41 protein-coding genes and 1 pseudogene (2 of these 42 running past the window's edge) are annotated in these 57,671 nt (G+C 68.6%); 18 read left to right on the top strand and 24 right to left on the bottom strand.

The window, feature by feature from the left end:
• From ACFYE3_RS07070 to ACFYE3_RS07085, 4 genes are all read left to right on the top strand, one after another.
• Nucleotides 1-922 carry the 3' portion of an MBL fold metallo-hydrolase gene (locus ACFYE3_RS07070; RefSeq protein ID WP_387607422.1) on the top strand. It extends 74 nt beyond the left edge of the window, so 922 of the gene's 996 nt are visible here — the last part of the coding sequence; the start codon falls outside the window, past its left edge; its stop codon occupies nt 920-922.
• A gap of 250 nt (nt 923-1,172) precedes the next feature.
• The gene (locus tag ACFYE3_RS07075; RefSeq protein WP_387607424.1) at nt 1,173-2,804 is read left to right on the top strand and encodes a bifunctional 3-(3-hydroxy-phenyl)propionate/3-hydroxycinnamic acid hydroxylase; all 1,632 of its coding nucleotides are present in this window, start codon (nt 1,173-1,175) and stop codon (nt 2,802-2,804) included.
• Between the two features lie 41 nt (nt 2,805-2,845).
• The gene (locus tag ACFYE3_RS07080) at nt 2,846-4,849 is read left to right on the top strand and encodes a flavin-containing monooxygenase (RefSeq protein ID WP_387607426.1); all 2,004 of its coding nucleotides are present in this window, start codon (nt 2,846-2,848) and stop codon (nt 4,847-4,849) included.
• Nucleotides 4,846-6,264 carry a carboxylesterase family protein gene (locus ACFYE3_RS07085; RefSeq protein ID WP_387607428.1) on the top strand — a complete coding sequence of 473 codons (1,419 nt, stop codon included), beginning with the start codon at nt 4,846-4,848 and terminating at the stop codon, nt 6,262-6,264. Before ACFYE3_RS07080 ends, ACFYE3_RS07085 begins: the two co-directional genes overlap by 4 nt.
• 103 nt (nt 6,265-6,367) lie before the next feature.
• On the opposite strand, the gene ACFYE3_RS07090 is transcribed toward ACFYE3_RS07085, so the two are convergent.
• The 4 genes from ACFYE3_RS07090 to ACFYE3_RS07105 all read right to left on the bottom strand — a co-directional run bounded on the left by ACFYE3_RS07090 (nt 6,368) and on the right by ACFYE3_RS07105 (nt 11,803).
• Nucleotides 6,368-7,780, bottom strand: a complete 1,413-nt coding sequence (locus ACFYE3_RS07090) for an MmgE/PrpD family protein (RefSeq protein ID WP_387607430.1) — start codon at nt 7,778-7,780, stop codon at nt 6,368-6,370.
• Nucleotide 7,781: 1 nt separating this feature from the next.
• The gene (locus ACFYE3_RS07095; protein WP_387607431.1) at nt 7,782-9,230 is read right to left on the bottom strand and encodes an MFS transporter; all 1,449 of its coding nucleotides are present in this window, start codon (nt 9,228-9,230) and stop codon (nt 7,782-7,784) included.
• Between the two features lie 141 nt (nt 9,231-9,371).
• Nucleotides 9,372-10,256: a VOC family protein gene (locus ACFYE3_RS07100; protein ID WP_387607433.1), complete on the bottom strand. Its 885-nt coding sequence runs from the start codon at nt 10,254-10,256 to the stop codon at nt 9,372-9,374.
• Between the two features lie 65 nt (nt 10,257-10,321).
• The gene (locus ACFYE3_RS07105; RefSeq protein WP_387607435.1) at nt 10,322-11,803 is read right to left on the bottom strand and encodes a 4-hydroxyphenylacetate 3-hydroxylase N-terminal domain-containing protein; all 1,482 of its coding nucleotides are present in this window, start codon (nt 11,801-11,803) and stop codon (nt 10,322-10,324) included.
• Between the two features lie 208 nt (nt 11,804-12,011).
• Here ACFYE3_RS07105 and ACFYE3_RS07110 point away from each other — a divergent pair, with 208 nt between their 5' ends.
• Nucleotides 12,012-12,701: a GntR family transcriptional regulator gene (locus tag ACFYE3_RS07110; protein ID WP_387607438.1), complete on the top strand. Its 690-nt coding sequence runs from the start codon at nt 12,012-12,014 to the stop codon at nt 12,699-12,701.
• Nucleotides 12,702-12,729: 28 nt separating this feature from the next.
• On the opposite strand, the gene ACFYE3_RS07115 is transcribed toward ACFYE3_RS07110, so the two are convergent.
• On the bottom strand, nt 12,730-14,316 hold the full coding sequence (locus ACFYE3_RS07115; protein ID WP_387607440.1) for an FAD-binding oxidoreductase: 1,587 nt from the start codon (nt 14,314-14,316) through the stop codon (nt 12,730-12,732).
• A 46-nt stretch (nt 14,317-14,362) separates the two neighbouring features.
• Nucleotides 14,363-15,694, bottom strand: coding sequence for an LLM class flavin-dependent oxidoreductase (locus ACFYE3_RS07120; protein WP_387607441.1), 1,332 nt, complete (start codon nt 15,692-15,694; stop codon nt 14,363-14,365).
• A 264-nt stretch (nt 15,695-15,958) separates the two neighbouring features.
• Here ACFYE3_RS07120 and ACFYE3_RS07125 point away from each other — a divergent pair, with 264 nt between their 5' ends.
• Nucleotides 15,959-16,861, top strand: coding sequence for a fumarylacetoacetate hydrolase family protein (locus ACFYE3_RS07125; RefSeq protein ID WP_387607442.1), 903 nt, complete (start codon nt 15,959-15,961; stop codon nt 16,859-16,861).
• Between the two features lie 178 nt (nt 16,862-17,039).
• On the opposite strand, the gene ACFYE3_RS07130 is transcribed toward ACFYE3_RS07125, so the two are convergent.
• Entirely contained in the window at nt 17,040-17,492 is a 453-nt protein-coding gene (locus tag ACFYE3_RS07130; protein ID WP_368833736.1) for an Lrp/AsnC family transcriptional regulator, read from the bottom strand.
• Nucleotides 17,493-17,615: 123 nt separating this feature from the next.
• Here ACFYE3_RS07130 and ACFYE3_RS07135 point away from each other — a divergent pair, with 123 nt between their 5' ends.
• From ACFYE3_RS07135 to ACFYE3_RS07155, 5 genes are all read left to right on the top strand, one after another.
• Nucleotides 17,616-19,046, top strand: a complete 1,431-nt coding sequence (locus ACFYE3_RS07135; protein ID WP_387607446.1) for a DUF6421 family protein — start codon at nt 17,616-17,618, stop codon at nt 19,044-19,046.
• Between the two features lie 3 nt (nt 19,047-19,049).
• Entirely contained in the window at nt 19,050-19,721 is a 672-nt protein-coding gene (locus ACFYE3_RS07140; protein WP_387607448.1) for an SDR family NAD(P)-dependent oxidoreductase, read from the top strand.
• Between the two features lie 8 nt (nt 19,722-19,729).
• Nucleotides 19,730-20,803: a threonine aldolase family protein gene (locus tag ACFYE3_RS07145; protein WP_387607450.1), complete on the top strand. Its 1,074-nt coding sequence runs from the start codon at nt 19,730-19,732 to the stop codon at nt 20,801-20,803.
• A gap of 200 nt (nt 20,804-21,003) precedes the next feature.
• Nucleotides 21,004-22,425 carry an NAD-dependent succinate-semialdehyde dehydrogenase gene (locus ACFYE3_RS07150; protein ID WP_387607452.1) on the top strand — a complete coding sequence of 474 codons (1,422 nt, stop codon included), beginning with the start codon at nt 21,004-21,006 and terminating at the stop codon, nt 22,423-22,425.
• Nucleotides 22,426-22,500: 75 nt separating this feature from the next.
• The gene (locus ACFYE3_RS07155) at nt 22,501-24,003 is read left to right on the top strand and encodes an amino acid permease (RefSeq protein WP_387607454.1); all 1,503 of its coding nucleotides are present in this window, start codon (nt 22,501-22,503) and stop codon (nt 24,001-24,003) included.
• Between the two features lie 218 nt (nt 24,004-24,221).
• On the opposite strand, the gene ACFYE3_RS07160 is transcribed toward ACFYE3_RS07155, so the two are convergent.
• From ACFYE3_RS07160 to ACFYE3_RS07190, 7 genes are all read right to left on the bottom strand, one after another.
• Nucleotides 24,222-24,758, bottom strand: coding sequence for a ferritin (locus ACFYE3_RS07160; RefSeq protein ID WP_380213986.1), 537 nt, complete (start codon nt 24,756-24,758; stop codon nt 24,222-24,224).
• A 227-nt stretch (nt 24,759-24,985) separates the two neighbouring features.
• A complete protein-coding gene (locus tag ACFYE3_RS07165; protein WP_387607457.1) occupies nt 24,986-25,825 on the bottom strand; it encodes a sucrase ferredoxin in 840 nt (279 codons plus the stop codon).
• Between the two features lie 67 nt (nt 25,826-25,892).
• The gene (locus tag ACFYE3_RS07170; RefSeq protein ID WP_387607458.1) at nt 25,893-27,098 is read right to left on the bottom strand and encodes a cupin domain-containing protein; all 1,206 of its coding nucleotides are present in this window, start codon (nt 27,096-27,098) and stop codon (nt 25,893-25,895) included.
• A 2-nt stretch (nt 27,099-27,100) separates the two neighbouring features.
• The gene (locus tag ACFYE3_RS07175) at nt 27,101-27,511 is read right to left on the bottom strand and encodes a BatC protein (protein ID WP_387607460.1); all 411 of its coding nucleotides are present in this window, start codon (nt 27,509-27,511) and stop codon (nt 27,101-27,103) included.
• A gap of 208 nt (nt 27,512-27,719) precedes the next feature.
• Nucleotides 27,720-28,622, bottom strand: coding sequence for a helix-turn-helix domain-containing protein (locus tag ACFYE3_RS07180; RefSeq protein ID WP_387607463.1), 903 nt, complete (start codon nt 28,620-28,622; stop codon nt 27,720-27,722).
• A gap of 2 nt (nt 28,623-28,624) precedes the next feature.
• Nucleotides 28,625-29,740 carry an NAD(P)-dependent alcohol dehydrogenase gene (locus tag ACFYE3_RS07185; RefSeq protein WP_387607464.1) on the bottom strand — a complete coding sequence of 372 codons (1,116 nt, stop codon included), beginning with the start codon at nt 29,738-29,740 and terminating at the stop codon, nt 28,625-28,627.
• A 14-nt stretch (nt 29,741-29,754) separates the two neighbouring features.
• Nucleotides 29,755-31,035 carry an MFS transporter gene (locus ACFYE3_RS07190; RefSeq protein WP_387607467.1) on the bottom strand — a complete coding sequence of 427 codons (1,281 nt, stop codon included), beginning with the start codon at nt 31,033-31,035 and terminating at the stop codon, nt 29,755-29,757.
• Nucleotides 31,036-31,718: 683 nt separating this feature from the next.
• Between ACFYE3_RS07190 and ACFYE3_RS07195 the strand changes: the two genes are divergently transcribed.
• The 3 genes from ACFYE3_RS07195 to ACFYE3_RS07205 all read left to right on the top strand — a co-directional run bounded on the left by ACFYE3_RS07195 (nt 31,719) and on the right by ACFYE3_RS07205 (nt 38,665).
• Complete coding sequence (locus ACFYE3_RS07195) at nt 31,719-36,389, top strand: DEAD/DEAH box helicase (protein WP_387607469.1); 4,671 nt, start codon at nt 31,719-31,721, stop codon at nt 36,387-36,389.
• A 126-nt stretch (nt 36,390-36,515) separates the two neighbouring features.
• Nucleotides 36,516-37,499 (top strand): DNA cytosine methyltransferase, encoded by a 984-nt coding sequence (locus ACFYE3_RS07200; RefSeq protein WP_387607470.1) that lies wholly within the window; start codon nt 36,516-36,518, stop codon nt 37,497-37,499.
• Between the two features lie 17 nt (nt 37,500-37,516).
• Nucleotides 37,517-38,665, top strand: a complete 1,149-nt coding sequence (locus ACFYE3_RS07205; protein ID WP_387607472.1) for a DNA cytosine methyltransferase — start codon at nt 37,517-37,519, stop codon at nt 38,663-38,665.
• A gap of 127 nt (nt 38,666-38,792) precedes the next feature.
• Here the strand turns inward: ACFYE3_RS07205 and drmB are convergent, their stop codons facing one another.
• The 4 genes from drmB to ACFYE3_RS07225 form a co-directional block, all read right to left on the bottom strand.
• Nucleotides 38,793-40,520, bottom strand: coding sequence for a DrmB family protein (gene drmB, locus ACFYE3_RS07210; protein WP_387607474.1), 1,728 nt, complete (start codon nt 40,518-40,520; stop codon nt 38,793-38,795).
• Nucleotides 40,507-43,701 (bottom strand): helicase-related protein, encoded by a 3,195-nt coding sequence (locus ACFYE3_RS07215; RefSeq protein ID WP_387607476.1) that lies wholly within the window; start codon nt 43,699-43,701, stop codon nt 40,507-40,509. Before ACFYE3_RS07215 ends, drmB begins: the two co-directional genes overlap by 14 nt.
• 46 nt (nt 43,702-43,747) lie before the next feature.
• A complete protein-coding gene (locus tag ACFYE3_RS07220; protein ID WP_387607479.1) occupies nt 43,748-45,580 on the bottom strand; it encodes a UvrD-helicase domain-containing protein in 1,833 nt (610 codons plus the stop codon).
• Nucleotides 45,581-45,997: 417 nt separating this feature from the next.
• Nucleotides 45,998-46,483, bottom strand: coding sequence for a very short patch repair endonuclease (locus tag ACFYE3_RS07225; RefSeq protein WP_387607480.1), 486 nt, complete (start codon nt 46,481-46,483; stop codon nt 45,998-46,000).
• A 27-nt stretch (nt 46,484-46,510) separates the two neighbouring features.
• Here ACFYE3_RS07225 and ACFYE3_RS07230 point away from each other — a divergent pair, with 27 nt between their 5' ends.
• On the top strand, nt 46,511-47,647 hold the full coding sequence (locus ACFYE3_RS07230) for a DNA cytosine methyltransferase (protein ID WP_387607483.1): 1,137 nt from the start codon (nt 46,511-46,513) through the stop codon (nt 47,645-47,647).
• 862 nt (nt 47,648-48,509) lie between these two features.
• Nucleotides 48,510-49,472, top strand: a complete 963-nt coding sequence (locus ACFYE3_RS07235; RefSeq protein ID WP_387607485.1) for a restriction endonuclease — start codon at nt 48,510-48,512, stop codon at nt 49,470-49,472.
• Nucleotides 49,473-49,633: 161 nt separating this feature from the next.
• Here the strand turns inward: ACFYE3_RS07235 and ACFYE3_RS07240 are convergent, their stop codons facing one another.
• Nucleotides 49,634-50,740 carry a zinc-binding dehydrogenase gene (locus ACFYE3_RS07240; protein ID WP_387607488.1) on the bottom strand — a complete coding sequence of 369 codons (1,107 nt, stop codon included), beginning with the start codon at nt 50,738-50,740 and terminating at the stop codon, nt 49,634-49,636.
• 157 nt (nt 50,741-50,897) lie between these two features.
• Between ACFYE3_RS07240 and ACFYE3_RS07245 the strand changes: the two genes are divergently transcribed.
• On the top strand, nt 50,898-51,194 hold the full coding sequence (locus ACFYE3_RS07245; RefSeq protein WP_387607490.1) for a hypothetical protein: 297 nt from the start codon (nt 50,898-50,900) through the stop codon (nt 51,192-51,194).
• Nucleotides 51,195-51,257: 63 nt separating this feature from the next.
• Here ACFYE3_RS07245 and ACFYE3_RS07250 read toward each other — a convergent pair whose 3' ends face one another.
• The 3 genes and pseudogenes from ACFYE3_RS07250 to ACFYE3_RS07260 form a co-directional block, all read right to left on the bottom strand.
• The gene (locus ACFYE3_RS07250; protein WP_387607493.1) at nt 51,258-52,328 is read right to left on the bottom strand and encodes a CPBP family intramembrane glutamic endopeptidase; all 1,071 of its coding nucleotides are present in this window, start codon (nt 52,326-52,328) and stop codon (nt 51,258-51,260) included.
• A gap of 43 nt (nt 52,329-52,371) precedes the next feature.
• On the bottom strand, nt 52,372-53,271 hold the full coding sequence (locus ACFYE3_RS07255; RefSeq protein WP_387607924.1) for a ribokinase: 900 nt from the start codon (nt 53,269-53,271) through the stop codon (nt 52,372-52,374).
• 75 nt (nt 53,272-53,346) lie between these two features.
• Nucleotides 53,347-54,228, bottom strand: a pseudogene (locus ACFYE3_RS07260) (nucleoside hydrolase); the annotation flags it as partial.
• Between the two features lie 154 nt (nt 54,229-54,382).
• Between ACFYE3_RS07260 and ACFYE3_RS07265 the strand changes: the two are divergent.
• Nucleotides 54,383-56,068 (top strand): NupC/NupG family nucleoside CNT transporter, encoded by a 1,686-nt coding sequence (locus tag ACFYE3_RS07265; RefSeq protein WP_387607495.1) that lies wholly within the window; start codon nt 54,383-54,385, stop codon nt 56,066-56,068.
• A gap of 86 nt (nt 56,069-56,154) precedes the next feature.
• Here ACFYE3_RS07265 and ACFYE3_RS07270 read toward each other — a convergent pair whose 3' ends face one another.
• Nucleotides 56,155-57,237, bottom strand: a complete 1,083-nt coding sequence (locus tag ACFYE3_RS07270) for an aldo/keto reductase (RefSeq protein ID WP_387607497.1) — start codon at nt 57,235-57,237, stop codon at nt 56,155-56,157.
• A 120-nt stretch (nt 57,238-57,357) separates the two neighbouring features.
• On the bottom strand, nt 57,358-57,671 hold the end of the coding sequence (locus tag ACFYE3_RS07275) for a LysR family transcriptional regulator (protein ID WP_387607499.1). Its footprint extends 589 nt past the window's final position; only the last 314 of its 903 coding nucleotides appear in the window; its start codon lies beyond the right edge, outside the window; its stop codon occupies nt 57,358-57,360.

Here is a 57,671-nt window from a genome sequence, read left to right on the forward strand (position 1 = left end):
CATCGCCACGGCCGTCGTGGTCGGTCCGGCCGTCTACCTGGTGGACTGCGGGCACGGCGTGGGGCTGCGCATGGCCGAGGCGGGACTGTCCGTCACGGACCTCCGTGGGATCTTCCTCACCCACCACCACTCGGACCACACGATCGACCTGAACTCCGTCATGGTCCTGGGCGGACTCGCCCTCCGGGGCCACCCGGAGCGGACCGTTCCCGTGCTGGGACCGGGCCGGCGCGGGGTGCTCCCACCGGTGTCCGGCTCCGGGGAGGAGCCAGACCCTGTCTTCCCCGACGCCCCGGCCCCGGGGACGGCGGACCTGGTCGAGCTGCTGCTCCGTGCCCACGCCACCGACCTCAACGACCGGCGGCGGGACTCCCGCGCGCCGGACCTCTCCCGCGTCTTCCGCGGCGAGGACATCGTCATCCCACCCCGCACGGGCTTCCATCCCGACGAGGCGAACCATCCTGACATGGAGCCGCTGGAGGTCTTCCGCGACGACCGCGTGACGGTCACCGCCACCCTGGTCCAGCACCGGCCGATGGCACCCGCCTTCGCCTTCCGCTTCGACTCGGCCCACGGCTCCGTCACCGTCTCCGGGGACACCGCGCCCAGTGCGAACCTGGTCCGCCTGGCCGAGGGGTGCGACCTCCTGCTCCACGAGGCCATCGACCTGGAGGCCGTGGCCGACAGCTACCGCGCCCCCACGCAGCATGACCTGGACGCCAGCATGGGACACCACCGGCGGGCGCACACCACCCCGGAGGACGCCGGGCGCATCGCGGCGGCGGCACGGGTCCGCACGCTGGCCCTGCACCACCTCGTCCCGGCCCACGCGCCGCTCGAGACCTGGATGCGCGCCGCCACCACGTTCGGCGGGGAGCTGCTCGTGCCGGCGGACGGCGAGTCCATTCCGATCGGGCGATGAGCGCGAGCCCCGGACGTCCCGCCGCAGGACGTCGCGGACGGCCGCCGGGACATGCCGCGAGGCTTCCGTGCGAGTGCTCGGCAGCCTCGAAACAGAATACATTCTGTATTGACCTTTACATCATCCCTGGTTTATTCTGATTCGAGATGTGATGTGCATTACCCGTCTTCGCCCTGCCGGAGCCCGGGGGAACGACAGCAGACACGTCCGGCCCCGGACACCGGTGCGCCGTCGACGGCAAGGAGGCACAGTGGAGAACCGATTCGACCCGGCGTGTGAGGTCATCGTGGTGGGGGCCGGTCCCGTCGGCCTGACCGCCGCACTCCTGCTGGCCGACGCCGGCGTCCGCACCACGGTCGTGGAGAGGTCCACCGCCCCCGGTGACCTGCCCCGGGCCATCAGCCTGCAGGACGAGTCGTTCCGGATCCTCGAGCAGATCGGGATCGCCGACGACCTCAAGGCGGAGTCCCTGCTGGACACGGGCAGCCGCTACTTCGGACTCGACGAGCGCCTGCTGGCGGAGGCGCGGCCGGTCCCGTCGCGGCTCGGCCACCCTGCCAAGACCCAGTTCGACCAGCCGGTCCTCGAGCAGCTGCTGTTCGACCGGGCGCTGGCCCACCCCCGGCTGGAGGTCCTGCTCGGGACCGAGGCGACGGAGCTGTCCCAGGACGCCGAAGGGGTCACCCTGGAGGTGCGCACCCCGGACGGCCCGCGGGTCCTGACCGCCAGCTGGCTGGTCGGGGCGGACGGCGGGCGCAGCTTCACCCGCTCCGCCGCGGGGATCGACCTGGTCGGCTCCACCCAGCCCCAGCGCTGGATCGTCATCGACCTGCTCAACGAGACCACGCCGCGGGACCCGTACGCGGAGTTCCACTGCGACGGCCGGCGGCCCTACGTGCTGGTCCCCGGGGTCAAGGGACGTCTCCGGCTGGAGTTCATGCTCTTCGACCACGAGGACGCGGACGCGATGACGTCCCCGGCGCAGATCCGGGAGCTGATGCGACCGTTCCGCCCCGAGCTGGACCCTGCCGACGTCCGGCGGGCGGCCGTGTACGTCGCCCACCAGCGGGTCGCCCGCTCCTACCGCGCCGGCCGGGTCTTCCTGGCGGGGGACGCCGCGCACCTGATGCCCCCCTTCGCCGGGCAGGGGCTCAACGCGGGACTGCGCGACGCCTCGAACATCGCCTGGAAGCTGGTCGAGGCCGTCCGGGGCGGCGCCACCGACCGGCTCCTGGACACCTACGAGACCGAGCGGCGCATGCACGGCGCCAGGATGATGGTCCTCTCCCGCCGGATCGGTGCCGTGGTGATGGCCACGAACCCGGTCGCCACATGCGCGCGCGACGCCGTCGTCCAGCTGCTGCGCAAGGCTCCCCCGGTCCATGACTTCCTGGCCAACATGCGCTTCGTCACCCCGCCGGACTACTCCGGCGGCGTCGCCGTGCCGACCGGCGAGGGCTCCGTCGAGCTGCCCGGCGTCACGGTGGGCCGGTCCCTGGGCCAGCCCGCGGTCACCGATGCGTCCGGCGACTCGGCCGGCCTCGACGCCCATCTGGGCCGCGGGTGGTCGGTGATCGCCCTGGGCGCCGAGCCCGAGGCACTGGACCCCTACTTCACCCGGATCGGCGCCACCGTGCTGCGGCTGGACGGCCCGGGGAGCGCCGCACCCGCCGGGGGTCCGGGCCCGGACGGGGTCGTCCGTCTCCGGGAGGAGCGCGCGGTCCTGACCGCCGGCCTGCCCGCCGAGCCGGTCCTCGTCGTGGTCCGTCCGGACCGGTACGTGGCCGCCGTCTTCACTCCGGCTGGGCAGGCACGGGTCGTCGGGGTGCTGCGGGCCCACGTCGACGACCGCGTCCGCGCCTCGCGCCAGCTCACCGCCTGATCGACCACGCCAGGCCGCCCACCGCCGCACCAGGAGGACCGATGACCGCTCTCAGCACCCCGCTCACCACCCAGCCGACCCACGGCGACCTGTACTGGACCGACGAGCACCCGCAGATCACCGAGGACGACAAGACGCTCCGGCGGATGGTCGCGGGCGCGGAGGCACCCGTGCTGCTGGCCGCCGTCGCCGTGGCGCTGCGGGACACCTCGTTCCTGCCCCCGGAGCTCTCCCCGCCCCTCCCGCCCATGGGCACGGCCCTCCAGCCGCACGGCGGCCTGACCCCCGAGCAGGTGGAGCAGGCCCAGGCGCTGGCGTTCGAAGGGCTGCGGCGACTGCGTGACGAGGATGTCCGGACGCTCGAGCCGCTCACCCCCGAGCAGACGGACACCCTCCTGAACTGGTTCACCGGAGGGCGCACGGAGCGCGATCCCGGCTGGATGGGCCAGCTGAAGCACGAGTTCGCCCTGGCCCCCGACCGCAACGGCTCCCCGGACTGGCACTACCAGGACTACCGCACGGACCCCGGGACCGAGACCTTCGAGACGCTGATCGTGGGAGCGGGGATCTCCGGCATCGCCGCCGCCTACCGGCTCCAGGAGGCGGGGCTGCCCTACACCTGGATCGAGGCCTCGCACCGCGTGGGCGGCACGTGGTGGAAGAACCACTACCCCGGAGTGCGCCTGGACACCCCCACCTACGGCTACAGCTTCTCCTTCGCCCAGCGCGTGGACTGGCCGCACCAGTTCGCGCAGGGCCACGAGGTCCTCGACTACCTGGAGACCGTGGCCGAGCGGGCCGGGTTCGCCGAGCGGATCGAGCTGAACACCTCGCTGGTGCGCGCCGTGTGGGAGGAGGACTCCGCCACGTGGTCGGCCACCACCCGCACCCGCGACGGCGAGGAGCAGGTCCGCCGCTACAACGCCGTCATCACCGGGGTGGGCCAGCTGGACCACCCGCACATCCCCGAGTGGCCGGGACAGGACTCCTTCCGCGGCGCGCAGATGCACTCCCAGGAGTGGGACCACGGCGTGGACCTCACCGGCAAGCGCGTCGCGGTGATCGGCACGGGCGCCAGCGCCTACCAGATCGTGCCCGCCGTCGTGGGCGAGGTGGAGCAGCTGTACCTCTTCCAGCGCAGCGCCCCGTGGATGCTGCCCGCCCCCACCTACCACGACCCGATGTCCGAGACCGCCGACTGGCTGCACACGACAGTCCCCGGCTACGGGCAGCTGTTCCGCCTGTGGGTCACCGCCGGCGGCATCGACGGGCGGCTGCACATCGCCACCGCTGAGGAGGGCTGGGAGGGCGCCCCGCTGAGCGTCTCCCGCGCCAACGAGGAGTTCCGTCAGGCGATCGTCCGGCGCATGGAGGAGCAGTACGAGGGCCGCCCGGACCTGCTGGAGAAGGCGATCCCCCAGTACCCGCCGTCGGCCAAGCGCATGCTCCGGGACAACGGCGTCTGGGCCGCGGCCCTGCGGGCCCCGCAGACCGAGGTGATCTCCGAGGGACTGGCGTCCTTCACGCCCACCGGTCTGGTGACCGCGGAAGGGCGGGAGCTCGACGTCGACGTGGTCATCTACGCCACCGGCTTCCGCCCCTCCGACTACCTGGACCCGATCGAGATCGTGGGCCGGGGCGGGGTCGAGATCCACGACTACTGGGGCGGTGACGCCATGGGCTTCGCCGGCATCACCGTGCCGAACTTCCCCAACTTCTTCATGCTGATGGGCCCCAACACCGGGGGCGTGGTGGCCGGCGGCCTGCACTTCATGATCGAGCGGGCCGCCGAGTACACGGTGGAGGCGGTCCGCCAGCTCCTCGCGCGCGGTGCGCGGGCCCTGGACCTCAAGCAGGAGGCCCTGGACCGGCACATCGCCTGGGTGGACGCCGAGAACTCCCGCATGACGTGGGGGCAGCCCTACGTGCGGACCTGGTACAAGAACCGCTTCGACCGCGTCTCCCAGGTGTGGCCCTTCCGGACCACGGAGTACTGGCGGATCACCCAGACCGTCGAGGCGGACGACTACGAGTTCCTGCGGTGAGCGGGCCGGACGCCGGGGTCGACGTCGTCCTGCGCTACGCCGAGCCGGCGGAGCCCGGCGACCGGTTCGCCGAGGCGGTCGCCGTGGGCCGGGGGGACGGCGCGCCGGCCGGCGCGGAGCGGCCCGCGGCGTTCCCGCAGCGGCCCGGTGCCCTGGACGCCCTGCTGGGCGGGGCCAACGGCGAGCTCCCCCAGAGAGAGACCGCGTTCCAGGTCCGGGTCCAGGCCCCGGCCGGCGCCGAGGGGCTGCCGGTGGTGGTGTTCGTCCCCGGCGGCGGCTTCCTCTCCGGCACCGGCAACGCCCGCTGGTTCACCTCCCCCGCCCTGGTGCGGAACGGGCCGGTCGTCCTGGTGACCGTGAACTACCGGCTCGGCGTCCTGGGCCACCTCGGCCCGCACGGGGACGCGCACGAGTCCCAGCGGCCCCTGCGGGACCTGCTGCAGGCGCTGCGCTGGGTCCGGGACGAGATCGGCGCCTTCGGCGGGGACCCGGGAAACGTCACGCTCGCCGGGGACTCCGCCGGCGCCTGGTACGGCTTCGCGCTGGCCGCGCACCCGGGGGCTGCGGGACTGTTCCGCCGCCTGGCCCTCGTCAGCCTGCCCTGGGAGCCCCCGCTGACCCCGGAGGCGCTGACGGAGCGGTGGCGTCCGGCCGCCGCCGCCCTGGCCGGGGCCGGCGGGCTGTCGCACGCTCCGCTCGAGGCCGTCCTCGACGCCCAGCAGGAGCTGGCCCGGGCCTTCGCCGGCCGGGGCATGGCACTGATGCCCGCGGCCGGCGGACCGGTCGGGGAGGACCTGCACGACTACGGCGCCTCCGCGGCGCGCCTGCACGTCGAGTCGCTGCTGCTGCTGTCCACCGCCGAGGAGGCCTCGGCCTTCCTGCGCGCCGCCCCGGACGAGGCGTTCACGCCGGGCGCCGTGGGCGGTTACCTCGGGTCCTGCTTCGCGGACCCGGCGGCCGCGGCGGCCTGGATCGACCACAAGCGCCCCGGGGCCTCCGGCAAGGAGCGCATGGTCGAGGCGATGACGCTCCACCAGTTCCGGCTGGCCCACCTCGAGCTCGCGCACGCCGCCGTCCGGGCCGGTCTGGACGTTCACCTCGCCGGGTTCTCCGTGCAGAGCCCGCTGCCCGGGGCAGGCAGCCCGCACTGCATGCCGCTGCCCTTCCTCTTCGGCGACCGCCGCTGCTGGGAGGACGCCCCGATGCTCCGCGGCCTCGACCCCGCCGTCTTCGACGCCACGGCGAGCGCGCTGCAGGAGTGGTTCCTCGGCTTCGTGCGCGACGGGCGGCCCCGGGCCGGCGGCCGCACGGTCCCCGGCTTCGACCCGGAGGAGCCCCGGCGCCTCGAGTTCGACGGAGGCGCTCCGACGCTGCGGGATCCGGAGGAAGGACACCTGGTCTCGCTGCGCCCCTGAGGGAGCACCGTGCAGTGGGAGGAAGAGGGAGGGGGTGGGACCTGACGGTCCCACCCCCTCCCTCTGTGCTCGGGTGCCGGGCCGGCACGGCCACCGGGCGTGCTCAGTGCTCCGGCACGAAGCAGCCCGTCAGCGCACCGACGTTCTCGAGGTCCTCGAGGTGCGCGACCGTGGCCGCGGCCCGCTCGGCGCGCGCGGGGCTGATCCGGTGGGAGAAGGCGGTGTTGAGCCGGTACTTCTCCAGGATCTGCTCCTCGGACAGCGGGGCGTGGTGGACGTCGCCGCGCGGGGCGTCCACCCGCTGCCGGCGCACGCTGCCGTCGGAGAGGTGCACCTCGACCTCCGCCGTCAGCACCTCGCGGTCGTCGAGTGTGCCGCGGATCTCGGTGACGCCCAGGAGGGCCCGGACCCGGGGGTCCGCCACCGCCTGCGGCCCGAGGTGCTCCGGGCGGACCGTGCCGAAGACCAGTGCGGCGGCCGCGGTGTACTGGATGCTGAAGGCCGCGGAGACCTCGGGGCACTCCCCCGGCTCGAAGGGCTGGCCGACGAAGCCCCCGGCCGTCCGCGGCGTCACATGGACGACCACCTGCTCGATCCGCTCCGGGTCGAGCCCACCTTCCTCGACCAGCCGCACGCAGGCGTCCAGCGAGGGGTGCGCGGCGCGGCAGCACGACCACGGCTTGATCACGGCGTCCGCGTAGAACTCCTCCCCCAGGCGCTCGACCATCACCTCCGGGTCGGGGTCGGTGCAGTAGGTCTGCAGGAACCCGAACCGGCCGCCCAGCGGGTCCTCCGGCCCGGTCACGCCCGCAGCGGCCATCTCGGCTGCGGTGATCGCGTTGCGCGCCGCGAAGGCCATGGGCAGCTTGAAGACGCCGGCCCGGTCGAAGATGCCGGCCACGGTGCCCGCGAGCTGGTTGACCGCGATGCCGACCGCGTGCCGGGTGCGGGTCTCGTCCAGTCCCATCAGCAGGCAGGCGACCACGGTGGCCCCCACGCCGTTGACGGTGCCCGTGTTGTCCTGGCCGGAGTAGACGTCGAAGCCCGAGCCGAACGCGAGCCGGGCGGCGATGTCCTCGCCCGCCAGCAGGGCCGTCAGCAGCTGCCGGCCGTCGGCCCGTTCGCGCTCCCCGACGGCGAGGGCGACGGGCACGGTCGTGCCGGAGATGTGCGCCGCGACCTGACGCCGCCCCGGTCCTTCGGCGCCGACCGGCTCGAAGTCGAACGAGCGCATGAGGGCCGCGTTGAGCATCGCGGCGTGGTGGGCCGGGATCCTGCGCCCGTCCCCCAGGACGGGCGCGTCCTCGCGCCCGCCCCAGCCGACGACGGTCTCGACCAGCTGCTCCATGCCCTGGGCGCGGTGGCCGGCGGCGATGTTGCCGAGGGCGTCGAGCACCCGGTGCCGGGCCCGTTCCAGCACGGCGACGTTGAAGTCCTCGAACCGGACCCGGTGGGCGTGGTGGAGCAGGCGGTCCGTGAGGGTGACCTCCGCGGTGAGCTGCCCGTCGCCGCCCATCTCAGGCCCCGTCGCCGGACGCTCCGTGGCCGGCGTCCACGGTCTCCCGCGGGGCGCTGCGAGTGGCGATGCGCTTGGTGGCCTTGAACCGGGCGCGCTCCAGGTGGGTGCTCTGCATTCCCTCCGCGCCCTCGGGGACGCGGCGGATGCAGATCAGGCCGGCCACGAGCACGGCGACCCAGAAGACGCCGACCAGCGGCAGGCCGCCGGCGATCATCAGGCCCGTGACGATCATGGGCGTGAAGCCTGCCCCGAGCGTGGAGGCCAGCTGGTAGGACAGCGAGGCGCCGGTGTAGCGCACGCGCGGCGGGAACAGCTCGGAGATGAAGGCCCCGATCGGCCCGGCGAGGATGCCCTGGACCAGGCCGTTGCCGATGAGGATCGCCGCGACGAACAGCCAGGGGCTGCCGCTCGTGAGCATCACGAGGATCGGCCACGCGAGGACGATCCCGGCCACGGCGCCGACCGTGAGCACGGTCCGGCGGCCGATGCGGTCGCTCATCCGGGCGGCCAGGAAGGAGACGGCCACGGTGACGATCGCCGCGACGCCCTTCCAGTTGAGCACCCACTCACGGTCGATGCCGTTGTTGACGGCCTGCGCCACGCCCCAGGAGGTCAGGATGCCCTGGCAGGCGTAGAAGCCGAGGCTGGCGACCAGGGTCAGGCCCACGGTCCTGGAGTGCCGGGCCAGGATCTCGCCCAGCGGGGTCTTCCGGGTCTCCTCGAGCTGCTCGGCCTCAGCGGCCAGCTGCTGGAACACCGGCGACTCCGCCACCTTGAGGCGGATCACCATGCCGATGACGATGAGCACCGCGCTCAGCAGGAACGGCACCCGCCAGCCCCACTCGAGGAACTGGTCACCGGTCAGCGCCGAGGTCGCGGAGACCACCAGCGTGGCCAGCAGACCGCCCGCGGGGCCGCCGGCATTGGCGAAGGCCGCGGCGAACCCGCGGCGGGAGGCCGGGGCGTGCTCCAGCGCCATGAGCGTGGCCCCGCCCCACTCGCCGCCGACGGAGATCCCCTGCACCATGCGCAGGAGCACCAGGATCACCGGGGAGATCCAGCCGAGCACCTCCGGGGTGGGCAGCAGGCCGATGGCGATCGTGGCGGCGCCCATCATCATCATCGACACCACGAGCATCTGCTTGCGGCCCACCCGGTCGCCGAAGTGGCCGAAGACCAGGCCGCCCAGGGGCCGCGCCACGTACCCGGCGGCCAGGGTGCCGAAGGAGGCGAAGAGCGCCAGGGCCGGGTCGAGGTTCGCGAAGAAGACCTTGTCGAAGACGATGGCGGCCGCCGTCGCGTACAGGATGAAGTCGTAGTACTCGATGATCGAGCCGAGCATGCTGGACCCGAGGACACGGCGCAGTTCCTTCGTGTTCAGGGTGTCGGGACGGGAGGGGGTCGACGGACCCCCGGGGACCCCAGGGGTCCGGTTCTGCTGAGACATGAGCTCCAACTTCCGGGCGCCGCGGTGGCACCGGGTGGAATCGCCGACGGGGTGGAAGGCCCGGGCCGGCGGCGATGACGGCTGGCAGGGGAGGAGGCGGGCGCCGCGGCTCGTGGCGTGCGCCCGGGGAGGCGGGTCGGGTCAGACCGCGGTGAGGCGGCGGACCACGGGAGGGATGCCGAAGTCGCGGAAGTCCAGGGGACGGTAGTCGCTCCACATGTTCCACCAGTTGTCCTCGGCGCCCCAGACGATCGGCTCCCGGTTGTCGTCGTAGATCTGCTCCAGATCCGTGTACAGCTCCACGACCGCTCCCGAGTGCTCGACATAATATGCGGCGATGTTGTGACCTGCACCATGGCGTACCGGGCCCCAGATCAGGTCCCGGCCGACCTTGTTCAGCCGGTCGCCCAGCTTGGCCAGGTCCGCCACGGACTGGGTCTGCCACGCGTGGTGGTGGAAGGTGCCCTTCCCCGGCAGCAGGGCGATCCCGTGGTGGTCCGGGTTGCACCGCATGAAGTAGGCGTAGTCGTCGCCGATCACGTCGGAGAGGCGGAAGTCCAGGACCCGCCGCAGGAACTGCATCATGGAGCGGGTGTTCCGGGGGTGGAAGTTGAGGTGGCCGTAGCGGTCCGGCCCGAAGCCCTTCTGCGCGGCCACGTCCGCCTGCCGGCCGATGGTGATCTCGAAGACCCACCCCTCGGGGCCGACGAAGCTGAAGCCGTCCTCCACCCCGGCGGTGCGGGGCAGGTCGGTGAGCACCTCGAGGTTCTCGTCCTCGACGCGGCGCCGGACGGTCTTCAGGGCGTCCCCGTCACGGGCCACCAGCCCGAGGGAGTCCACGCCGATGACGTCCGACTCCCGGTAGACGAGCTCGTGGTGCACGTCGCCGGCGGCCAGGTACACGGCGTCGCCCGCCTGCTCGGTGACGCGCAGGCCCAGCAGCTGGGTCGCGTCCCGGACGGAGGCCTCGACGTCGGTGGTCTGGATGCCCACGTGCCCCATCTCGCTGATCAGTCCCCAGGACATATCTGCTTCCTCATTCCTTGTCGTTGCCGGTGTGCGCCACGGCCCACCGGCCTGCTCGGCTGGGTTCAGTTGACGACGGCGACGGGCTGCGGCACGGCGTCGTCGGCCTGCGGGATGCCGGCGTCCTCGAACAGAGCGCGGTACGCGCCCGTCTCGCCCTTGGCCTGGGCCTTGCGGTGGTCGAGCCCCCGGGCCCGTCCCACCGAGCCGAGGTAGAAGCGCTCGTAGAGCTCGTTGCGCGAGCCCAGGGCGGATCCGGCGAAGTCCCACGCGGTGCGGAAGATCCGTGCCCGCTCCCGGGCGGAGATGCCCTGGGCCCCGGGCAGGTACTGCTCCACCAGCGGGCCCAGCCGGGGGTGGTCGAAGGCCGCCGCGGTCGGCGTGGCCAGCAGGTTGTGCGAGCCCAGGGTCTTGATGATGTCGTTCACCCGCGCCATCCAGATCGGCATCATGGTGCGCAGGGACGAGATGTCGTCGTGGCAGAACCAGGCGCCCCCGCCCCAGTCCGAGGACTTCACCTCGGCGGAGTGGACCACGGCCCGGGCGATGCGCAGGTAGGAGTAGATCTCGCCCAGCACGGAGGCCGTCTCGGGCTTGGTGTCCGTGCCGGTGGCCTTGGCCATCTGCACGCACAGGTCGTAGGCGAACTCCAGCTTCACGCAGGCCCGGATGGCGGTCTGCTGCTGGGTGTTGCCGGTGGCGGTGCCCCCGTTGAGGCGGTTGTAGACGTCGAGGTTGCCGTCGATGAACACCCGGTGCCAGGGCACCAGGACGTCCTCGAAGATGACGACGGCGTCCTGCTCGTCGAAGCGGGCGGAGAACGGCCGGTCCACGACCTCCATGTCCACCACGTACGGGTCGCGGCACACGGAGACCACCCCGGGGGTGTTGACCGGGATCGCGAAGGACACGGCGTGGGCCTCGTCCCCGGGACGGATCGGGGTGGCGGGGTACACGTAGAGCTCGTCGGCGATCGGGCCGAGGGTCGCGAGCATCTTGGCGCCGCGCACCACGAGGCCGTCGACGGTCCGGTCGACGACCCGCAGGGTCAGGTCCTCGTTGACGCCCTCGAACTCGCCGGTCGACTTGTCGATGGCCGCGTGCACGATGGTGTGGGTCAGCGCCAGGTCACCGTCGATCACCTCGCGCTGGTAGGCCGCCAGGCGGTCGTGGAAGACGGGGTCGCCGTACTGCTCGAAGATGTCGCGGCGGGAGACGTGACCGGCGAGGACCACGTTCACGTAGTCCGGGGTGCGGCCCAGCATGCCCACCGAGTAGCGGGCGAGACGGTCGAAGGCCACGTGCCGGCGCTCGAGGTCCTGCGCGCTGCGCGGCAGCAGATGGGAGACGTTCATCCGCCCCCCGTCCGGGGCCGGCATGAGGACGTCCTCGGCGTGGTCGTGCTGGTAGTCGAAGTAGCCCGCCATTCCCTCGATGGACCGGACCAGCGCGGGGTGGGTGGTGATGTCGATCCGTTCGTCGCCCAGCCACACCTCGCGGCCGTCGTCAAGGCCGGCCTTGTACTGAACTCCAGTCCTGGCTGTCATGTCGTCTCCCATGGTTCATCAGGGTGCATTTTGATCATTAAAATATTTTCTCTGCGGACGAGTCTACGATGTGGTTGTGATGCACGCAATAGTCGGTCGTACTCAAAAGAAGACAATCTGCACTGAAAATGCACATCGACCGGTGACGTGGGTTGGATCTTTTTTTGCCATCGATGTACAAGATCGGCGCAGAACGTAGACTGTGCGCATGGCCAAACGCACTGACGCCGAAACGCTCTCCAAGCACCTCCGCGACGAGCTGCGCACCAACATGCTCAGCGGACGGTGGGCGCCGGGCGACCGGCTCCAGCTGAACCAGATCTCGGAGCAGTTCACCACGTCGTCCACGGTCGTGCGGGAGGCGCTCACGCGCCTGGCGGGCGAGCGGCTGGTGGTCCTGCGCCCCAACCGCGGCTTCTTCGTGCCCACCCTGTCCCTGGACGAACTGCGGGACATCACGGAGCTGCGGTGCGTCAACGAGCAGTTCGGGGTCACCCTGGCCATCGAGCGAGGCGATCTGGCGTGGGAGGGCGAGCTCATGGCCGCCCACCACACAATGGAGCGCACGCCCAGCAGGGACGAGGACAACCGGCTGACCGCCGAGTGGGCCGTCGCGCACCAGTCGTTCCACGCCCAGCTGCTCGCCGCCTGCGGGATCCCGGCGCTGATCGACCTGACGAACACGCTGTCCGACCTGGCGCAGCTCTACAACTGCTGGGCGACCTCGGCGACGAACTGGAGCGGACGGGACCTGTCCGCGGAGCACCAGGCCATTCTCGAGGCCGCCCTGGCCCGTGACGCGGAGACCACATCGAGTCTGCTGGCCGACCACTACCGGGGCACCCTGGAGGCCATCGCCACGCTCGGCGTGGAGGTGGGCCTGCCGGCGTCGGCGTGACGGCCGCCCGCCGGCAGGCCCGGCGGGCTCAGCGGCCGTCCCGGTACCGTGCGGGCCAGACGCCCTGCTTGCCCGGGGCGAGGATGCCTGCGGGGTCCACGGCGTCCTTCAGCCGCTCCTGGAAGCGCCGCACGGCGTGGTCGTTGAAGTCGAACCCGTCGGCGATGCGGTCCATGTAGTCGATGTGGCTGCGGTAGGGCGCGTACCCGCGGCGGCGGGCGGCGTCCAGCAGGCGCCCGTACAGCTCCCGCGCCCGGCCGAGCATCTCCTCGTTGTCGTTCTCGAAGTAGATCATGGTCACGTGCACCATGTGGCGGGGGTAGAGGTGGTAGCCGATGTACAGGTCGAAGCCGTACTCGGTGTACAGGTCCTTGACCTCCTGGTAGAAGTCCCAGACCTCCTCCCCGCGGGCGGGCAGGATCGGGGCGGCGTCGATGTGCCCGCCGTTCTCGGCCATGTAGTTGATCGTGCCCAGGGGCTTGAGCGTGGGCACGCCGGCCATCTGGGTGCGGTCCTGGTCGGCGATGTCCGCGTAGGCCACGCGCGCCCCCTCCGCCGCCTCGTAGAGCCGTGCGTTGACCGTGAAGCCCTCCAGGTCCGCGAACCGCTCCCGGATGATCTCCAGGCGGCGCTCGGCCAGGCCCTTGTCCCCGTAGATGCCGAACTTGGCGTTCCACTGGCCGATGCCCAGTTCCTGGCGGATCTCCTCGAGGCGCTCGGGCGGGATGGACCCCTCCCCCTGGTACCAGCGGGACCGCGGGCCGTTCATGGTCACCGCGCGCACCACGTTCCCGCACAGGGCGTTGTTCTGGATGACGTCCTCGCGCCGCAGCTGGGTGAGGATGTCGATCAGCTGCGGCAGATCCTCCTCCCGCTCGACGGTGACGTCGCCGTTGACGTAGACCTCCGGCCACGGCATCAGCCAGAGTCCGATGCTCGTCACGACCCCCAGGTTGGACTGGGTGAACAGCCCGTCGAGCGTGGGCCCGAAGCCGCCCTGGAAGATCGGCCCGAGGCCGGTGCCGCTCATCGCCCCCATCCCGGTCCGCAGCAGCTCGCCGTCCGGCAGGACGACCTCCATGCCGCAGATCTGCTTGGAGTGGTCGCCCAGCGGGGTCATGCCGTAGCCGCGGTCCAGCGCATTGCCCAGGACGGAGCCCCAGCCCAGCGCCGGGACGGAGAGCCAGACCTTCAGGCCGCGCTCCTGGATGTGCTCGTACAGGTCGAAGAACGTCACCCCGGGCTCGACGACGGCGTAGCAGAGCCGGTCGTCCACCTCGAGGATGCGGTTCATGCGCCCCAGGTCGAGGGCGACCGTGCTCCGGTCGCGCGGCTCCGGCCCGCCGTAGCCGAGGTTCTTGCCGCGGGAGAAGGTCCACATCGGGGTCCCGGTCTCGTTCGCGAGCCGGACCAGGGCCTGCACCTCGGCGGTGTCCGCGGGCCGCACCCCGGGCCAGGGCGACCGGCCGGGCCGCAGCGGATAGGGGTCCCGGTAGCCCTCGGTCGTCTCCGGGCGGATCACGTTCTCGGCCCCGACGATGCTCTCGGCCCGCCGCAGGAAGTCCTCCCGCGCGCCCTCGACGTCGAGGGCGGACCCCACGGACAGTTCAGTCATTGTCATACCTCTCTCGGATGGGTGGACGGAGCGGGGCCGGACGGTCTCAGGCCGGCAGGAGCGACGGGGAGACCTCGGGAAGGCCGAGGTTCTGCCGGAACGTGGCGCCCTCGTACTCGGTCCGGAAGTACCCGCGGTCCTGCAGCTCGGGCACGAGCTTGTCGCAGATCAGCTGGAAGCCGACCGGGTTGAACGGGGAGTTCAGGTTGAAGCCGTCGCAGGCCTTGGACTCGAACCAGTCGACCATCCGGTCCGCGACCTGCGAGGGAGTCCCCGCCATCCACTGGTGGCCCGTGGAGCGGGCGAGGTCGACGATCAGCTCGCGCAGCGTCATGCCCATGTCCACGGACTTCATGCGGTAGATCTTGTAGCGGCTGCCGTAGGCGTCGTCGTCGCGGAACCACTCCGCCGGGATGCGCTCGTCGTAGTCCAGCGAGGACAGGTCCATGCGCAGGTCGGCGCCGACCTGCGCCCGGCCGTTCTCGAGGTGGACGTGACGGCCCAGCTCGTCGGCCAGCTCGCGGGCCTCCGCCTCGGTGTCGCCGAGGATCGGCAGGATGCCCGGGACGATCTTGACGTGGTCCGGGTTACGCCCCTTGGCCTTGGCCATCTGCTTGAACTTCGCGTAGAACTCGATCGAGGGCTCCTTGTTCGGCTGCGCGGTGTAGATCATGTCGCCGATCGAGGAGCCCAGGTCCATGCCGGGCCCCGAGGAGCCGGCCTGCGCGAGCACGGGGTGCCGCTGCGGACTGGTGGGCATGTTCAGCGGGCCCTGGACGCGGAAGAACTCGCCCTCGTGGTCGATCGGGTGCAGCCGGGCCCGGTCCAGGTACTCCCCGGAGTCGCGGTCGACGACCACCGCGCCGTCGTCCCAGGAGTCCCAGAGGCGGCGCACCACGTCGACGAACTCGGTGGCCCGGCGGTACCGGGTCGCGGGGTCCGGCGCCTCCTCGATCCCGTAGTTCTGGAAGCCGTCGGAGGACGTCACGATGTTCCAGCCGGCGCGGCCGCCCGACATGTGGTCGAGGCCGCAGAGCTGCCGCGCCACGTTGTAGGGCTCCGAGAACGAGGTGGAGAGCGTGCCCACCAGGCCGATGTGCTTCGTGCGCGCGGCGAGCGCCGCGAGCACCGTGACCGGCTCGTAGAAGCCGTTCATCTTGATGTCCCCGCGCAGCAGCGTGTTCGCGTGCACCACGTCCCCGAAGAAGACGGCGTCCAGCTTCGCCGCCTCGGCCATCTGGGTGAGCTCCAGGACGAAGTCGAGGTTGCCCAGCTCCTCCGCCCTGCTGCCGTCCATGCGCCAGCTGTCCTTGTGGTACCCCGCGGGGAGCATGAAGGTCGTCAGAATCATGTGCTGGGCCGGCTTGGGAGTGCTCATCAGCGCTCGTCCTTTCCAAAGAGTCGAACCCCTCCCGGCGTCGAGCGGGAACGGCGTGGCGCGGGGCCACTGAGATCGTCATCACACAGCATGTCCCCCTGGACGACATTTTTCCAGTCTTTGCGCAATCTCTTCCAAAGAATATTTTTTAGTTGCCAAATGCAGGACTGCTGGCTAGCGTGAGATCCACGTCACCGCTCGGCATCACGCCCTCACCGAGGAAGGCCCGAGGACGCACACCACTCGACTCGATAGGAGACCTCTGTGAACTACGTCAGCTTCTCCGCCCCCGCCGGCAGCGCCACCTGGGGCGTGGCCGACCACGGCACCGTGCACGACCTCGGCCCCTCCGGCAAGGACCTGGCCCCCTCGCTCCACGCGGCGGTGGCCGCGGGCGTCTTCGGACGGCTGACCTCCGCCGACCTCGAGGGCGCCCCCGCCCACGCCGAGGAGGACATCACCTACCTGCCCTGCCTGACCGAGCCCGGGAAGATCATCTGCATCGGCGTCAACTACCGGACCCACCAGGAGGAGTCCGGCAAGACGGGGCAGACGGCGCCGACGGTCTTCACCCGCTTCGCCGACACGCAGATGGGCCACCTCGCCCCGGCGGTCAGGCCCGCCTCGACCGAGAAGTTCGACTACGAGGGCGAGATGGCCCTGGTGATCGGCAAGGAGGCGTGGCACGTGGCCCCGGAGGACGCCTTCGACCACGTGGCCGGGTACGCCAATTACAACGACTTCTCGGTGCGCGACTGGCAGAAGGCCGCCAGCCAGTGGATCCCGGGGAAGAACTTCCCGGCCACCGGCGGGTTCGGCCCCTACCTGGTCCCCGCCTCGGACGTGGGCGACGTCCGCGAGCTGACGCTCGAGACCCGCGTCAACGGCGAGGTCCGCCAGCACGCCTCGGTCGCCGACCTCTACTTCGACATCCCCACGCTGATCTCCTACGTCACCGGCTTCACCCGACTGCACCCCGGTGATGTGATCGTCACCGGCACCCCCGGCGGTGTCGGCCTCTTCTGGGGCGAGGGCGGCCTGCTGACCGCGGGCGACGAGGTCGAGGTCGAGGTGACCGGCCTGGGCGTGCTGCGCAACACCGTGGTGGACGAGTCCGCCGGGGAGCAGACCGCGCAGGAGGCGGGCTCCCTCGCCCACGCCGGCTGACCCCGGACCAGACCTCCGATAACGACGGCGGCCGGCCGGTTCTCGCGTCCCCAGGACGCAGGAGCCGGCCCGCCGCCGTTTCGCCGTGCCGCCCCGCCCGGCGTCGGGGCCGCGACCGGTGCCGCCGGGACCCTCGACGGCCGGCACCCACCGGCGGGGGCTACCGGCACCGGGCGCCTCAGCCCTCGGCGGGGAGCATCGGCCGGTGCTCGTAGAAGCTCTGCAGCACCACTGTGGTGCGGGTGTTGACGGAGGCCACGTGGCGCACCTCGTTGACGAGGGCCTCGAGCGCCTTCGGCGAGGCCACCCGGACGAACAGCATGTAGGCGGAGTCCCCGGCCACCGAGTGGCAGGCCTCGATCGCCGTGATCGACTGCAGGAGCTCGGGGGCGTTGTCGGGCTGACGGGGATCGAGCGGCGTGATCTCGATGAAGGCCGCGAGCGGCTTGCCGATGGCCTCGGGGTCGAGGATCGCCTGGTACCCGACGATCACACCACTGCTCTCGAGCTTGCGCAGGCGCGCCTGCACGGCCGAGACCGAGAGGCCGACCCGCTCGGACAGCTGGGCGAGGGTGGCGCGCGGGTCGTGGGACACCTCGGTGGCCAGTCGCACGTCCATGGGGTCGTCCATGGGCCGAACGCTACCAGCTGATCGCGCCGAAGGGGTTGACAGCCCCGCGAGCACATGTGAATGTTCCTGTGTGTGATCGTCATCACCGGAAAATTTCCGCTGATCTACGACAGGAGGGTTTCAATGTCCACGTCTCTGCAGGCGGTGCAGGCCATCATCGGCGAACCTGAGGTCGTGGAGGATGCCCGCACCGTGGAGTCGAGCCCGGCCTGGCTCCGGCTCCGGTCGGCAGCCACCGCTCTGCAGGCCCTGCAGGTCAAGGACGGGTCGATCCCCGAGCTCGCTGACCACCCGACGGCGCGCGACCACGTCGAGGTGATCGTGGAGTCGATCGCCGAGCTCGCCCCGCTGTTCCCGCACGACGCGGCGTACCTGGCGGCCCTGCCCCGCGACTTCGCGCGCTGGGCGGACGGTGGCTTCGGGGAGCCGGACTTCCTCGACTCCCTCGTCGAGTTCCAGCCGCAGCAGCACCGCGTCGACGGCATCCGGCACCTCGTCGTGTTCCCCATGCACACCCAGAACGGCTCGGCGAACCGGCACGTCGAGGCCTTGATCGTCGAGACCATCTGGCCGGAGTTCATCGCCGAGCTCGAGGCCGGGCACTACGGCAACAAGCTGTTCGTGTCCCTGCGGCTGATCGACTTCACCCCGGGCTACGACTCCAACTCCGCGGTCCTGTTCCCCGAGACGGTCGCCGTGCGGGAGATCCCGACGTTCACCTGGGGCGCCATCTTCCAGGACCGTGAGGCGGCACGCTACCGTCGCGTGGTCACCGCGGCGGCCGACATCACGAAGCTGGACCTGCCCGAGGACGCCGCGGCGCTGCTCGCCGATCAGGATCTCGCCGAGAAGACCTTCGTGATGTGGGACATCATCCACGACCGCACGCACATGCGCGGCGATCTGCCGTTCGATCCCTTCATGATCAAGCAGCGGATGCCGTTCTTCCTGTACTCCCTGGAGGAGCTGCGCTGCGACCTGACGGCGTTCCGGGAGTCGGTCACGATCGAGCGGGCGCTCACGGCGCGCAGAGCCGCCGGTGAAGAGCTCACCGAGATCGAGGAGCAGACCTGTCGGCACGGGAAGCTCGTGCAGTACGCGGTGATCTTCGACCGGATCTTCCGTTTCGCCATCACCGGTTCGCGGGTGCGCAACTACGACGGGCTGGGCGGGCAGCTGCTGTTCGCCTGGCTCCACCGGAAGCATGTCCTGCAGTGGCGGGACGTCGAGCTCAGCTTCGACTGGGACCGGGTCGCCGACGCGGTCGTCGAGCTCGGCGAGGCGATCGACCAGCTGTACTGGGAGTCGATCGACCGGCCCAAGACGGTGCACTGGATGAAGGCGTACGAGCTCATCGCCTCCGTCGTCGCCCCGAACCCCGCCTCGGTGTGGGCGGAAGGGCTCCCCCGCGAGGTGCTGGCCGGGCCGCCGCGAGGCTACACGGACCTGGTGCTGGACGACGAGTTCCCGCTGTCGATGTTCTTCGAGGCGCTCGAGAAGAAGATGAAGAGCGTCATCGCGTCGACGACCGGCATCCGCGCCACGGACGATTGAGCCATGACCGACCTGACCGGGCGCACCGTACTGATCGCGGGCGCCACCAGTGCGTCCGGTCTGGCGGCGGCGCGTGCCCTGACCTCGGCCGGGGCCCGCGTCGTCGCCACGGGGCGCCACGCGGAGAAGCTCGCTCCTCTCGCAGCGCTGGGGGCGCACACGGAGACCGTGGACCTCGCGGACGAGCGCGCCGTGGACGACCTCGCCCGCCGGCTGCACGACCGGGGCTGGTCGATCGACGGGCTCCTCCACCTCGTCGGCGGCTGGCGCGGCGGCGGTGGGCTCGCCGGGCAGACGGAGGAGGACTACCGCGTGCTGGAGACCTCCTTCTCCGCGCTGCGGCACCTGAGCCGCGCCTTCGACGACGACCTGCGGACCTCACCGGCGGGCCGGTTGGCGATCGTGTCCTCGACCGCGGTGGACCGTCCGCTGGCCGGCGGCGCCAACTACGCCGCCGTGAAGGCCGCGAGCGAGGCGTGGACCCGGGCGGTGGCGCAGGGATATGCGAAGGCCGCCCGCGAGGCCGGCGAGCCGCTGCGCGCTGCGGCCGTGATCTTCCGGGTGAAGACCCTGGCCGGCCTGGAGGACCGGCTCGCGACCGCCTACGCCGGGCTCTGGGCCGCCGAGGCCCCGGAACTGAACGACTCGACCATCGAACTGCAGGAAAAAGGATGAGGCACCACATGAAGAGGTCCCACGACGCCGAGCTGAGGGGATTCGCCTCGGACAACTACTCCGGGGTCCACCCGGAGGTGCTGGACGCCCTGGTCGAGGCCAACGGCGGCCACCAGATCGCCTACGGCGAGGACGAGTACACGGCACGGCTGCAGGACGTGATCGTGCAGCACTTCGGCGCGGGCGCCTCGGTGTGGCCGATGTTCAACGGCACCGGCGCCAACGTGGTCGGGCTGCAGTCGATGCTCCCGCGCTGGGGCGCCGTGATCTGCGCGGACACCGCGCACATCCATGTCGACGAGGGCGGCGCGCCCGAGAAGTCCGCCGGCATCAAGCTCCTTCCCGTCCCCACGCAAGACGGCAAGCTCACGCCCGAGCTGATGGCCGCGGAGGCCTGGGGGTGGGGGGACGAGCACCGCGCCCAGCCGCTCGTCGTCTACCTCACCCAGTCCACCGAGCTCGGCACCCTGTACACACCGGACGAGATCCGGGCCATCACGGACTACGCGCACGCCCACGGCATGTCCGTCTACCTGGACGGGGCCCGGCTCTCGAACGCGGCGGCCGCCCTGGGACTGCCCCTGCGCGCCTTCACCACCGACGTCGGCGTCGACGTGCTCGCCTTCGGCGGCACCAAGAACGGGGCCCTCGGCGCCGAGGCCCTGGTGGTCCTGAACGAGGCCGCGTCCCAGGGCCTGGTCTACCTGCGGAAGAACCAGATGCAACTGGCCTCGAAGATGCGGTTCGTCTCGGCCCAGCTGCTCGCGCTCCTGGACGGCGACCTGTACCTGCGCAACGCGGGCCACGCGAACGCGATGGCCCGGCGCCTCCGCGACGGCATCGAGGCGGGCATCGCCGACGGGTCGATGCCGGGCGTCGCCTTCACGCAGGAGACGCACGTGAACTCCGTCTTCGCCACCCTGCCCGCCGGCCTCGCGGACCGCCTGCGTCAGCGGTTCCGGTTCTACGACTGGGACGCCGCCAAGGGCGAGGTCCGCTGGGTGTGCAGCTTCGACACCACGCCGGAGGACGTCGACGCCTTCCTGTCCGCGCTGCGGTCGGAACTCGTCCCGGTCGGCTGATCCCGGCGGGCGCCCGCCCGCTTCTCATTACCGTGCCGGCGGGGGCAGGTTCCTGCCCCCGCCGGCCGAGCACACCCTCGTCCACCCGGCGAGCCTGCGCACCCGCAGCCCGCGCTCTCCCCTGCTCCGCCCCAGGAGCCTCCCACCCGTGCCCGCGCCCACCCGTGCCCGCGCCCACCCCTGCCCGAAGGAGACCCACCGTGACTGCCACATCCGCCCTGCGCGCCCACGCCGGCACCGACCGGCCCGCCTACCGCAGCATCGACCCCGCCACCGGTCAACTCGTGACCGAGGTCCCCACCGCCACTGACACCGAGGTCGAGGAGGCGCTCACCGCGGCCGGGACCGCCTTCCGCGACTGGCGCTCCCGTCCGATCGAAGAGCGGGCCGCCGTGGCCGCCCGGGTCGGCGAGCTGTTCGCCGAGCGCGCCGACGAGCTGGCCGTCATCGCCACCCAGGAGATGGGCAAGCCGGTCTCCGAGGCCCGGGACGAGGCGCAGTTCTGCGCCGAGATCCTCGCCTACTTCGCCGCCCAGGGCCCGGCCCTGGCCGCCGACCAGGCCCTGCCTACCCCGCACGGGACCGGTCGGGCCGTGATCCAGCGGCGCCCGGTCGGGGTGCTGCTGGGGATCATGCCGTGGAACTACCCCTACTACCAGGTGGCCCGTTTCGCCGCCCCCAACCTCGTGCTGGGCAACACGATCGTGCTCAAGCACGCCGAGTCCTGCCCCCGGGCGGCCCTGGCCATCCAGCAGCTGATGGACGACGCCGGGGTGCCCGCCGGGGTGTACACGAACCTCTTCGCCTCCCACGACCAGATCGAGGACATCATCGCCGACCCCCGCGTTCAGGGCGTGTCCCTGACCGGGTCCGAACGCGCCGGGGCGGCCGTGGCGGCGATCGCCGGGCGGAACCTGAAGAAGGCCGTGCTGGAGCTGGGCGGGTCCGACCCCTACGTGGTGCTCGACACCGACGACGTCGCCGCCTCCGCCCGGGCGGCCTTCGCCACCCGGATGGGCAACACCGGCCAGGCCTGCAACTCCAACAAGCGCATGATCGTCACCGCCGGGATCTTCGACGAGTTCGTCGCCGAGCTCACCCGCCTGGCCGCCGCGCTGGTGCCCGGCGACCCGTCCGTCGAGGCCGACGGCACCTACGCCCCGATGGCCTCCCGCGCCGCCGCCGAGACCCTGGCCGCCCAGATCCGCGAGGCCGTGGAGGCAGGGGCGACCCTGCACACCGGCGGGACCCTCACCGATTGTCCCGGGGCGTACCTGGCCCCGGCCGTGCTCACCGGCGTCACCCCCGAGATGGCCGCCTACCATCAGGAGCTCTTCGGTCCCGTCGCGGTGGTCTACCGGGTGGCCGACGACGACGAGGCACTCGCCCTGGCCAACGACACCCCCTACGGGCTCGGCGGGGCGGTCTTCAGCACCGACCCCGACCGCGCCCGGCGTCTCGCCGAGGGCCTGGAGTGCGGGATGGCCAACGTCAACGCCGCCGAGGCCGAGGGCGCCGGCATGCCCTTCGGCGGGGTCAAGCGCTCCGGCTACGGCCGGGAGCTGGGACCGCTGGGCATGGACGAGTTCGTCAACAAGCGCCTGCTCTACATCAACGACTGACCCGGGCCGGGGCGGTCGGACACCGCCCCGGCCGCCCCCGGCGTGCAGACCCGCCACCTCCGAGGAAAGGTTCCCGTGGACACCATCGCACCGCCCCAGACGACCACCCCGACCGGACGGGGAGCACCAACTCCCGCGGAGGCGCACGCACGGCTGCGCCGCAGTCTCAAGCCCCGTCACCTGACCATGATCGCGATGGGCGGCGCCATCGGCACCGGCCTGTTCGTGGCCTCGGGCAACACCATCGCCACCGCCGGCCCCGGCGGGGCCCTGCTGGCCTACGTGGCCATCGGGTTCATGGTGTTCCTGCTCATGCAGAGCCTCGGCGAGATGGCCACCTACCTGCCCGTCTCCGGCGCCTTCGAGGAGTACTCCACCCGCTTCGTCAGCCCCTCCTTCGGCTTCGCCATCGGCTGGAACTACTGGTACAACTGGGCGATCACCGTCGCCGCCGAACTCGTGGCCGCTGCGCTGATCATGCGCTACTGGCTCCCCGACGTCCCCTCCTGGATCTGGTCGGCGCTGTTCCTCGCGATCCTCTTCGGCCTCAACGCCCTGTCCACCCGCGCCTACGGCGAGAGCGAGTTCTGGTTCTCCCTCATCAAGGTGGTCACCATCGTGGTCTTCCTCGTCCTGGGCGTGCTCATGATCGTCGGGATCATCGGCGGCACCTCCCCCGGCTTCAGCAACTGGACCACCGGGGACGCCCCGTTCGTCGGGGGCGGGGCCGGGATCCTGGCGATCTTCATGGTGGCCGGCTTCTCCTTCCAGGGCACCGAGCTCGTCGGCGTCGCCGCCGGCGAGGCGGAGAACCCGGAGAGGAACGTCCCGCGCGCCATCCGCACCGTGTTCGTGCGGATCCTGCTGTTCTACGTCGGGGCCATCGCCATCGTGGGTTTCCTCATTCCCTACACCAGCCCCTTCCTGCTGGGCAGCGGGGTCGAGGACATCTCCATCTCCCCGTTCACCCTCGTGTTCGAGAACGCCGGGGTGCTCGCGGCGGCCTCGGTGATGAACGCGGTGATCCTCACCGCCATCCTCTCGGCCGGCAACTCCGGGCTCTACGCCTCCACCCGCATGCTCTGGGCCCTGGCCGAAGGCGGCAAGGCGCCGAAGTTCCTGGCGAAGGTCAACCGCCGCGGCGTGCCGATGAACGCCCTGCTCGCCACGACCGCCGTGGGAGCCGCCTGCTTCCTCACCACCCTGATCGGCGACGGCGCCGCGTACGTGTGGCTGGTCAGCGCCTCGGGGCTGGCCGGGTTCATCGTGTGGATGGGCATCGCCTGGAGCCACTACCGCTTCCGCAAGGCCTACACGGCCCAGGGCCACGACCTCGCCGACCTGCCCTACCGGGCACGGTTCTTCCCGCTGGGCCCCATGATCGCCCTGGCCCTGTGCGCGGTGGTGATCCTCGGGCAGAACTACCAGGCCATCATCGGAGACATCGACCTGCTCGCCGCCCTGTCGGCCTACATCGGCCTGCCCCTGTTCCTGGCCCTGTGGCTGGGCCACCGCCTGGTGACCGGCTCGAAGATGGTCCGCTACGTGGACGCCGACCTCACCCGCCCCACCGACTGACCCGCACTCCCGCCGAGTCCCCAGGCTCCGGGCCAGCACTCCCATCGAGTCCCCAGTCCTGTCGCGCATCCCCAGGTTCGATCGTGGGGAAACGCGACAGGACTGGGGACTCGCCGCATCGGGCGAGTGAGGTGTGGGGGTTCGGCGGAGGATTCAGCGAGGGAGAGGGCGAGCGCGAGAGAGGGCCCAGGAGCCAGGGCGCGGGGACGGCTGCCGGGTCAGACGGATCCGCCCGCGGCGGCCGGGGCCCCCGAGTCATGGCCGTGCCCGCCGTCGCCGACGTGCTCCCGGGCCACGAAGTTCTCCAGGTCGAAGAGGTTCTCGGCCCGGGCCGCGACGTTCACCAGCGTGGTCATCGAGGCGACCTCCTCGACCTGCTCCTTGAGGAACCAGAGCATGAACTGCTCCCCCAGAGCGTCCCCCTCGGCCCGGGCCGCGGCGAACAGCGCCTTGATCTGCTCAGTGACCTCCTGCTCCTGGGACAGCGCCAGGGCCAGGGGCTCGCGGACGTCGGCGAAGTCATTGCGTACCTCACCCACCCCGGGAATGGTCAGGGGCAGGTCGCGGTCCAGGATGTACTGCACGATCATCATGGCGTGGTTGCGCTCCTCCAGCGACTGCCGGTAGAAGTGCCGGGCCAGCTGCGGAAGGTCCTGGCTGTCGAACCAGACCGCCACGGCGATGTACTGGTGGGAGGCGGCGAACTCGTGGCCCACCTGGCGGGTGAGCAGCTCGTCGAAGGTCTCGGGGGCCATCAGGATCTCCTGACATCGGCGGGTCCCCGGGCGGACGACGTGCCGGCCGCGCCACCGGTGCGAGCCCGGGGCGGGACCGGCAGGAATCGTCGCTCGGGTCCGGGATTCGAGCCTAGCGCGGTGGCACGGCCAGGTGTAGGCCGGTCACCGGGAACGTCCCGAGACGCGACGGTCCCCGTCGTCCTCGGTCGCGGCCGCAGAGCCCTGCCTCCGGCCGCCTGGTTCGGTCAGACGATGCGCACCGCGGTGAGCTCGTAGACCTGGGCCGAGCTTGTGGCGGGTCCGTGGCAGGTCAGCTGATGCGGCGGGGCGGCGTGGGACCGCAGTTCGACGTCGATGAGGCCCGGCTGGGGTGAGCGGCCGGTGAGACGGACGCGCCAGCGGTCGCCGTCGCGAACCGACTCGGTGACCGTGTAGTCGTGGCGGCCGGCCGGGCCGAAGCGTTCGAGCGCGGCCGCGACAGCGGCCTGCTGCGGTGGGAAGAGATCGGTGTACCCGCGCAGATGCTCCGCGTGCACACGGCCGGCGAGATGCTCCTCGATCGTGGTGACGGCGGACTCCGCGTCGAGTCCTCCGTAGTAGACGCCGTCCGGGGCCACGACGACGTTGGCGGCGAACCGGTCACCACCCACGTGCGAGCACTCCCAGACCACATCCGGCCAGCGCTCGCTCAGGGCACGTCCCACGGGCCGTCCGCGCACCGCACAGCAGGGATCGTGCTGACCGTGGGCGCAGATCAGGAGGACCGGTGGGTGGCCGATCTCACCGGGGACGCCGAGGGCCGTGGCGATCTCCGCGAGGTCCTCGTCGCGGCGCCACGTTCCCCATCGCTGATGACAGGCGCCGGAGCTGTCCTGGCGCAGCACGGCCCACCGGCTGCGGCCCTCACGGCTGCGGCGGCCGTGTCGCCGGACCAGAAGCACTCGCGCCCGCGCTGCCTGCGCGGCGGAGAACACGAGGGCCTTGACCTCGGGCTCCAGATCCAGGCCGTCGAAACCGTTGACGGGCCATGCGCCTCGGTACTCGATGAGGACCCACACCACGCCGCGCGGCGCGGTGCCCGTCATCGGGTCGCCGCGCCCTCGGGCTCCGTCGGCGCACCAGAAGCGGCAGGAGGCATTCACGGTGGCGGTGTCACTGGTCACAGGGAACAAGGACCCCCGCCCGCAACAGTCGTTCGACGAGCTCGACGCCGAGCTCGCCCGCGGTGTGCACCTCGCCGTCGAGCAGGCATGAGACGGCGGGCAGATCGGGCTCCGGGAAGTCGAGCCACCCCACGCGCGTGCTCAGCCGCGGGCCCTCCAGCCGAGCCTCCAGTGCACCGCGCAGCTGTACGGGGGACCCGGGGCCCAGGTCCTGGACGGCGGCGAGCTGGGCCAGCGGCCCCAGCGGGGCCGGGCGCCCCTGTCCTCGGCGGGTGCGGTGGAAGCGCGGGGTGGGATCGGCCGCGGCGAGCGCGGCCACCAGGCGCTCGCGGACGGTGTCGAGCTCCTCGCCCGGTCCGTCGACGCCCAGGGGCAGGGACCGGCGCATCTCGGGGTCCTCGGTCAGCAGCGCCAGCGCCTCCTGGGCGAGTTGCTCGGCCAGGCCGTGGCGGGTCCAGGTGTGGATCCCGAGCGTGAGGTGGATGGAGACCGCCCCCTGCGCCTGGGCCGCGTGCAACCAGCCGCGCGGCAGGTAGAGGGCGTCGCCGGGTTCGAGCACCACGTCGAGGTGGGCCTTTCCCTTCGCGGCCTCGACCACGGCGGAGCGGCGGTCGGTCCAGGGCTGGTCTCGCAGCGGATCCGGGTGCACCGGCTCGTGGAGGACCCAGCGCTTCGTCCCCTCGATCTGCAGGACGAAGACGTCGTGGACGTCGTAGTGGTCGTCGAACCCGCGGTTCTGCGGCGGGGTGATGTAGGCGTTGGCCTGCACCGGATGCCCGAGCTCGCTACTCAGCGCGGCGCTGAAGTCCGCGACCGGCTCCCACGTGCGGTGAAGTGCCTGCAGCACCAGCGTGGCGCCGTCGGCGAACCGACGCCACAGCGCGGTGTCGTCGAGCTGATCCGCAATGGTGGCGCCGACACCGGCGGGAGACGTGAAGGACGAGTCGGGGAACGTCGACCCGTCCTTGGCGACGCGCAGGAAGGGCGTGCGCAGCCCGCGGCGCGAGATCAGCTCGTCGACGGCGTCGGCGGAGAACAGGTCGGAGAAGCCGTCCGCCCGGCGCGTGAGCAGCGGCGCCCGGCCCCAGACGTCACGGGCGAACCGCTCCCGGCCGATGTCGATCAGGCGGGTCTCCAGGACCCCGGCGCCGCCAGGGGCGCCGGGGTCCTGCCCGTCAGCACGGACGGCGTCCACTCTCAGAGGCCTCGCGCTCCGGCTTCTCCGTCGGCGCCGCCATCGGCACCACCGTCAGCACCACCATCGGCGCCGCCGTCCGCGCCGCCGTCGTGAACACCCGGGGTGCCGGCCGCTCCACCGTCGGCCGGGCCCTCGGCGCCGCCGTCCGCGCCACCGTCGTGAACACCCGGGGTGCCGGCCGCTCCACCGTCAGCGGGGCCCTCGGCGCCGCGGTCAGCCCCACCGTCGGCGCCGCCGTCCGCGCCACCGTCGTGAACGCCCGGGGTGCCGGCCGCTCCACCGTCGGCCGGGCCCTCGGCGCCGCTGTCGGCACCGCCATCGGCACCGCCGTCCTGAATACCCGGAGCACCGAAGGCTCCGCCGTCGGCGGGACCTTCCGTCTGGTTCGGATCCTGCTGTGCATCAGTCATGTTGACCTCCCAGTTTCGAGTGACCGGGCCGTCACCGGCACCTGGTCACCAGGACAGGCGATGCGTGAGCAGCACCGCCCATGTCGAGGCTATCCGTGCGGCGCGGGCGAGGGAACAGCCCTCACGCCCGCCACCCTCAGGGAACCCCGACGAGGAGCGGCGCGTCGTGCACCGCTTCCCCACAGCGCACGACGACGACGGACCGCACTCACAGCTGGTCGATCCGCCGGTACCGGGACGGCGTGGTGCCGGTGGTGGCCCGGAAGTGCCGGTTGAAGTTGGAGAGGTTGGTGAAGCCCACCCGGTAGCAGATGTCCGAGACCGGCAGGTCGGTGCCGCGCAGCAGCCGGCAGGCCTCGGTGAGCCGCATCCGGGTGACCGTGCGGTTGAAGCCCACGCCGGTGGCCTTGGCGAACAGCCGGGAGAACGCGTCCCGGCTCAGCCCCACGGCCTCGGCCACCTCCGGCACGAGCATCCGGCCGTCCAGGTGCTCGGTGATGTAGCTCAGCGCCCGGTTGAAGAGCTCGGCCTCCTCGGCGTCCAGCCGGTAGGTGCCGCCGCGGCTGTCCAGATAGCGCCGCTCGGATTCCGGGGACTCGGCGAGAATGCCCAGCAGCTCGGCCACGGCGGCCAGCCTGCGGAGGCCGAACGTCCCGTTCACCGCCTCCATCGCCGCCGCGCCCTGGACGGCGGTGCGGCCGGTGAACTCGATGCCCCGGGCCGCGGCGTCCAGCAGCGGGCGCAGGGCCTCGAGCTCCGGCAGCGTGCCGGCGGCGGCGAAGAACCGCTCCTGGTCGAACTGGAGCACCGCGTCCCGGTTGCGGACCACGGTGCTGTCGTCGCGGTGGGAGATCCAGTTGTGCGGCAGGAAGGACCCCATGAGGCTCAGATGGCCGGGCCCGAACGGCCCGGCGTAGTCGCCGGCCATGACCGTCCCGGAGGACTCCCGGATCAGGTGCACCTCCACCTCGGGGTGGTAGTGCCAGCGGGCCAGGGGGTGGGGCCAGTCGTGCTGGTGCCACCGCACGGAGCTCGACGGGTCCGGGATCACCAGCTCCCGGACCGGGGAGGTGGGGTCCTCCGGCGTCGTGCTCCGTGCGGTGGCCGCCACGGTCAGAATCCGGCCACGCGGATCTGGATCTTCGTGTCGGTGGGCCGGCCCTCGGCGCCGCGCTCGAAGGCGGCCACGGCGTCGGCGAAGGGATAGGTGGCGCTGATCAGCGCCGCCAGGTCCACGGCCGGGGACGCGGCGAGCTCGATGGCCCGCTGGTAGGAGTTGGCGTAGCGGAACACGGTCTCGATCCGCAGCTCCCGGGCCTGGGCGGCGGCGACGTCCAGCGGCACCGGGTCCACGGGGATGCCGACCAGGACCACGGTCCCGCCGGGCGCGGGGAGCTCCCACAGATTGCCGAAGACGTGCGGGCTGCCGCTGGCCTCGAACACCACGTCCGCGCCCCAGCCGTCGGTGGCGTCCCGCACCGCCTCGCCGAGGTCCTGGCGGGACACGTCCACGGGGTGGATGGTCGGGTAGGCCTCAATCTTCGCGAACTTCTCCGGCGCCACGTCCGAGACGTACACCCGGGACGCCCCGCTCGCGGCGGCCGCGATGGCGGTGAGCACCCCGATGGTGCCGGCGCCCACCACCACGACGACGTCGCCCGGCGCCAGGCCGGCCTTCGTCACCGCGTGCACCGCCACGGCGAAGGGCTCGATCAGGGCGCCCTCCTCCAGGGAGAGCTGCTCCGGCAGCCTGTAGGTGAAGTCGGCGGGGTGGATGATCTCCGGCTGCAGGCAGCCGTCCACCGGGGGCGTGGCCCAGAACTGCACGTCCGGGTCCACGTTGTACATGCCCAGGCGGGCGGCCCGGGAGCGCGGGTTGGGGATGCCAGGCTCCATGCAGACCCGGTCCCCCACCGCCAGGTGGTCCACGCCCTCCCCCACCTCCAGCACCGTGCCGGAGGCCTCGTGGCCCAGGACCATCGGGCTCTCGACGACGTAGGGGCCGATCCGCCCGTGCGTGAAGTAGTGGACGTCGCTGCCGCAGATGCCCACGGTGTGCACGCCGATGCGCACCTCGCCGGGGCCCACCGGGCGCAGCCCCGGGACGGGCCGGACCTGGATCTCGTGCTGGCGTTCGAGGACGACGGCGTCCATGGTGCTCTCCTGGGTGCTCGGGATCTTCGCGGCGGTGGTCGTGGGGTTCTGGGTGGTGAGCGTGGTGGGGTTCATGATCTCAGGTCCTTTCAGGCGGCCATGGCGAGGCGATCGCGGCGCGGGAGCATCCGGCCGTCCTCGGTGGTGATGCCGGGCTGGGGCGGGTGGATGAAGAAGGTGGTGAGGGTGCCGAGGAGCATCAGGCCGGCGAAGACCCAGCACACCCCGACCGGACCGATCACCGGCAGCAGCAGGGTGGCGATGCCGGGGCCGAGGAACGTGGTCAGCCCGGAGGCGAGGTTGTGGGCGGAGATCGCCGCGCCGCGGTGCTCGGGGGCCAGGGCCGGGAAGATCGCGCCCATCGGGACGAACGCGGTGACGGACAGGGCGAAGAGCACGGCGGCACCGACCATTGCCGGGAAGCTGGGGCCGAACCACACCGGGACGTAGGCGAAGGCGAGGACCGCGAGGGCCATGCCGCCGAAGCCGAACCAGCGCATCTGGCGCATCCAGCCGTAGCGGTCGCCGAGCCGGCCCCAGACGATGTTGGCGCCGATGGTGATGGTGTTCATGATCGCCCAGAGCATCATCCACTCGGGCAGGGAGAACCAGGACTGCCCGCCGATCTCACCGGTGGTCAGGTAGAGCGGCATCATCATCGGGAACGCGTAGAGCGTCAGGTTGCACAGCACCCGGATGACCACCGAGAGGGCGATCTGCCGGTTCTCCACCAGGATGGTCACGCCGCGCAACAGCTCCCGGGTGCGCTCGGCGCCGTGCAGCTTCTGGGAGAGGTCCGTCTCGGGCGGGGCGCCGGGGACCAGGAAGGCGCACATCAGGGTGCCGGCCGCCACGAAGGGCAGGGACGCCCACAGGGTGGCGTACTCGCCGATGACGGGGACCAGGAGGCTGGGCACGTAGGCGCCCATCACCCCGATGCCCAGTGAGAAGGACGCCCAGAACCAGCCCATGGCCGAGGCCAGGCGGCTGGGGTGCACGGACTGCGCGATGAGCACCACGAAGGAGTACATGAACAGCGGGTAGGCGACACCGCGCAGGGCGTAGATCAGGATCGTCCCGACCACGCTCTCCAGCCCCACGGTGAGGAACAGGACGTGCAGCACCATCCAGAGCACGCCGCCGAGGACCATGAGGCGCTTGGCGCCGACGACCTCGGCGAGCACGCCGGTGGTCCACGCCGAGATGGCGACCACCAGGCCGTAGACGGTGAAGACGAGGCCGGCCTGGGTGGGCGTGAAGCCGTTCTCGACGAGGAAGCGGGACAGGAACGTGAGCTCAAAACCATCACCGGTCATGAAGACGGCGAGGGCGAGATAGCCGAAGAGCAGGCGGCGGGGCATGCCGAACATGCGGGTACTCCTTCGTGGACACCAAGGGAAAGGCACCTGGCGAGCAGAAGAACGGTCGGCCGGTGCGCGATGTCCTCAACGCTACGGAGGTGTGACGCGGGCCACTAGCCGCTTTATTCAATGCGGACTGATACTTTTATGCGAACCTTGGGAAACCGCATCGCTGGTGGCGGATTCAACGGTGCAGAGCGGCGCCCGCTCATCACTGTGGTGGTGGGCCTGCCCAATGGTCTTAGGGCCGCACAGCTGGGCATGAGGATTTCTTACGGGACCGCCTGGTGCCGGATGGGAGGGCCAAGGGTGAAGCGGTCACCGAGCGTCTTGCTGAACTTCGTCCCGTTAGCCTCTCTGCGGGGAACGCGAGGAGCACGAACGCCTCCCACCGCAACATTTCGGTGGCAAGTCCTTACGCGCAACCTTCCGCCCTTGGCGCCGATTTCCTGACGCCCTGGGACATCGACCTCCGTGCCCTTCGATGTCGGCGCAGGCACCAGGCATGGGAAGGAGGCACCCTCTATGGCATGCGGGGGTACCCAAAGCCCGCGGACGATGGATCTACATGTTCATGACTCCACCGTGACGTACAACCGTTGACGCCTCCCGCTGTCATGGAAGTATTAACTGGGCGGTAACCGATGCAAATTGCATTACACCTGACGCCGCCGTTGATCTGTGAGGTACACGTGAACTCCTGTGACTGGAGCAGCCCCGATAGTCCCCTGGCCGAGTTCGTTCGGGCGGAGACCGCCAAGAACATCGCAGCGTTCAAGGCACAGCCGCGTCTGCTCAAGGAGCAGACGAACATCGAACAGACCGTGGTCGAGGGCGGATACAACAAGAAGCAGATCAACGAACTCATCCAGAACGCGGCTGACGCGATGGACGGCCTCGAGGGATGCATCAAGGTCGTCCTGACTGATTCTCATCTTTACTGCGCCAACGAGGGCATGCCGTTCCAGAAGAGTGGTGTGGCCGCCCTTCTCATGTCCCACTCCTCGGAGAAGACAGGGACCGAAATCGGTCGATTCGGCCTGGGGTTCAAATCTGTGCTGGCTGTGACGGAGGCACCTGAGGTCTTCAGCCGTTCGGTTTCGTTCCGATGGGACCGGGAGTACCTGCGCCAGCGCCTCAATGAATATGGCGTGCGGGCCGACGATGTCCCTACACTTCGCACCGCAGTTCCCGTAGACCCTGTCAGCGCCGCAGAGACGGATCCCGTGCTCGCCGAGCTGATGAATTGGGCCAGTACCGTGATCAGGCTTCCGCTCCTCCGTCATGCCGCTTGGCTGTGGTCGGAGATGAAGGCCTTCCCCGGCGAATTCATGCTCTTCTCGGACAGGATCGGCACGTTGGACCTTTCCGACCGTCGGTCCGGTGATCAGATTGTATGGACGGTGGATCGCGGGGAGAACGGCTTGGTCAGGCTGGCTCGGAACGGCGAGGCCACGGACTGGCAGGTGTTCTCGCTCCGCCACGAACCGTCCGAATCCGCGAAGATCGAGGCCGGGCACCTGTCAGCACGCAACGACATGACGGTCTCCTGGGCCGTGCCGCGTAAGCGTCGGAACCGCCGCGGGCAGCTCTGGACTTTCTTCCCGACGACGTCCGAAACCTCGCTTACCGGGATCATCAATGCCCCCTTCAAGATGAACGAGGACCGGCACAACGTACTGGACGGGTTGTACAACAAGGAAATTCTGACCCGCACCTTGCCACGTGTGGTTGCTGGGGCGCTTCCTTCGTTATTGGATCCGATCGACCCCGGCAGTGTTCTCGACATGCTTCCTGCACGCGGCAGGGAAACCCACAGCTGGGCCGATGAAACCCTCAACCCGGCGGTGATGGAAGCCGTCGCCATGAGTCGCTCCTTGCCCGACATGGCAGGGAATCCTCAACTACTGGACGATCTGTTTGTACCGGACATTGCCGCCCACGGGGACGATCAGCCCCTCGTCGAGGAGTGGTACGGCCTTGCCGCCGTTCAGGGGATATCCAACTGGATCCACCTGACCTGCATCAATCACAAGGATCGCAACGCCACCCTGATTCGGCTGCTTGGGATCCGGAATCTGGCCCGCAAGAACGTTCAGGTATGGCTGGAGGCCCTCGCCGACCCGAACAACTTCGATGCTCTCGAAGCCGTCCTCGGACTGGCCGTGAAGATCAACAAGAGCTACCCGGATCACCTTGTCGCGATGCGTCAGAGCCACATCGTCCTGGACGCTTCAGGACGACTCCGCCGACCTATCGTCACGGAGATGTCGCTGCCCCTCGGAACAGCTGCGGAGGACAAGGGCAACAAGTCGGTTCTGCATCCGGATTTCGTGGCCCATGGACAAGCCCGAGGCCTGCTGATGGCACTGGGGTTCAACAACATGGACGCCGCCGGTCAACTCAAACGTCAGCTCCTCATCGCGGCACGAAGCCCTGACGACACCGGTGCCATAGAGTCCGCTTGGCGTATCTCCCGTAATGTCCGCGAGCGAGGACATGTTGTGGCGCTGTTCACGGACGTCCTCGCCAGGGATGCCGTCCTGGTGCGTTGCGTGGACGGACAGTGGCGACAGATCGATCGAGCATGGCTCCGCGGCGGCCTGTTCCCCAACAACCATGCTCTCGACGCGGAACTACTGGTGGACGAGCAATTCCACCGCTCTGACATGGACGTGCTGCGCCGATTGAACGTGCCGCAGCAGCTCGCCACAGAGATTCGTACCGGCGACACGAAGAACCCGACATATGTCGCCTGGGCCGACGCTGTGGCTGGTGATCTGATGAGTGCGTTGAGGGAGGAAGGCGTCCCGATCGGTCGTCACCACATCTCGTTCGGTCAGGTCTCCCTGACCCCGGGACTCGAACGGCTACGCGACGCCAGCCCTGCCATCCGTGCCCGGGTCACTGTGGCCCTGCTGGATCGACCCCATTTCAAGACGTCGCCGAACATCGGCGGGAACTACGTGTCCGTCGTGGACGACGTGGACCAGCCGGATTTGTGGTGGATGCGCCGCTACGGCGTGCTGCAGACACCCTACGGACCAGTGGCTACCCGATCGTGCGTCGGGGATCTGAACGGCTTTCCGACCGACCTCCTTCCATACCCCGCTGATCGACGAGCTCATACGCTGTTGAGGCTTCCAACGGCCACCGACCGCGTCAACTGGTCTGGACTTTTCGATCTCGCCGCTCGCGCCCTTACGGTGCCGAAACTCCACGACCTTTATGCAAGGGCCGCTCAGTTGGGAATCGCCGCTCCGTCCGACATCGTCGTGGAACAAGACGGCCGGAAACTGCCTGTGGCCGCCTCGAGCTGCTCAGTGACCAGCACCCAGCGGACTTATCAACACCTTCGGCAGTCCGCCGGCGAGCAACGAGTCGTTCTCGTCGACTCGCCAACGAAGGCCGCGGCTCTGTCCGAGCATTGGGCCCTGACTCTTCGGCATATCTCGTTCAGCACCACTGTGGAGCACACTCCGTCAGGGCCTTCGGTGCCGATCACCGAAGAACTCCCGCATCTTCCCAAGATCGTCAAGGGCACCACTCGTCTTCAGGTTCAGTGGTGCGAGCAGCTGCAGCAGGTCGAATCCAACGATTTTGACGACACCCGGACGCCGAAGGACATAACTGAGCTGTTGGAAGGCAAGACCCTCTACATCCGGCGACGTTGGGGGATCGACAACCTGCTGGCCGCCCTGATTAAGGCCAACGGGCTCTCGGTGACGGTGACCGAGATCAAGCTGAATCATGCGCGGATCGCGCAGGAAGCCGATCGTAACGAGCAGCCGTTGGACGAGCTCCTGGCCGATCTTCTGGGCAGGGAGGCTCTGGAGAAACTTGTCGGTTCGTCCGTCCTGACGATGATCGAGACCATGCGCGACGATCCTCTGCGTCCGGCAGAGCTGTTCGATGTCGCTCGTTCCATCCACGGCGTGGACCTCCTCAAGGAGATTAAGAAGCAGTTCACAGGACTGACCACCCGGGAGGCGGACCACATTCCCCCGAGCTCAGACGTGTGGGACTTCCTGAAGATCCTGGTCCCGTCCGGGGTCGCACCGAAGTCACCACCGCCTTTACCTCGCGAGGAAGTACTGGGCCCCGTCGTACTGAAACCGCTGCACGACTACCAGCGAGACGTCAGCGACAAGATTCAGTCCCTGCTCCGTGGAGAGACACCGCATCGTCGCGGCCTACTGATGCTGCCCACCGGAGCGGGAAAGACACGGGCCATGACAGAGTCCCTGATTCGCCATGTCTCCGAGGCACAGGGAAACTTCGTCATCGCGTGGTTGGCGCAAACGACAGAACTCTGCGAACAGGCCATCGACTCGTGGAAGTACGTGTGGCAGGCGCAGGGTGCCCACGGGGAGCGAATGGCGGTCAGCCGCTTCTGGGGCGGGATGGCGAGCGCCACCGAGCCTGAGGACGTCAAACTCCACCTCGTGGTGGGAACCCCCAACACGACGTCCCAGATCCTCGGCTCGCCAGCTCGAACGAAGGAGTTCGACTGGTTGTTCGACGCAGACATCCTCGTCTTCGACGAGGCGCACAGCACCACGAGTTCTTCGTACACGAGAATTCTCGAAGCCTTCGGTCGCAGTCACCGCCAACGTTCGAAGCCCCTACTGGGCATGTCTGCCACACCGTTCAAGGGCACCAACGAGGAAAAGACGAGGCAGCTCGTCAACCGATTCGACGGGAATCTCATCCAACCCGAACAGTTCACGTCGGGGACAGCCCATGAGTACCTACAGGAGCTGGGCGTTCTTTCCCGGGTCCGCCACGAGATCATCGACGGAATGGACCTGCAACCCATGCTCGTCAACAAACCCCAGCGGAACGGCGACGAGCCGACGGCCATGAAGGAACTGCAGCTGGATCTCACGGCCGTGGCCGCAAACGAGGAGCGCAACAAGGCACTCATCAAGGACATTCTTGCGCGCGGGTCCAAGAGGTCGTCGATCGTCTTCGCCGCTTCCGTGGATCACGCTCAAGCCTTGGCAGCGACGTTGACCTACATGGGTCTCAAGTCGGCGTCCATCTCGGCGGAGACCTCTGGGGCAGCCCGCCGTGCGGCCATCGAGGACTTCCGACGAGGCGATATCCATGTGCTGACAAACTACAACGTTCTGTCGGAGGGCTTCGATGCTCCTGGAGTCGACACCGTATACGTAGCACGTCCCACCTTCTCGCCAAATCGGTATCTGCAGATGGTCGGGCGAGGACTTCGCGGGCCCAAGAACGGCGGAAGTGACTGGACCACGATCGTCAACGTCCAGGACAACGTGGAACAGTTCGGAACCATCCTCGCCTTCGCCCACTTCGAGTACCTATGGGATCCCGACTATGCCGATGTTTGAAGAGCTCCTGAACAGAACGCCGTCCCGGACTGGAGTGTCGGCACCACATCTTTAGAACACCCTCAACCCGACCACGATCCGGAGCAACCGAGTTCACGGGACGGGAGGCGTCGCCGATCCCTCGAAGTGTGCGCTGGTGCGGGCGGTCTTGCACTCGGACTCGAACAGGCCGGATTCGATCCCACGCTCCTTCTCGAGCTCCGACCACAGCCCTGCGACACTCTCCGCCTGAATCGTCCGCACTGGAACGTCCAATGTGCCGACCTCCTTGCCTTCGATCCGGCCGACCATGCGGAGATCCATGACATTGATCTCTTGGCAGCAGGATTGCCAAGGGTACGGACCGCGGCCACGGCCAACCGTGGCCGCGGCAACAGTGAAGAAATGGAGCTGCTCATAGCGACCGTAATGCTGTTGCGCTCCGTCCGACCGCGAGCTCTTCTCATCGAGAACATGGCAGAGCTGGCGGAATCCGACGTCTACGAGCCCACACGGGCAATGGTGCAGTCCGAACTGACGGACCTCGGTTACCGGTACGTCTGGTTCGTCCTGAACGCGGCAGATTTCGGCGTACCCCAGGACCGCAAACATGGCTTCCTGGTGGCCTTGGCGGATAGCCTCATGGACACCTTCGATCCACCCTCTTCCTGCGGATCGCCCCCTCCGACAACCGGTGAAGCTCTATTGAATTCCATGGCTTCTCGCGGTTGGCCAGCTGCTGTTGAGTGGGCACGACAAGCGAGCAGAGTGGCCCCCACGCTGGTCGGCGGATCGTGGGAGCGGGGCGGAGCTGACCTTGGACCGACAGGATCGAAGAAGTCATGGGCACGAATGGGAGTGGACGGGGCCACAGTCGCCGACGAGGTCCCCGGCCCAGATTTCGTGTGGGCGCCCTCCAGCGGGCGTAAGGGCATGGTGCCCTTGACCAATTCGCAGGTGGCACAACTCCAGGGTTTTCCGCCGGAATGGGAGATCGCCGGACGAAAGACCGCCCGGTACCGACAGATCGCCAATGCGACCCCGCCTCCCTTGGCCCGAGCCGTGGGAGAAGCCATTGCCGCCACTTTGAGGCCCACCCCACCCGCCACGGAGGGAAGTTCGACAAGCTAGGGATACCATCGAACATCATGACCGCCCTGCATTCAGCCGTCCCACCGGCCCGGCCAGCTCAAATGGTGGATCTTTTCGCCGGTCCTGGCGGCCTCGACGTGGCAGCTCATTGGCTCGGCATTCCTGTGGTCGGGATCGAATGGGATGCCGACGCATGTGCCACCCGTGCCCAAGCTGGCCTCACGACCCAGCAGGACGACGTCCGCATCTGGTCACCCACAGATTTCGAAAATGCATCGATCCTTGCTGGCGGCCCACCCTGTCAGACCTATACCGTGGCCGGCACGGGCAGCGGTAGGAAAGCTCTGGACCAGGTACTGCAATTCGTCCGGCGGATGGCCCTTGAACAGGACGTGGCGGAAGAAGTCGGAGCTCTGGACGATGTCCGGACGGGACTCGTCCTAGAACCACTGCGCTGGGCCCTAGAGGCGAACCGCGCCGGACACCCGTACTCGACCATCGTCCTGGAACAGGTTCCAGCGGTACTCCCGGTGTGGAAAGCCGTGGCTCAGGTCCTTAGGGAAATCGGGTACAGCACCGCCACAGGGCTTCTTCACGCGGAGGAGTTCGGGGTTCCGCAAACACGGAGACGAGCCATTCTCCTCGCCAGCCAGGATCTCGAAGTGGCGCTCCCGCGACCGACTCATCGCCGTTACCGAAAAGGAATTGGCCAAACAGAAGGGGATTCCGCTCTCCTGCCGTGGAGATCCATAGGTGAGACCCTGCCTTCGCGAGGGCCTTTCGAGGTCGTTTCCAACTACGGCACCGGAGGGAACCCTCAGCTCAGAGGCAGGAGACGATCCGATGAACCGGCTGCAACCGTTACCGGCAAGGTGTCCCGCAACCGTCTGTTCTTGAGGAACACCGAAGTCGAGCTCGATCGACTCAGCCTTGCCGAAGCAGGTCTGCTGCAGACCTTCCCGAGGGACTACCCCTGGTCCGGCAGGAATGTTGCGCAACAGATAGGCAACGCGATCCCACCACGTCTGGCCGCCCATGTGCTTGCGGCAGCTCTTGGACTTCCGCTGGGGGCCGAGGACATTGATACCGCCGTGAGCGCGAAGTGGTCCGAGACCAGGCACGGAGCAGGATTGGCGGACGCCCCTCTCGGCACCAGCGGATGCATCAGGACGGAACAACCTCTCATGCCGGTGGGTAGGCCATAGCGTTCTCTCCGGTCCGGTCCGAGAGAAACCCACTGAGCCCTTGTCTGCAGAAAAAGCACCCTGCGGTACACCAGTGATTCGCAGGTGTACTGCAGGGCGCTTCGTCAGGCCGAGTAGCAGTGAACGTTCAGTCCGAGGAGGTCATCAGACCGCCTGCCAAACTTCCATTCTCGTCCATCGAGCCGATGACGGACACCCGGTCCAGATAGATGTTGCGGTGCTCGCAGCTCGTCTCCGGGAGCAGCAGGCACGCATGACACGCGGCCAAGTTCAGCCCGTCGGTTCCAGAGGGACCGGACTCGGAACAAACCGGGTCGTTCGAACACCACCCAGCACGGGATACCGCGGCGAGGAGGACGTTGGCAAACCGATCCTCCTCGGCCAGACGCGCAAGTCCACCGAGGCTGCCGGCAGCATCCGCTGAAGCCGTATAAACGAGGAAGCCTGCTTGGTTCGGCTCGGCGTAGATTCGTTCACGCATGGAGCCGACCGGATAGCCTGCGTCAAGGCTCAGCTCCTTCAGGAGCGCGTGCGCGAGGGAATGGATGGCGAGGAATCGTGCCGTGGGAGCTTCGATGGCCGGCGCTCCCGCTTCGATCGCCCTGTGCTCGAGCGACGTCGCCAGCATGTCCCTCCGGTGACACGCCAGCACGGTCTTCTCCCACTCGGAGACCATCTGTTCCCGGAGCCGTACGAAGATGCCCTCCCCCAGGACCTCAGTCCCGGGAAGCCATACCGGGTCATGGGCGCTCAACTTCGCCAGTTGTGGGTTGGTGGTGTCCGTGGGCATAGGACTGACCCGTGAGAAGCCATGAAGGGCGCGTACCTCTCGCAGCCTCGTGACCTTGCAGACCTGCTGCACGAAGGTTTCGATGGAGGGCGCAATGTCCACCTCAACACATTGGAAAGTGTCGAGGGGCCCTCCGTCGTTGCCGTCGATCAGTGCACGGTACTCCTCCTGGCGCAGGTCCTGGTCCGTGGGTTGAGCTGCGGCTTTGAGTCCCCGACGTTGACGAATGATGTCGATGATCCCGTCGACCGAGACACCCATGTGAGGAGAGGCTGCGATCATTCCAGGCAATGCGGCGTTGAGGGCGTCTTCGGGAAAATGCTCGAGGAGTGCCCAGTGCTTGGTCACGAACTGAGCGTTGGGACTCGACCACGGCGGGATCGAGATGCTCGAGCGAACGGCCCCGAACCATACGTTCGAGGACCCCCGTTGCAGGGCACGGAGAGGCTTCGTGCATTCCTCATCGGGCGCCTCGGGAAGCCACGGGCGCTTACCGCCGCACTTCTTGATCTCGATCAATGCATGGCGCGAGAAGGCACCGTCCAGCGAGTACGGGGGTACCCCGCACGCACACCTGACGACGATATCCGCCAGGGACGAGGACGCGCCACGGGACTCGAGCGTCAATCGATGCTCCGCGCTCGTACGAGCACCCGATCCGCGGTGCACCCACTGGAAGTACGGGAAGTCCTCGATGTGCCCGTTCTCGCAGCAGGCGACGAATCGCGATGGCGTCAGGTCCCGGAGACAGTCGGTGCACTGCATCTTCTTCGCGTCGAAGTTCCAGAATCGGTCGAGCCGTCGACACTTCGGGCAGTAGTGATACATAGGGAACCGTACGACCGGAACGTCTCCCTTGCGGCGGCCGGTCGACGGTGCCCGGAACGTGTGCACTCCCAGCGATCGCGCCAGGCGTGGCTCCTCCACCGCAGGGCACCATGTGTCGTCCCACTCATCCGTTCCGCAGATCATGTAACTCTGCTCGCCTGAGGGGAACAGGGAGCCGATGCCGTAGGTCGTGACGAGCTGACTCTGTCGGGCCCGTGGCAGGTCACTGGTTGCCATCGCCGGCCACCGCCTTCGTCTTCTTGGTCGAGGTGATCTGGAGGGTGCTCTCGCGGTCCACGTTGCGCAGACTCGTGAGAGTCGGCCATGGGGGGTCGAGCGGTGGGAAGATCTCAGCAAGCGGCTCACCGGTGGTGTCGTCCTTCCCGGAGGCACCGGCTGGGCTGATTAGTGCTCGGACGTCGGACTTCTGCATGGCCCACCGCACGTACTGGACGACCGTCCCGGTCTCGACCGCGTGCCTCCAGGCTTCGATGAGTTTGTCCAGAGCTGCTCGAACTTCTTCGCCGGTTCCAGGTTCGACCTTTTCCGCTCGTGTGACGATCACATCGACGACGTCGTTGAGACCGCCTGACTCGATGGGCATTTTGACAGACTTGTCGTCCGCCGATGCGGCGATCGTATGCCGCGCCAGGATCACGAGGAGTCCGTGGAGGCCGCGGTCGAGGGCTCGTGGCGCGAACGGCGTCGCTCCGGTCGCTTCCACCTGTTTGTATAGGGCACGGTGGTAGGAGGTGAACGCCTCGTAATGCGAGAGATCCCGCGATCGGGAGGCGTTGTACAGTGTGAAAACCAGTCCTGGATGCCGCCGACCGACACGGCTGGTGGCCTGGATGTATTCCGAGGTTGTCTGAGGTTGACCCATCACCGCCATGAGGCCTAATCGGTCGACGTCGACGCCCACGGAGATCATGTTCGTGGCCAGCACGATGTCCGGACTCCCAGCGTCGGGGAACGCGGTTTGGAGAGCGTTCAGCTCGTGAGGGATCTCGCTCGACTTCTTACGCGAAGTCATCTCACGAGGATCCCGGGTCTCACGCGGTTCCGACCCGAGACGCTTCGCCACCACCTTGATGCGGTCGCGCACATCGTCGATGGACTGGATGTACGCGGCGCCCAGGACCCGGAGGCTGTTGAAGTACCCCAAGAGCGTCCAGTAGGCGTCCCGCACCTTGGGATCTGCGTCCAGGTCCTTGGCTCCCTGCAGCAGAGCGGCGTAGGTGCGGACAAGGAGTGTTGCGTGACTGGTGCTCGGGGCCATGAGACCGACGTAGCGCCGCGTGCCCTTGACGTCAGGGGCGGCGTCGACGGCGAAGAAGGAATCGTCGGCATCGATCCCGGGAGGCGGGAACTGCCGCGCCTCCCTGGCAAAGACGGCGTGCACCTGCTCAGCCGCCCGACGAATGGTCGCCGTCGACGCCACCAACTTCGGTCGAACGCCGGTCTCACTGTCCGTTGCGAGATGGTCGATGGCCGTCTCGTAGAGACCGACGAGTGTACCCAACGGGCCGCTGATCAGATGGAGCTCGTCCTGCACGATGAGATCCGGCGGAGCGTCGTCCCCGGCCCCGAAAAGCCGCCCGCTCGGGGCGCGCCACGCGAGCATTGCGAACTTGTCGACGGTTCCGATGACCAAGGAGGGACGCCTCCGGTAGACGTCGGAATCCACGAGATGGACAGGAAGACCAGCATGGAACTCGCACTCGATGTTCGGGCATCGGACCGTCACCTCGTCCCTGTGGACGTCAGCATGGTAGTCACTCGGACCAAGAGCAGAACCGCACCAGGGACACCTCAGTAGCTGGACCGGGTCGCCACCGTCGCCGGGATCCTCATCGCTTAACCGCTTCTTCAAAGCCTTGGCAGCGTCCTTCGCATTGTTCGGGGTGGCACCCTGACCCACCCACAGCCCGATGGAAAAGGACTCCTTCCCGGCCATCTCACGAGTACTGCGCCGCCAGTCCTCAAGCGCGCAGATCAGGCCGGCTGCACGCTCGAACTGCTGGAGGGTGAGGAGTCGGAGCGTGTAGCGCATCAAGACTCCGACCCCGGCGCCGGTGCTGTCCTCACCGGCTCCACGCAGCCGTCGGTGAACTAATACGAAAGCGATGAGTCCCAGGTATGCCTCGGTCTTTCCACCACCGGTCGGGAACCAGAGTAAATCGGCGACATCGCGGTCAGCACTGGAGGGATCGGCAAGGCCTTCGAGATTCAACAGGACGAACGCGATCTGGAACGGTCGCCACTCGCCCTCGATGTCGGGCGGGGTCCTCGCGCCACTGCGGATCATCTCCTGCCGCACACGCTGTTGTTGCATCACAGCGTTCATGACACGGAAGGCTCGATCGGCGGATGCATCACGGGTGAGGACGTGGATACCGCGCCGCATCCGCCCGACAGCCTCTCTGGCTTCCCCGATGTGCTTCTCCGCCGTCCGGATGTGCTGCTCCGAGGTCGCTGAATGTTCGGGAATGAGCATATGAAGCTGGCGCTCCTGCGTCGCAATCCAACTCTCGTAGGTGCCAACGAGCCTCTCGAGGGGTTCGAACACGCCCGGTTCTGCCAGCGCCTTCATGCTCAGTCCTGTGACGTCCTCACGCTCGGCTTGCGCGAGCGACAGGTCGTGCGCGGGGAAGAACGTCGTCGAGACCTCCGTGACCGTCGGGGCTTCGTCCCATGTGACGGCCACGCCGTGCCCGACGGCCAGATGTCGCTGAGCGCGGTAGAGCAGCTCACCGCTTCGCTCGTCGCCGTCCATGTGTTCGAGCACACGGTCCGGCCGCCGGTCCGCGAACTCCCCGCCGAGAGCGCGCACCCGGATCACCGGCCGGAACCAACACCACATGTCCGATCGCCCCTTCTCCGGCCTGGGGAACGAGTTGACCAGGACAAGGGTCACGTTTACAACGTCGTCATGAACAGGACGAACGACGACGCGCAACTTGAGTCCATCGTCGAGACATCTATCCCTTGGCATACCGGGCACGACGTCCAGGTACTCGGTCCGAGGGCCGAACGGCACACGGCGCCAGCGCCGGCTCCGCTTTCCAGGCCTGCGTCCGGCGATCTCGGCCCCCTCTTCGTCCCCGCCGCTGCCCTCGGAGCCGGCCTCCGGTTCGTAACGGTCCACCTCGATCTCCACCGCGATCTGCGCCGTGGACTTCGTCAGACCGAAAGTCATCCCCATCGTCGAGGGATAACGCAGATTGGCGAACGAGACGCCCGGGTCGTAATCCGCGTCGGGGGCTGCACCGGCTTCGTCGTCCGGTGTCTCGTCGGCGACCTCGACGGTTGCCTGGGCACCGTCGGAAGTCCGAGGGTGAAGAATACCAACGATGTAGCGCTCGAGTGGGTCTTCCGTCAGGAGTTCGTCGTCGGCCGACCCGTAGAGATCGGCCACAACGGCTTCCACCATGTGGTCTCGCGCGGTGTACCAGGGTCGTAGGTCAGTCTTCATCGTCTCTGCTCCAGTCGATCGTGAGGATGCCGGTGACGACCGGCGCGAGCCACAAGCCGTGGCGTCCGACGGGCCCGGATTGGGGAGTCCCCGCCACGGTCGCAATGGTCTCGACGCGGGCGCCGGCCAGATTTGGCCAGGGTCTCTTCATCTTGTCGGGTGTTCCGATTCGCGTGGCCAGGTCTTCGCCGAAGGTCACGGAGGTCCGAGCAACGACCACATCGCCGTGAACCATGTCGTAGACGGGATAGGAGGGCGTCGACCGTTGCAGGTCGAGGACCAAGCGGATTGTGTCTCCCACCCGCACCTGTCTTACGAGGCACTCCTGGGCGAGCTGTGGGTCAATACCACCTGGCCCGTCTCGATCGATGTCGTCGACCCGCATCTCGTATCCGAAGGTCATCCACTTCTGCCACCCTCCGCGGTACCAACGGTGGGAATGCAGCGATGCTCTCGAGAATTGACGCAAGCTTCGGTCGTCGGGGCCCTCCGTCCGTACGATACGGATCCGAGCCCGGGTCAGAGCCACGAAACGTGTACGGGCATCTTCCGAGATGTCTACGTCGTCATCGGCCCATGATTTTTCAGGGAAGTCGATGAGGACGACGTTGTCGAACTCGAGTCCCTTGGCACGATGGATCGTGGAGACGACGAACGGAGCGGAGGGCGCGTCCAGAAGGTCCGGGGGAAGGGCCCGACGGGCTTTCAAGCGGTTCACGAGTCGCGGAATGTCAATCTCGCTGCCTTTGCCGCCCGCAGCACTCTTCAGCGTCCTCCAGACGATCGCAGCGTCGAGGCCAGGCGTCTCCGCAGCGATCAACTTCTCCACTTCCGCCTGACTGACGCTTCTGGTCGGAGAATTCGCCAGCAAGCGTGCGATCCAGCTCGCTAGTACCCGCTGCTGGGCCGAACGTCGTACCTCGACCCGGGCGCCCATCTCGGCGACGCGCTCCGCTACGAGCATTGCCTGCCCGTTGTTCTGGGTAAGAAATGCCGTGACACCATCCCATTCATTCGCGAGCTCGACGACATGCTCGACGGAACCTATAAACCTCACTCCCGCCTCAAAGTCCTCCAACTCACCGAGCTGGCCTCCGCTGAGGACTGACGGGCCCAGTCCCGCGGCTTCACGCGCATCGTCACTTGCGGCCCGGTACTGCCCAGTCAGCCGCTTCCTCTCTACACCGTCCATCCGGGAGAGTCGCTGGAGCAAATCCTGTGACGTCGTCGCCGAAATCGGCTTCTTTTTACCTCTCTCGGGTCGGATCTGGAAGTCATAGATTCCTTGTGCGGGATCTCCGAGAAGGCTCAGGCCTGTTTCCTCCGGCAGCACATCGACAATCGCCAGAAGGAAATCGGCTCGAATCCCGACGACGTCCTGCACCTCGTCTACGATCAGGTGCTCGACGTTCGCAAAACGCTCGACTGCAGCATCGCTCTCCCTGAGCAGGCGAACCGCGAGCTCGATACGCCTGTCGAATGTGAGTGAATCAATTTCCACGTCGTCCGCAGCCATCAAAATTTCACTCGCCAGAGAATCCATCGTCTGAACGGTGACAGGGGCAATACCGCGGCTGCGCAAGCGACCGTCGACGGTGTGTACAGCAGCGTTGGAGAAGCTGATGACCAGGATGCCGTCAGCCGGGTCCACGTCCTCATCGACCACAAGGTGCTCCACCAATGCGGACACGACCTCGGTTTTGCCCGACCCTGGACCTGCGATGACGATCTGACGATGCTCCGGAGCGATCTTGATGGCCAGGACCTGACTCTCGTCCAGGTCGGGCGACAGCCGCGAGGAAGCGTCCTGATGCACAGTCACCACGGTCCGTCACCGCGCGGGACAACAGCAGCGACAGGAACGATGAATTTCCTCGAGAGCACGGCCGCAAGTGACTCTCGGCGGAACGACATGGACGTCGATGGCATGAGCCCCCTCTCGGACATCGCGACGGCCCCGGACCAAGATCGCGACCAGTCCTCGTCGACATGGATTCCGGATGCACTCCAGCTGGCATACGAACGCATTTATTGACTGTAGCGAACTCTTCGAGGGACCCCCTCTCACCGCGCCGCCCAGGCGTGCATACGCCCATCAAAAAGACTCCACTGGTAATTGATCAGTGGAATATTACCAAGAAGTACACGTATGGCCAGCTCGATAGCTGTCCGCGTCCCGTATGGACGGGACAACATGAAAATAGGGATGCCCGGAGGCGCAACACTATGGTGAGACGCGCTAGGAGTCACCTGGCTTCAAGTCCCCCGGATCAATCTCCCACGCCCGTGCCGCCGACTCCACAATTCCTGCAGCGACGACCATGTCCTCGTGCTCCCAGAAACGCAGGACGGTCCAGCCAAAATCCTCCAGCCGTTGATCGGTATCCCGGTCGCGGGCCACGTTCCCGGCCAACTTGGTCCGCCACCACTCTCCGTTCGTCTGCGGACTGGTGCCATGCAGAGGACAGGAATGCCAGAAACATCCGTCGACGAACACTGCGATCCTGCGACGAGTGAATAGAACATCGGCCCGCCGCCGGGGCATTCCCGGCAGCTTCGCATCGACCCGATATCGCAGTCCTCGCCGATGCAGCTCACGCCTCAGGCAGATCTCAGGCGCTGTGTCACGACGTCGCTGCCGAGACATGCGATTGGAGGCCTTTGAAAACTGGGCCGTCACAACCGGGACAGCTCTCTGCCCAGCCTCGTCGGCCACCAGAGCCACATCGAGGGCCGGCTAGACTTCAGATCCGTGCCCATACTCCCCCTGCCCTGCCCGGAAAAACCCGTCACCGACATCCGGGTCCCCTCCCGCATTCCACCGTTGCGCGTCCTGGACGTTTTCTCGGGTGCCGGAGGATTGAGCCAAGGCTTCCACGAGGCGTCCGACCGGTACAAAGTAGTACACGCTGTTGAGATGAACCAGGAAGCGGCCGCTAGTTATTCCGCCAATTTTGGCGAGGTCGTCTACAGCGGGCGCATTCAGGACTGGCTCGACGAGGAAGTCGTCCCCAAAGCCGATATCGTCATCGGCGGGCCTCCGTGCCAAGGATTTTCCCCGCTTGGCAAACGAGAAATCGACGACGAGCGCAATTTCTTATGGCGTTACTACGCCGAAACAGTTTGGGCGGCAAGCCCTCTTTACTTCGTCATGGAAAATGTCCCCGCCTTCTTGGCGTCACCGCAGTACCGTCTCCTCGAGGAGGAGACCTCCCCGAGAGGAATGCTCGCGAACTACCGCTTCGATGCCAGAATCCTCAACTCCGCTGACTACGGTGCCGCTCAAGTCCGGAAACGGGTCATCGTAATCGGTCATCGCAGGGACCTTCCGGCACCAGGCTTCCCGGAACCGTCGCATCCTGGCGCTCAGAATTGGATCACGCTGCGGGAAGTCATCGGTCAATTGGATCCCGTAGTCACCTCCATCCAACCGCAGATCCGCAACGTGTCCATCGCAGGCAAGAAGCTACAGGGGCGGTTCCGCTCGGATGAGCTGCATGTAACCAGGAGATATCAGGACATCTCCTTAGCAAGATTTCGATCGATTCCACAGAACGGCAGTCGGAAGGACCTCCCAGAGGCACTACAAATGGCGTGTTGGCGCAGGCACACCGCCGGGTCTATGGACGTCCTTGGGCGCCTTTCGTGGGACAAGCCCTCGGTCACGCTTCGCACCGAGTTCACCAAACCTGAGAAGGGGCGGTTCCTGCACCCTGATCAGCATCGCGCCATCACGATTCACGAGGGAGCCCGCATTCAAGGATTTCCTGACGCCTACCAGTTCGTCGGATCCCTGACCCAGATCACCAAGCAGATCGGCAATGCCGTACCTATTCCACTCGCAAGGGCTTTGGGACAGCACATCGCCAAGCAGTTCAGCGCGCGTTGAGACGCGCACTGGCATCCGTGAACCCCGGAAAAATGCAGCATGGGCTCCTGGCCCATGAGCGCACCCTTCGGGGCCCCGTCCTGGTCCACCATGGCAAGTGGAGACGACAGACCCTGTGGGCGATGGGTTGCCCATGCCCGGAATTACGACAACGGACACCGCTGGCACCCATCGGAGTATTTCAGCGTCGATGACGAAGCAGCATGATGGTTTCTCTCTTCCACCTCATGATGCACGTCTCGGGCTGGTCGAACCCCGCAGGTGGTCTTGCTCGATGGGACCGAGTGTAGCGCTCCCACAACGACACCGTATTGGCAGTCGTGCAGGAATGGTTGGGTCGTCGACTCGAGGAGTTCCTCGCCTTCACCGCCCTGCCCCACACCGCACGAATCCGCCTCACCCGTCCAAGTTCCCGGCTTCAACGGAAAAGGCCGCGGTGGAATAATTGCGCGCGCCGTGCAAATCGATAAGCGCCGACCGCCATTGGCGCGCATTGTGGAATACTGGCGGCAATCCCTTTTAAGTCGGTGCGCTTGTCTACATGCCAAGTTGGAGTACAGACCTGAGGCTGCCTGCGCCTGAGCAGTCCGTGAACGATTCCTTCTACGCGAAAGATTCCACCAGTCCGCATGCTGCAATGCTCGTGACCCGGCACGAGGGGTGTTATTCGTATCTGCTGGATGCTCCCTAAGCATGAGAGGGACCTCATGACATCCGGACGGACGTCGTCGTCTTCCCGCTCAGATGGCTGGGCACCTATCCGAAAGTCCCTCGTCATGGGCCTGTGGTTCTGTGGCCGGCACCAATGGCACAATCTCGGCAAATCCAGTGCGTCCTTCGTCAACAGCGTACGCTAGCGGTCATGAGTCAGCTCCCTTCCTACGTCGATCTCCAGTGGTCCACCGTGCAGGTCATGCGAGACATGGGCGGATCGGGTTCTATTGAAGAGATCGACAACGGAGTGATCGAGGCAGATGGGCTTTCCGAAGAGCAGCAGTCGATTCCTCACAAGGACAGCACACGGTCAGAGGTTCGGTATCGACTGGCATGGGCGAGGACTCTCCTCAAGAAAATGGGGCTGGTGGAGAACAGCTCTCGGGGTGTCTGGTCCCTCACCGGGATTGGGTTTGAGGTGTCCGAGGAGGACTCTCGGATTCTCTATCAGGCGGCTCGCCAGGGTGGGGATGCAGCGAGCAATATGCGAGAGAAAATCCTTCAGCGGCACAACCGCTCGGCCGATCATGCATTCGCCTACCCGGTGAAGGCAGACGTTCCAAGAACCCAAGAGGAAGCCACCATTCTCATGCTTGGGGATGCTGGCGTCACCCCCTCTGGCGAAGACGCAATTGACAGCTTAGATTGGGAAGAGCGGCTCTTGCGGGTCCTGCTCAGCATGGACCCCATAGCCTTCGAGCGTCTTTCTCAAAGACTTCTCCGTGAATCAGGCTTCAGCAATGTCGTGGTTACGCAACGAAGTCGTGATGGAGGCATCGACGGAGTCGGCTCATTCAAGATTTCCCTGTTGTCATTCCGAGTCTACTTCCAGTGCAAGCGTTATCAGGGTCAGATTTCCTCCCCCACGGTGCGGGATTTCAGGGGCGCGATGGCGGGACGTGGCGACAAGGGAATTATTTTCACGACCAGCAGCTTCACCTCGGAGGCTCGAAAGGAGGCCAGCCGAGAGGGTGCGACCTCGATTGAGCTGATCGACGGTTCGGAGCTATGCAGCCTTCTGAAAAATCTCGGCATGGGGGTCACCGTGAAAGAACGTGTCGTCGAAGACGTGGAAATTCACGACGATTATTTTGCAGCATTCGAGCATTAGGTCCAACATAAGCATTGCTTGCGGCAAATACACGCCGGAGAACAGGTGTTCAAGAAACCAGTAGGATACGCCGTCATATATACACACGGCCTCGACTCTATTGCGTGCCATTGAGCGCCACCATCGACTACGGGTGATGAGCCTTCATATAGATTCACTGTTCAGAACTCGATCACCTGCCGCACCGCCCGCCCCGCGTCCAACTCGTCCATCGCCTCGTTGATCTGGTCCAGCGTGATGTGGGAGGTGATCAGCTTCTCCAGGGGCAGCACGCCGTCGCGCCACATCTGCTCGTACTTGGGGATGTCCACCGCCGGCACGGCGGAGCCGAGGTAGCTGCCGATGATCTGGCGGGCCTCGGCGGTGATCTTCAGCGGCTCGATCTGGGACATGGCGCCGGGCGCCGGCAGGCCCACGGTGACGGTCACCCCGCCCACGGCGGTGGCATTGAACGCGGTCTCGAACGCGCGCGGGTGCCCGGCGGCCTCGATCACCACGCGCGGCCTGTCCTCGAGCGCCACGAGCTCGTCCGGGGTGAGCGCCTCGTCCGCGCCGAACTCCTTCGCCAGCTCCAGCTTCTCGGCCAGCGCATCCACGGCGATCACGCGGCGGCAGCCCACGGCCTTGGCGACCAGCACCGCGGCGAGCCCCACGCCGCCGAGACCGACCACGGCCACGGCGTCGTCGGGGGTGGCCTGCGCCGCGTTGATCACGGCCCCTCCCCCGGTGAGCACCGCACACCCCATGACGGCCGCGATCGCAGCCGGGACGTCCTCGCCCACGGGCACCACGGAGCGCCGGTCCACCACCGCGTGGGTGGCGAACCCGGAGACCCCCAGATGGTGGTAGACGTTGCCACGGGTCTCGGAGGTGAGGTGCTGGGAGCCCTCGATGAGGGTGCCGGAGGCGTTGGCCTTCGAGCCGACCGTGCACGGCAGCAGGCCCTCCGTCTTGCACGCGGCGCACTCGCCGCAGCGCGGTAGGAACGCCATCACCACGTGCTGGCCCGCGGCCAGGTCGGTGACCTCGGCGCCCACGTGCTCGACGATGCCCGCCGCCTCGTGCCCCAGCAGCATCGGCAGGGGCCGCGGCCGGTTGCCGTTCACCACGGAGAGGTCGGAGTGGCACACCCCGGCGGCCGTGATCCGCACGCGCAACTCGGTGGGCCCGGGCTCGCCGAGCTCGAGCTCCTCGACGCGCAGCGGCTGCGACTCGGCGTACGGGGCGGAGGCCTCCATGGTCTCCAGGACGGCTCCACGAATCTTCACGACGACCTCCGGTGTTCGGTGCACGGGTGTGACGCCGTTCACCGTACCCTCTGCTCCACCGGGACACAGGGACCATGATCGTCATCTGTCCGCCGGCCCGGCCGCGCGGACTTAAACTGTGGGTCCGGGGGGGGTCACATCCCAAGGAGAGTGCGTGATGGCCTTCATCCAGCTGATCGAATACACCACCTCGAAGCCGGATCAGGTGGCCGAGGTCTACACGGAATGGCAGCAGGCCTCGCAAGGAGAGCGAACGGCTCGCCGTGCCGTGTCGACGAGGGACCGCAACGATCCGAACCGCTACTGCGACATCGTCTTCTTCGACTCCTACGAGTCCGCCATGGAGAACTCCCAGCTCCCGCAGACCCAGGAGTACGCCAGGAGGTTGACCGAGCTCATGGACGGGGAGCCCACGTTCCGCGACCTCGACGTCGTGGAGGACCGCGAGCTGTAGTCGGCCGGATCACGACCGGTGGGCCTCACCCACCGGTCGCGCCGCTCCGCCGGCGGAGCGGCCTCAGGCGGCCACCGGCGGAACGGCCCGGCGCTGCAGGCCCCGCCACCGGCCGAGGCCGATGAGGACGGCGGCGATGGCGGCGATGACGACCATCGGTGCCAGCATGAACGGGCCGCCCACACCGGCCGAGCGGTCCATCCCCTCGCTCATCTGCCCCGTGGACGCGGACACCAGGAACAGCATCACGTTGTTCGCCGCGTGCACGAGCGAGGCCGCCTCGAGCCCGCCCGTGAACTGGGTCAGCAGCGACATCGCGATACCGAAGACCAGGTAGTAGGCGATGAGCCACCCGTCCGTGGCGAAGTGCGCCAGGGAGAACAGCACCGCGCTCACCAGGGTGCCGAGCACGAAGGACGGCACGGCCCCGGAGACCCACGAGCCGGCCGCACGCTGGATGACGCCCCGGAACATGTACTCCTCGGACGCCGCCTGCAGGGGCGTGGTCAGCAGGACGATCGCGAGGAAGGCCCAGGCGGTCGCGTCCAGGACGATCGGCCCCGGCGTCTCGATGAGGACGATGACCGCCACGTAGGCCACGAACAGCGGGACGACGACGACGGACGCCCGCCCCAGCCAGTCCCACCGGAAACGGCCGGCCACCGCGTGGAGCGTGCCGACCGGCTGCCGGTGCAGATACCGGTGCAGGACCACCGCGACCGCGGCCGAGGCGATCAGCGACAGGTTGGTCGCCAGCAGCAGCACCGGCGTCAGGGTGATCTGCCCCCTCCCCAGCTCCTCCAGGGTGGTGCTGCCCAGCAGGAGGTCGACCAGCGTGCCGCCGAGGGACAGCGCGATCGAGAACAGGGCGATCGCCGCGCCGAGGGCCAGGATGCTGACCAGCCCCTTCCACCAGCGGTTCCCCGGCGTGCGGTAGAACTCGGAGTGGGTGAGCGGCGCCGTCGTCTTCGGAACGCCCGGGGAAGGAACGGCGCCCCGCGGCGGGCCGTGGTACGGGACCGGCGCACCCGGCCACCCGGCGGACGGACCGGGGTGTCCGGCGCCCGGGGGAACGTGCGCGCCAGGCCCGCCGGTCTGCCAGGGAGCCGGTCGCCGCGGAGGGTTCGAGGTCATGCGCCCAGGGTAGTTCCCGGCGCCGACCCGGCTCCTCCGGAGGTCAGTCCAGGTCGGCGCCGGGTGCTCGATCGACGTCGTCAGCGGACGGAAGGTAGTGCGCCAACGGGAGGAAGCCCGGTTGCGCGGAGGAGTCGCCAGCGGCATGCGCGCCCACCGCGTTGGCGGCCCGGAGCGCCGTCTCGTGGTCGAGCCCCGAGGTGAGGGCGAGCACCAGCGCGGCGCAGAACGCGTCGCCGGCGCCGACCGTGCTGACCACGTCCACCGGGTGGCCGGAGGCAGAGGCGACTCGGCGACCGTGCTCGTAGAGGGCCGAGCCCTCGGCGCCGTAGGTCACCGCGACCAGCCTGGCGTCGGCGAGCTCGGGCATGAGGGCGTATTCGGTCTCGTTGACCACGATGAGGTCGCACCGGTCCACCAGCTCCTCCGGGAGGGGCCTGGCCGGGGCGGCGTTCAGGGCGAAGTAGCCCGGTGTCCGCCGGGCCGTCTCGTGCACCGTGTCGAGCTCGATCTCCAGCTGGCAGAGCACAACATCCTCGGACGTGAAGCTCACGCCCTCGAGGGACACCGCGGCGTTGGCACCGGTGCAGACGGCGATCTGGTTCTCCCCCTGCCGGTCCACGGCGATGAGGGCGGTGCCGGTCGGCGCCGGCACGCGTCCGATGCCGGCGGTGTCGACCCCGGCGGCCGCCATGCCGCGGAGGACCTCGTCGCCGTCCAGGTCGTCGCCGACGGCCCCGATCATCCGGGCACGCCCGACGAGTCGTGCGGCGGCGACGGCCTGGTTGGCGCCCTTGCCGCCCGGCTGCCGCTGCAGGGTCGCGCCACCGACGGTCTCTCTGGGGGCGGGCAGCCGCTCGCACACCGCCGTCAGGTCGATGTTGATGCTGCCCACCACCGTGAGCGCCGGCCGTGCGGGTTCCGCCGGCCCGGACCGGTCCAGCCGGCGGAGCGAGCTCAGCAGGTGCGGCGCGAAGTCCTCGGCCAGCTCGAGCACCACGCGGCAGCGGGCGCCGGCCACCGGGGGATACCCGGCGTAGCGGCCGCGCAGGTCGCAGATCGTCTGGCCGCGCCCGGGTCCGTCGGTCGTGTCCACCTGGACGCGGACCACCGGTGCGAGGCCGAGCCGCACGGTGCCGACCGCCACCGCCGCGGCCAGCGGATCGTGCAGGGCGGACGACGGCCGGCCGAGGATCCCGGCGTAGAAGCCGGAGTAGTGCTCGAGCATCGTGGCCAGCACCGGCATCACGGGATGGTCGATGGCGGCGATCCGCTCCCGCTGGCCCTCGTCCAGGAGGTGGACCATGGTGACGTCCAGCGGCACCAGGGTCACCTCCCACGGGGCGGCGAGCACCTCGGCGGCCGCCTCGGGGTCGCTCAGGATGTTGGCCTCGGCGACCGGCGTCCGGTTGCCGGGGACCAGGGCGGCACCGCCCATGACGGTGACGCCGGCCACCAGCTCGGGCAGGGCGGGATCCTGTCGCAGGGCACGGGCGAGATTGGTCAGCGGGCCGACGGCCACCACGTGGAGCTCGCCCGGATGCTCGTGGGCCAGCCGGATCAGCAGCGCGTCCGCCGCTTCGGCCACCGGCCCGGCGTCCGCCCTCGGCAGCGGCACGCCCCCGATGCCGTCGGCGCCGTGCACGTCCGGGCTGCCTCCGCCGAACCGGTTGCCGAGCGGGTCCTGGGCGCCGACGGCGACCGGGATGTCCGGCCGGCCCAGCAGAGCCAGCAGGTCCACGGTGTTGCGGGCGGCGGTCACGGCGTCGGTGTTGCCGCTGACGGTGCCGATGCCGCGCAGGTCGACCGAGGGCGTGGCCGCCAGGTAGGTCAGGGCGACGGCGTCGTCGATGCCGGTGTCACAGTCCAGGTAGACGAGTCGGGCATCCGGATCAGCCATCGCTCTCACCCTTCGAGTCGGTCGAGGAAGGAGACCTCGCACCGCTCAGGCTAAAGTACCCGGTACCACGCCGGCGTCGCCGATCGCACCGGGTGGACTCCGCACCGACGTCTCGGCCCGCGGCCCGGGCCTCCTCGACGGAAGGACAACCCACATGGTCGACGTGCTCTGGGGCATCGGCGGGATGATCGTGATCCTCGCCATCGCCGTCCTGTTCTCGGTGGACCGCCGCAGGATCCGGATCCGGACGGTCGCCCTGGCGCTGGCCATCCAGGTGGGCTTCGGTGTGCTCGTGCTCTACGTCCCGGCCGGCCGCGCCGGGCTCGAGACCGTCACCCTGGGGGTCCAGGCCGTCATCAACTCCTCCGCCGCCGGCATCGACTTCCTCTTCGGCCCGGTCCTGCCCGAGGAGGGCTCGGTCTTCGCCTTCCAGGTGCTGCCGGTCATCGTGTTCTTCGCGGCCCTGACCTCGGTGCTCTACTACCTGGGCGTCCTGCAGTGGGTCGTGAAGATCATCGGAGGCGGGCTGGCGAAGCTGCTCGGCACCACCACGCCGGAGTCGATGAACGCGGCCGCCAACATCTTCGTGGGGCAGACCGAGGCGCCGCTGGTCATCCGGCCGTACGTGGCCGGGATGTCCCGCTCCGAGCTGTTCGCCGTGATGTGCGGCGGGCTGGCGACCGTGGCCGGCTCGGTGCTCGTGGGCTACTCCCTGCTCGGGGCGCCGCTCGAGTACCTCATCGCCGCCTCGTTCATGGCGGCACCGGCCGCGCTGCTCATGGCCAAGCTCCTCGTCCCCGCCGGGGCGCTGGAGGACGCGCCGGACGCCGCGTCCGCGGGTGCTCCGGACGCGGCCGGCGACCCGTCCAGCACCGGCTCGGGCACCGACCGGGGCACCGCCCCGGACACCGAGCGAGGCACCGAGCGAGGCACCGAGCGGGGCACCGGCGACCCGGCGCAGGACCGCCCGGGACGGGCCGGACCGGCGGGCGACGAGCGCGGCGGGGCGCGCCGGTGGCTCGCCGGGGGCACCCGTCGCGGGGCAACCTCGCACGCGGCTCTCGAGATCGCCCGGCGCCAGGACGCCCAGGCCGCAGCGCGAAACGCCGGCGACCGCCACGACGCCGCCCGGCCCCATGACGCGGAACACCCCCATGACGCGGAACGCCCCGAGGACGCGGCCCGGCCCGACGACGGCACCCGGCCAGATGACGGCACCCGGACCGACGACGCCGCCCGCACCGACGACGCCGCCCGGTCCGCCGACCCGGCGCGGGTGTCCGCGACGGACGCGGCGGGCGGACCGGTCGAGGAGGACGAGGCACCGGCCAACGTCATCGACGCCGCCGCCCGCGGCGCGTCCGACGGCCTGAGCCTGGCCCTCAACGTCGGCGCCATGCTCATCGCCTTCATCTCGCTCATCGCGCTGGTCAACATCATTCTGGGCGCGGTCGGCGGCCTGTTCGGCCAGGGGGATCTCACCCTCGAGCAGATCCTCGGGTACGTCTTCGCGCCGGTGATGTTCGCCGTGGGGGTGCCCTGGGTCGAGGCGCTCGACGCCGGCAGCTTCCTCGGGCAGAAGCTCGTGCTCAACGAGTTCGTGGCGTTCGCCGACTTCGCCCCGCAGATCGGGGACTACTCCCCGAAGACCCAGGCCATCGTGACCTTCGCCCTGACCGGATTCGCGAACCTCGGCTCCCTGGCGATCCTCCTGGGCGGGCTCGGCGGCATCGCCCCGAGCCGCCGCCGGGACATCGCCCGGCTCGGCCTGCTGGCCGTGCTCGGCGGGACGCTCGCCAACCTCATGAGCGCCGCGATCGCGGGCATGCTCATCGGCTGACCGCCTCGGGGAAGCCCGGCAGACCGGGGCGCCCGCCGGTTCCCGGCAGGGTCCTGGTGCGTCGCGGTCCCGAGAAGACCGGCCTTCTACGCCTCGGTCCGGTCCTCCCCGAGGACGTGGCCCCGCTGCTCGGCGTAGAACTCCGCCTCCGCGGGCTCGGGCCGGTCCTGGCCGTTGAGCAGCCGGTGCCACAGCGGGTAGTACGCGGGCAGCTGCGACGCCCTGGTGATGCGGTCCCGGGCCTCCTGCGGCAGCGTCAGCTCGGCGGCGTCGAGGTCCTCCTTGAGGTGCTCGAACCTGCGCGCGGCGATCACGGTCCCGGCGATGCCCGGGCGGCCCAGGATCCAGGAGATCACCACCTGAGGGATCGACCAGCCGAGCTCCCCGGCGATCTCGTCGAAAAGCTCGATCAGGTCGTAGGCGCGCTCCCGGTCCACCACGTGAGGCTCGGGCCAGCCGGTGCCCTGGCGGGTGTCGGGCGGGGTCTCGGCGCCGCGGCGGACCTTCCCGTTGAGCAGGCCCTCCCCCAGCGGGCTCCAGCCGAAGGTCGCGACCCCGAGGTCCCGGGCGGCCGGGACGATCTCGTACTCGATCTCCCGGGCCTCCGGCGTGTAGTAGGCCTGGTGGGCGATCGGGCCCTCCAGACCGGCCGCCCGGGCCTCGTACACCGTCTTGGCCAGCTGCCACCCGTTGTAGTTGGAGACGCCCCAGTACCGGATCTTCCCGGCCCGGATCAGCTCGTTGGCGGTGGCGATGGTCTCCGTGATCGGGGTCTGCCCGTCCCACTGGTGGAGGTAGAGCAGGTCGAGGCGGTCGGTCCTCAACCGCTCCAGGCTGTCCTCGACGGCGCGGGTCAGGTGGATCCGGCCGGCGCCGCCGTCGTTCGGGCCGTCCCCGGTGGGGGTCCGCGCCTTGGAGGTGAGGACGACGTCGTCCCGCTTGCTCCCCAGGACCTCGCCCAGGACCCGCTCGGCATCCCCGCCCGAGTACAGGTTGGCGGTGTCGATGAAGTTCACGCCGCGGTCCAGGGCCTCGTCGAGCTGGCGCCGGGCCTCGCCGGCCTGGACCCCCGCGATCTTCTCGAACCCCCCGCCGGAGCCGAAGGGAACGGTCCCCAGGGCCAGCCGGGAGACGTAGAGGCCGGAACTGCCGAGTCGGGTGTACTCCATGGGGCGAACTCCTCTGGTCGTGCTCGTGCGACAGGGTCGTTCCCGAGCGTACGGCGACCGTCCTGGACGGCACACGGGGCTTCACTCAGAGCCGACCGGGGGTGCACCGACCGGGGTCGCTCACCGCGGAGCGGCGACGAGCTCCTCCTTCATGTCGGCCACGGCCGCGCGGATGGCGGTCATGACCGCCTGCACGGCGGGCCGGCGCAGCAGGTCGGCGCGCGAGACCACCCAGTACTCCACGGGGAACCACAGCTCCTCCGGGAAGAGCCGCACCAGGTCCCCGGTGCGCTCGGCGAGATAGCACGGCAGCAGCCCGACCCCCGCGCCCGCGCGGGTGAGCTCCACGTGCACCACCGAGGACGTCGCCCCCACGCCCTGGCGCATCCGCGGGAACCGCCGGCGCGGGATGTCGAGCTCGGCCACGTCCTGCA

Source organism: Kocuria arenosa, assembly GCF_042879215.1.
Classification (GTDB): domain Bacteria; phylum Actinomycetota; class Actinomycetes; order Actinomycetales; family Micrococcaceae; genus Kocuria; species Kocuria arenosa.

Coding starts and splice junctions, on each gene's coding strand:
- ACFYE3_RS07080 (WP_387607426.1), top strand. CDS start 2,846: ATGACCGCTCTCAGCACCCCGCTCACCACCCAGCCGACCCACGGCGAC.
- ACFYE3_RS07090 (WP_387607430.1), bottom strand. CDS start 7,780: ATGGGCGGCGACGGGCAGCTCACCGCGGAGGTCACCCTCACGGACCGC.
- ACFYE3_RS07095 (WP_387607431.1), bottom strand. CDS start 9,230: ATGTCTCAGCAGAACCGGACCCCTGGGGTCCCCGGGGGTCCGTCGACC.
- ACFYE3_RS07100 (WP_387607433.1), bottom strand. CDS start 10,256: ATGTCCTGGGGACTGATCAGCGAGATGGGGCACGTGGGCATCCAGACC.
- ACFYE3_RS07105 (WP_387607435.1), bottom strand. CDS start 11,803: ATGACAGCCAGGACTGGAGTTCAGTACAAGGCCGGCCTTGACGACGGC.
- ACFYE3_RS07110 (WP_387607438.1), top strand. CDS start 12,012: ATGGCCAAACGCACTGACGCCGAAACGCTCTCCAAGCACCTCCGCGAC.
- ACFYE3_RS07115 (WP_387607440.1), bottom strand. CDS start 14,316: ATGACTGAACTGTCCGTGGGGTCCGCCCTCGACGTCGAGGGCGCGCGG.
- ACFYE3_RS07120 (WP_387607441.1), bottom strand. CDS start 15,694: ATGAGCACTCCCAAGCCGGCCCAGCACATGATTCTGACGACCTTCATG.
- ACFYE3_RS07130 (WP_368833736.1), bottom strand. CDS start 17,492: ATGGACGACCCCATGGACGTGCGACTGGCCACCGAGGTGTCCCACGAC.
- ACFYE3_RS07135 (WP_387607446.1), top strand. CDS start 17,616: ATGTCCACGTCTCTGCAGGCGGTGCAGGCCATCATCGGCGAACCTGAG.
- ACFYE3_RS07140 (WP_387607448.1), top strand. CDS start 19,050: ATGACCGACCTGACCGGGCGCACCGTACTGATCGCGGGCGCCACCAGT.
- ACFYE3_RS07145 (WP_387607450.1), top strand. CDS start 19,730: ATGAAGAGGTCCCACGACGCCGAGCTGAGGGGATTCGCCTCGGACAAC.
- ACFYE3_RS07160 (WP_380213986.1), bottom strand. CDS start 24,758: ATGGCCCCCGAGACCTTCGACGAGCTGCTCACCCGCCAGGTGGGCCAC.
- ACFYE3_RS07165 (WP_387607457.1), bottom strand. CDS start 25,825: ATGACGGGCACCGCGCCGCGCGGCGTGGTGTGGGTCCTCATCGAGTAC.
- ACFYE3_RS07175 (WP_387607460.1), bottom strand. CDS start 27,511: ATGACTGATGCACAGCAGGATCCGAACCAGACGGAAGGTCCCGCCGAC.
- ACFYE3_RS07185 (WP_387607464.1), bottom strand. CDS start 29,740: ATGAACCCCACCACGCTCACCACCCAGAACCCCACGACCACCGCCGCG.
- ACFYE3_RS07190 (WP_387607467.1), bottom strand. CDS start 31,035: ATGTTCGGCATGCCCCGCCGCCTGCTCTTCGGCTATCTCGCCCTCGCC.
- ACFYE3_RS07205 (WP_387607472.1), top strand. CDS start 37,517: ATGACCGCCCTGCATTCAGCCGTCCCACCGGCCCGGCCAGCTCAAATG.
- drmB (WP_387607474.1), bottom strand. CDS start 40,520: ATGGCAACCAGTGACCTGCCACGGGCCCGACAGAGTCAGCTCGTCACG.
- ACFYE3_RS07235 (WP_387607485.1), top strand. CDS start 48,510: ATGAGTCAGCTCCCTTCCTACGTCGATCTCCAGTGGTCCACCGTGCAG.
- ACFYE3_RS07245 (WP_387607490.1), top strand. CDS start 50,898: ATGGCCTTCATCCAGCTGATCGAATACACCACCTCGAAGCCGGATCAG.
- ACFYE3_RS07250 (WP_387607493.1), bottom strand. CDS start 52,328: ATGACCTCGAACCCTCCGCGGCGACCGGCTCCCTGGCAGACCGGCGGG.
- ACFYE3_RS07265 (WP_387607495.1), top strand. CDS start 54,383: ATGGTCGACGTGCTCTGGGGCATCGGCGGGATGATCGTGATCCTCGCC.
- ACFYE3_RS07270 (WP_387607497.1), bottom strand. CDS start 57,237: ATGGAGTACACCCGACTCGGCAGTTCCGGCCTCTACGTCTCCCGGCTG.